Genomic DNA, 44,218 nt, shown 5'->3' with positions numbered 1-44,218 from the left:
TGGTCTTCGGCCAGATCAGCCCATCACAGAGGACGCATGCGAGCGGTCCCGTCACCCCAGAGAGACAGGAGACAGCGGCGATTCTGAAGGAACCGGCAGGAAGGCGCCAAAGGCAACCACCGGCGATGATCGCCCTAGCCGTGAACAGGCGGGCTCGCGCCCTTCCCCGCCGACCTGCCGCCACGGGGAAGTCGACGCATCAGATTGGATACGGCCGGGACGCCGGATCGGCACCTGCCGCCCAAGCGCTCGATCGGGAAGAGGGACAGGGCAGGAAGCGCGATCAGAGCGTGCCACTGATCCGCAGAACCCACGATCAAAGAGGCCGGAAAGAGGGAAAGACTGAGCCCTGTGCGCTCATGACGACCCTGGGGAAAAACGCCAACCAAAACGGCCGGTCGAACGGCCGGGGTGACCATTTCAAGCCACCTCATCCCACAGCCCGTCGGCGATCTCGCGCACAAGCATCGTTCGGGCTTTCAACAGCAGGTCCGCGCCACAGGTGTCTATGTGACCATAGAATCGGGCACGACAACCGTCAGCCAGCCAGTCTGCATAGAAGCAGTATTCCGGCCGATCGAGACGGAACACCCGCAAGTCGTCCGCCCAGTGGGGCTTCGGCTCTACGACGACGGAAATACCGCTTTTGGACTCGCGCCAGGGCAAGCACCGTTCTGTGGGCGGGTTACAGCGATCTTCGGTGAAGATCGCATCTATGTCGATCGAATGCGACATGGGGACGTGCTCCAAAAGAAAAGCCCGGTCACGAGGACCGGGCAGGCTGGACTGAGAGGGTAAAGGGCGGCCGGAGCCGCCCCGCGTGAAGGTCATTCGGCAGCGATGCTTTGCGTCGGCACCTGCTCCTCGTCTTCCAAAGGCTCATCGTCCTCGCCGTCGCCCGTGAGGAAGTCAGGCAAGGTTTCCGCTTCTGCGCTGCCCGCATCGGCCGCATCTGCGATGGCATCCTGATCGTCTATCCGCAGAGGCTCCGGCAGCCAGCCACTGCCTGCCAGCAGCCGTTCGGCTTCGGTCGCCATCTCGCCCTTCTTCAGATGGACGATCAGTTCCACCGCCTGCTCGCCAACACCTTCCCGCACGGCATCCAGGATATGCGCCTTGGTCACGCGGCCGAAGTAATTGGCGACCGTCGGCTTCCAGCCCGTCTCGACCAGATCGAGACCGGTCACGCGCGCGAGACGATCTGCCTCCTGCATGCGGCGATCCAGGCCATGCTGGCTGATGCCATTGCCGCTATAGGGGTTCGGACGCTCATAGAGCGCGTTGACCCCGAAGCTCAGGCAATGTGCCAGCAGAGCCTGTCGGCTGGCCTCGTCGAGAGCGTGCAGCCAGTCCCAGAGCCGGTCATCGCCGTCATCGAGCGGGATATCCGCTCGCCATGCCGCATGCCGCTCGTCGATGGCCTGCGCCGGGATCGAGTCGCCAAGATCCGGAGCCTGCACCGACAGATGCACTTCGTTGATACGGGCCTGCAGCGCATTGCCCGCACTGCGGATGCCAAAGCAGTCGAGCACCAAGCGGTGCAGCAGCGCCGTCATCGCGATGCGCGGGTTGTTGGCGACAGCATCGCGCAGCGCGAGGGTCCGGTGCGCGGTCAGTTCGATCACCAGGCGTTCCGGCAGCGGCTTGATCGCCTCTCCTTCGTCTTCCTCCTCTTCGGGCGAAGTCGCCGGCTCGCCCCCAAGCGTGATCACAGCACGCTGATGGCTGGTTTCATGCTCGGCGCGCTGCAGAACCTCGCCGGTCTCGGGATCGACGATCTCGGGCTCAGGTTCCAGCGGTGCTTCATCCTCGGCCCGGACATAACCACGCTCGATCAGCAGCGTGCCGTCGACATCGAGGCTGACAAAGACCCCTGCCCGCGCCATCTGCGCAGGTTCGTAGATCATCGACCGCATCTCGAAGGCGCCGAGGGTCTTCTCGATCTCGCCCAGCCGGGCATCGACCTCATCGGGGTATTCTTCCGCTTGCGAATACTCGGCCTCAAGCCGGTCGTATTCGTCTCGCAGCGCCTCGCGGGTGGCGCGCTCATCCTCGGTCAGATCGACCGTGGTGCCGATCAACTGCCGCATGCCATAGGCGTGGCTGTAGGGGAAGCTGACCGCGACCTCGATCCATTTCCAGCCCTCGGCGGCGATGATCTCGGCCTCGGCCTTCAGCTTCTCGTTCACCAGCCGGTCGAGCAGCACCGGATCCTGCAGCCAGCCGCCATCGTCCTGCTGGAAGAGGTCGCGCAGCACATAGCCGCCCGCCGCCTCATAGGCCTCGATGCCGACAAAGGTGACGCGCTTGTCGGAGGCCCGCACCGTGGTCTCGGTCAGCAGGCGGCGGATGTTGTAGGGTTCCTTCGACCAGCTGTCCTTCACCGCCTCCCAGACCTGAACCTGGCGCTCATGGTCCGAAGAGATGGTGAAGGCCATCAGCTGCTCCAGCGTCATGCCGTCCTCGGCATAGATCTCGAGCAGCGCGGGCGCGACCGAGACCAGCCGCAAGCGCTGTTTCACCACTTTGGCATCAACGAAGAAGGCGGCCGCAATGGCCTCCTCGGTCATGCCCTTCTCGCGCATGGCCTGGAAGGCGCGGAACTGGTCGACCGGATGCAGCGGTGCGCGCTCGATATTCTCGGCCAGCGACACCTCGTCGATCAGCACGTCGTCGGTTGCGTCGGACACGATGCAGGGGACCGGGGCGGTTTTGGCGAGGCGCTTCTGCTTCACCAGCACCTCCAGCGCCCGGAAGCGGCGACCGCCGGCGGGCACCTCGAACATGCCGGTCTCGGTACCATCCTCGCCCAGAACCGGGCGGACATGCAGCGACTGGATCAGTCCGCGACGGGCGATGGACTCGGCCAGTTCATCGACCGAAACGCCGGCCTTGACGCGCCGGACGTTGGACTGGCTCAGCACCAGCTTGTTGAAGGGGATGTCGCGCGAGGACGACAGGGTGATCTTCTGAACGGCAGTAGCCATGTCAGATACTCCGAGGACGGGCGCCGGGGAGACCCTCTCTCCGGCTACCAACCCGTCATGGAAAACCCCTCCCCACTCTCCCTCTCCTGACCGGCGGCAAGGAAACGGTCGAACGGCCAAAGGCCCAGCCCATCTCGGGCATTGATCTGGAACGGATTTCCTTGGCCAGGGGGCAAGCCTGTGCAACAATAACACGATCCCGCCATGCGCCAGATCTTCCCTGCCAGCCAAAAGGAATGATCATGTATCATCACATCCTGATTTCCACCGATGGATCGGAAACCGCCACCAAGGGCCTCGACCACGGCTTGACGCTGGCCAAGACCCTCGGCGCGAAGGTGACCATCGTCACCGTCACGGAAGCCTTCCCGATCTATGCAGCGGCCGCGGGCGGGGCATGGGTCGCACCCATCGAGGTCAGCGGCGGGTTCGAGGAAAGCCAGAAGGAACTGGCCGATGGCATCCTGAGAACTGCGAAGGAAGCTGCGGACAAGATCGGTGTAGTCGCCGAGGTTCTGCATATCCCCAATGCCCAACCTGCCGAGGCGATTGTCGAGACTGCGAAAGCGCGGGATTGTAGCCTGATCTGCATGTCCTCGCACGGCCGGCGTGGCCTTGGTCGTCTGTTGCTCGGCAGCCAGACCGCCGAAGTGCTGGCCCACAGCCCGGTGCCGGTGCTGGTCGTCCGCTGAGGGCGAGTTGATATGCCTGCGCTGCGAGATGACCTGATGCCCGACACGCCGCCATCCCCGGAGCCGTGCGTTGTCGGACGATGAACTGCCATCTTCATGGCTCGATCTTCTGCGCGACGCTGAGGGTCTGCCAGAAAATATCCCGTCCCTGATCGGTTCTGACGCGGATCCGGAGACAGAGCAGATCGCCGAGCGCCTGACGGATCGCGGGCTCTTCAGGGTCATAAGCGCAAAGCGTTACCAACTGACCGATGCGGGGCGCGAAGTTCTTGCCAGGTCGCCCCGGTCGAAGCTGCGCAATGCCAACGGCAAAAGCAGCTGGCTCGGCAGGATGCTGTCACGGCGTTAATGCCGTACGTGCAGGCAAGACGACATACCCCTGGGCGGCATCCCGCCCAAGGCCCACCGCAAATCCTTGCGAGCAGAAGACGCGCTCCCTACTTCCTGGTCGGGCGAAGATGCCAGCGACAACAAGAACATATGGGCATGCTGACAATGCGCTATCTGCTTGCATATTATTCCGGCACCACCAGCCAATGGCGGTGCCTCGACACCAATCTGCTGCCGCAGCAGATCGACAGAGCCGAAGATCTGGCGGCGGCGCTGGAAAACGCACCGATGATCGCGCTGTCCTGGATGTTGGAGCGCCGCCCATTCGGCAGCTATCAGGCGACCGTAGACGGTAAGAGCGATGAATGCGTGATGGTCTATGAACTGGAGCCAACGGCGGCTTCACCGCTCGGCAATGGCACGGACTATGTCGGCCCCTGGTTGGAAATGTTCATGCAGGCGAACGAGCCGATCGGAACAATCGCCCTCGCGGCAAGAAAGCCGATACCAGAAGAACCGGCTATCAGCGCACTCCGGCAACTGGCGAGCACCCCGCTGCAAGCCACAGATGAGGCATGCCAGCAGACCATGGACAGCATGCGTGATTACGCTTCGTCTGCGGCAGAGCACGCCGAAGCCCTGCCAGCAGCAGAGAAGCAGGAAACGGCTTGAACGTCCACGCTGCGTGAAATTCAAGATTCCGATCCTGTGCCAAAGCTGACATGGTCATCGGGATCCAACAGGAGAGCCTCTTATGACCACAATCAATGATATCGCCAGCAAGGTGGCGGAAGAGAATGGCCTGACCAAGGCTCAGGCCAAATCCGCCGTCGAGGCGGTCTTCAAAGCCGTGACCGACGCCGCCATTGCCGGCGAAGAAACCTCGATCCCGGGCTTCGGCAAGTTCAAGGTCAAGGAAACCACCGAACGCGAAGGCCGCAACCCGGCAACCGGCGCAACCGTGACCATCGCCGCCTCAAAGAAGCTGGCCTTTACGCCTGCCAAGGCCGTGAAAGACGCGCTGAAGGCGTGAGGCCACAGGCAGACCAGGCGCCTCTGCTGCATGGACAGGTTTCCCCTTGCAGCAGAGAGCTGTATCGCTCTCAGCCCTTCTCCTTGAGCCACTTCCGAATCGACCCGCGCATTGGCATAGGGAGAAGACGTATTGAACTGGATCATCCGGCCCTTCGTCCATTTCCCATACCAAGGACCGCCGTAGAGTTCGGCGTCGGACCGTGCGGAAATCGTGTCGACCAGCCGGATCTTGGCCTCAGTCAGGCGTGCCAACAGACTGACCCAATCCAAAGCCTCATGATCCCGGTAGAACTTCTGGGCCAGGAGACCGAGTTCATTCCATTTGAACCCGGCCTCGGGAAAATCGACCGGCTCACCCCGGTCGTCTCGATCCAGCCACTTCAGAACCAACTCATTCCACCCGATCAGATACGCAACCAAATCGGCAGCGCTCATCGTGGTCCTCGCCGCGTGACCCACGAGTGATGCTTCCCTTACACGGTCAGTGGGAACCCTCGCGAGATCGGCGGAGAGGCGATCATACGTCACTGAAATCGCCGCCAGCAACTCGGCTTTGGAATTGGGAACCGCCATCTAAATCTTGCCCGTCAAGAAACCGCAATTCTTCGCAGACTATCTGACTGACGCTTCAGGTGACATGTTGTAAGCCAAACCCGTCCTGTGGAGATCTTGCCGCCTGTCGCTCAGAGATCACCACGTGCGCGCAGGCTAACCTCCCGCCCTGCCCCGACGATGATATGGTCGTGCAAGGTTAGGCCGAGTGTTTTGCAGCCCTTCTGGATCTCCTTCGTCATCTTCAGGTCGGCGTCCGAAGGCTCGGGATCACCACTGGGGTGATTGTGGACCAGGATCAGCGCCGACGCGTTCATCAGCAGGGCACGCTTCAGAACCTCGCGCGGATGCACCGGCACATGATCGACCGTGCCCACGGAAGCCAGAACATCGGAGATCAGCCGGTTCTTCCGGTCCAGGTAGAGTACGTGAAAGCATTCTACCTCGCCGCGGACGGCCAGGGCACAGTAGTCCAGCACAGCCTGCCAGGAGGTCAGCATCGGGTTCTGGTTGAAATAGCGCGCAAGAATCTCACGCGCCTCAAGGATGACGGTTTGCTCCTGCTCAGTCATCGGCCCGCCCTCCGGCCCCGCCGGCAAGTGTTGCGCCCCCGTTGTCGTCATCATCTGACACGACGAATTGGAATTCTTGGGTGATGAAGTCGTTGAGCCGGATCGCCAGCTCCATATTCGTGGCAACCGGAAGGCCGAGCGCCATGAAGGCGGCATAGACAGCGGTATCCACTTTTTCGTCAAAGGTTTGCATCAGGGGTCTCCCGGAATGGGTAGCCCACTGCCCGCATCTATGACGCCGCGAGCGCTTGGGCCGGGAATGGGAAGGGACGCGGCAACCGAGGACAAGCAGCCGGGCTGCCGCGTGATGATGGGACGAATGGGTGCGCGACTGGTGTCAGCCCGCGCGCTCCAGCAGCTTCTTGGCCTTGCCCTCCAGCTCAAGCCGGGTGTCCTGTTGGGTCTTGTCCCGCGCGAGACGCGTGATCCCCTGAACAAAGTCGAAGATGCTCTCGGCCGGGTGCCCCTCCTCGACCAGGACCTTGTCGATAATCTTGCCCGCCTCGAGCTTCGAGAAGCCGCGCTTGCGCAGGAAGGTTTCCCGGTCCTCATCCGTCCGGGCCACGATCTGCTGACGGGCCGCCTTGATCCCGTTGATGAACCCCGAGGGCGAGGAATTGGCAAAGCGGGTCAGCGCCGGTGCCGCCTCATGCGCGAACCGCGAGGCAGCATATTTCGAATGGCGGATGGTGATCTCCTGGAATTCTTCCTGCCCCCAGATATTTCGGTTCTGGCACACGGCGCGCAGGTAGAAACTGGCAATCCCGAGGGTCTTGGCCCCGACCTCCGAGTTCCAGCAGTAGAAGCCGCGGAAGTAGAGATCCGGCGATCCATCCGGAAGCTTGCCCGCCTCGATCGGATTGTGGTCGTCCACGAGGAAGAGGAACACATCGCGGTCCGAGGCATAGAGCGTGGTCGTGTCGCGGGTGATGTCGACGTCCGGGTTATAGACCCCGGTCGACCAGTCGATCGTACCCGGCACCTTCCAGCGGGTATCACCGGTGCCGTTGCCCGCGATGCGCTGCACAGCCTCGACCAGCTCATGGTCATAGATCCGGCCATAATCCGGGCCGGTCACCGCGCGCAGCTCTGTCCTGCCGTCTTCGGTCTCGAAGGTCTTGATCTGCTCGGCGCGGTGACCCGAGAGGCCATACTGCAGATTGATCCCGGCCAGAGGTGCCGGCAGTTGGCGCAGATACGACGCCGGCGCACCAACCAGGCTGGCGAGTTGACCAAAGGCCCAATGGGTCGGTGCCAGCGGTGCATCCGCCTTCGGCAAGATCAGCTGCAGCCGTTCGGAATTGTCGCGACTGGCCTCGACATGGATCTTTGCCGTCTCGACGATCCGTGACGTGCTGCGCTCCGAGCGCGCCTTGACCGAGGCCCAGAGGTCATCGAGCGAGAGATAGCGCTCATCATCGGGCCGGTTGAACCATTCGGACGACACCCGGCCGTTGCGTGCTCCCCGGCTGACATCCACCTTGTAGCCGCCGCGCACCGGGCGCGCGGGTTCCAGAATCTGCATAGTGTTCATGACAGTCACTCCGCGACGGGCCGCCGGAGGCCTCTCCTCCAGCCCTGACCCGTCACGGGCAAACCAGCCGCTCTCTCACTCTGGATCCGACAGGACTGCCGTTACCAGTATCGGCCGCACAATCCTTCCCGGATCATCTGTGCGGCCACGTCGCGTCCATCGGGCAAAGTGCACCGCCCGATGCTGCGGTCGTAGCTGGTGCGACCGTTCAGGGCGCAGCTGAGGGACTGCGCAGCAACCAGATCCCGCATGCGCCTGGTAGCCGCATCGCCTCGCACTGTTCCGCGCTCGGCACAGTCCAACGACCCGAACCGAACCGGCGTGCCCGCCACTTCAATTGTGTCGCCATCGCGAATATGACTGACAGGCCCCTCAATCACACGACGGGCTGTCAATTCAGGCAGCGCGCCGAGATGCTCGGGAATGCGCTCCACCGCCATAAAACCAAGTAACAACGCACCGCCCATCACAGACAAAAACTGTAGAGGCCGGTTACGACTACCCGCTCGTTTCCGAGGCCAAGATGCCGATCGCAGCGCAGTGACGCGCGTGGAAGGCCTAGACTGTCTTCTTCTGCTCATGCGGCAGCATTAGAGCACGCAACCATGTCTGACTATGTCCCCGAATGGGAAATTGCCCATCACTGCACGCTGCCCTATCAATGTTAAAGAACAAAGGGGACCTTGATGACCGATATCAACCTCGACGCGCTTTCGCTGAGCGAACTGAAACAACTGGAAAAGTCAGTCGCCAAGGCGATCACCTCCTTTGAAGATCGCCGCAAAGCCGAGGCCCGCGCCAGGGTCGATGAGTTGGCCCGCGAACTCGGTTATTCGTTCGAGGAACTTGCCGATGCGGCAACCGCGCGCAAACGCTCTCCCTCGGTAGCGAAATATCGTCATCCAGAAAACCCGGAACTGACCTGGTCCGGGCGGGGACGCAAACCCGGCTGGATCGGTGACGCGCTGGCCTCCGGAAAATCGCTCGAAGATTTCGCTATCTGATCAACAGGGCGGGGAACGACAGGCCCTCGCTCGCATTGCGAGACGAGGAAGCCATGACCAACGACCTTGTGCGCAAGATTGCCTCTGTCATGTCCAAGGCGATGACGCTGATCTGTGTTCGGAATACGTGTCTTGAAACCCTGCATGCAGGCCCGGGAGTGGTCAGCCATACAGGGGACTATTCTGATGTGCTCGTGACGGACGCCAACGGCCGACAAATCCCATGGTCGGAGCTTTCCAGGATCAGCGATGACGAAATGCGCGACTTGATGCGCGAAATCGTCAATCGGCTCTACACATTCAAGTTGCGGGGCGGCGAACAAGAGTTTCGCGACTACCTGGACCGACAGCTCACCTCGACCCAAAACTGGGATGAACCCAGGCACGACTGGAACCTTGCAGGTCGAAAACTGCGCGAGGCGCTCGGGCCTGATGCGCCAGTTGCCCCCGCGACCGAAGACCCTGGCGCCTGACCAGAGCGCTATGGAACCGAGCAACGCAACATCTTGCTCCTAACCCCCTGAAACCGATACACTGCCCTTGGGGACGCCACGCGTCGTCCCTGGGGCGTGGAAACCTCTGAACCTGTCGGTATTGGCGTCGGCCGAAACGGCGCCGATTCCTTGACCATGCGGTCGGGGAGCCTGTGACGTATGTCCAGGCGCTCCGGTGCTAAAGGTCATAGGGACCGGACAGGTTCGGTTTTCCAACTCCCCGATCATGGGTCAGGAAGCGATTGCGGGGGCGTACCGCAGCATTCGCTTCTGTCTCGTATAGGGTGGGCCGAGTTGGACGGCGATCTGGATGGTTTTGACAGGCAACTCGGGGACAGGCTGAAGGCGCTGCGGACAAGACGCGGCCTGTCACTGGCAGATGTCGCCTCGGAAATCGGTATCAGCTATCAACAGCTCCAGAAACACGAAGCTGGCAGAAACAGCCTCACAATTCACCGACTGGTAAGGATCGCCAATGCGCTCGAAGTAGACCCGCAAACGATCTTGGAGGTGCTAACCTCGCCCGACGGCCAAGGAGAGCTATCAAGATTTGTGCCCCTGCAACGGCTCGGCGAGCGTCATAGACTTCTTAAGGCATATTTTGCGCTGCCAGAGGAAATCAGGTCGGCATTCCTGAACCTCATCGAGGGCACAGCGGCCACGAGCTGACACGGGCGGATTGGACGCAGCAGCCCATGCACGCCTTGGTTTGCTATGGTCAACGAGCCGACACAGCGGCTCATCACATGCCATCATGGTAGTTTTCCACTGCCACCTTGTCCTGAGAACGGCGGTGCGAAATTGGTCCACGGAAGCGGCGGCGTGATGCGGCTGCGGGCGGCGTAAAAGTCGTCCAGTTTTCCCTTTCTGCGGCAGCAGGGAGGGCGTGGGGATTTACAGCGTGGAGCTATATCTGAGAGTTCGTCAGGCTTGTGCGGAGGGCATGAGCCAGCGGGAAGCGGCGCGTGTATTCAACGTGTCGCGCGACACGGTTCGGAAGATGATGTCGTTTTCGGTTCCGCCTGGCTATCGGCGGACATCCGAGGTGCGGCGTCCGAAGCTGGATGCGTTCATTCCGATTATCGAGGGGTGGCTGGAGGCGGACCGGACCATGCCGCGCAAGCAGCGGCATACGGCGAAGCGGGTGTTTGACCGGCTTTGCGAGGAATGCGGCTTCACCGGCGGCTACACGATCATCAAAGACTACATACGGGAGCGGGAACGACGTGGTCAGGAGGTGTTTGTGCCGCTGTCGCATCCGCCGGGCCAGGCTCAGGCCGACTTCGGCGAGGCCCTGGTCAGGATCGGTGGTATTGAGCAGAAGGCGCACTTCTTCGTGCTGGACCTTCCGCACAGCGATGCCTGTTACGTCCGGGCTTATCCCGCAGCAGTGGCCGAGGCCTGGGTGGATGGCCATATCCATGCCTTCGCGTTCTTCGGCGCGGTTCCTCAGTCTGTGCTCTACGACAACGACCGATGCCTTGTGGCGAAGATCCTGCCGGATGGCACCAGAAAGCGCGCCTCGCTGTTCAGCGGGTTCTTGTCGCACTACCTGATCCGGGATCGCTATGGCCGGCCGGGCAAGGGCAACGACAAGGGAAATGTCGAAGGCCTGGTGGGCTATTCGCGGCGCAACTTCATGGTGCCGATGCCGGCATTTGACACTTGGGAGGCGTTCAACCTCTGGCTGGAAGAACAATGCCTCAAACGTCAGCGCGCCGTCCTGCGCGGCGAAAGCGAGACGATCGGTGAGAGATTGCAGCGTGACCTTGCTGCGATGCGCCCGCTCCCCGCAGCCCCGTTCGATGCCTGCGATCAGGACAACGGCCGGGTCTCGTCGCAATCGCTGGTGCGCTACAAGACCAACGACTACTCGGTGCCGGTTGCATACGGCCACCAGGATGTCTGGATCCGGGGCTATATCCATGAGGTGGTGATCGGCTGCGGGGGCGAGGTGATCGCCCGCCATCCCCGATGCTGGGATCGCGACGAACTGGTCTTCAACCCGATCCATTACCTCCCGCTGATCGAGCAGAAGATCAATGCGTTGGATCAAGCCGCCCCGTTACAGGGCTGGAACCTGCCGGAGGAGTTCGCCACCTTGCGCCGCCTGATGGAGGCGCGGATGAACCGACAGGGTCGGCGCGAATATGTTCAGGTCCTGCGGCTGTTGGAGGTCTTCGATCTGGCAGACGTGCGGGCGGCAGTGCTCCAGGCTCTTCGGATGGGGGCGCTCAGCTTCGACGCGGTGAAGCATCTTCTGCTATGCCGGGTGGAGCGCCGACCGCCGCGACTGGACCTCGACTTCTATCCCTACCTGCCGAAAACGACGGTCGAGAAGACCAGGGCCGGGTCTTACATGCGGCTGCTGTCGGGCGATGCCGAGGACGCGGCATGAGTGACGCCCCGGAAATCCTGCTCGCCCATCATCTCAAGGCGTTGAAGCTGCCGACGTTCCTGCGCGAGCATCAGAAGCTGGCCCGCCAATGCGCGACGGAAGGGCTGGACCATGTCCGATACCTGGCACGGCTGGTCGAACTCGAGCTGATCGACCGGGAACGGCGAATGGTCGAGCGGCGCATCAAGGCCGCGAAGTTCCCGGCCGTCAAAAGCCTGGACAGCTTTGACTTTGCGACTATCCCGAAGCTGAACAAGATGCAGGTGCTTGAACTGGCCCGGTGCGAATGGATCGAACGGCGCGAGAATGTCATTGTCCTCGGCCCGTCCGGCACCGGCAAGACCCATGTCGCCCTCGGCATCGGGCTGGCCGCTTGTCAGAAGGGCCTTTCGGTTGGCTTCACCACTGCCGCAGGGTTGGTCAGCGAGATGATGGAGGCCCGCGACGAGCGCCGTCTGCTGCGCTTCCAAAAGCAGATGGCCGGCTACAAGCTTCTCATCATCGACGAGCTCGGCTTTGTGCCCCTGTCGAAAACGGGTGCCGAGTTGCTGTTCGAGCTGATCTCGCAGCGCTATGAGCGCGGATCGACCCTCATCACAAGCAATCTGCCCTTCGATGAATGGACCGAAACATTCGGCTCGGAGCGCCTGACCGGCGCGCTTCTCGACCGGCTGACCCACCACGTCAGCATCCTCGAGATGAACGGCGAAAGCTACCGCCTCGCCAACAGCACTGCCCGCAAGCGGCGCTGATCAAGATCCAGACATCTTACAACTACTGGCCCTGACGGGCCAGTGCGCCATGGCACGCGCCAGCTATGTGCGAAGCGCGCGCGCCATGGCGCACATCCTCACCAAATGGCCTGGTTTTGCTCCGCCGCCGTGGCCGACTTTTGCGCCGCCGTTGACAGGCATTCGTTGCCGGTTGCATGGCTTCACGATCCACAAAGGCTTGCAGCGCGGTGTTGTCCCTGAGCTGGTGTATCCGCTTGCTCCGCAGGAAATTCTCCACTCATGGGTCGAGATCGAATTTCAAGGTGCCTGGATCAACCTTGAAGGCTTCATCCTGGATGACGCTTTCCTCGATGTCCTGCAAACGTCATTCTCGAACACAGAAAGTCTCTGCGGTTATGGCGCGGGCACGGATTGCCTTGGCGCGCCTCCCGTCGCCTGGAACGGAGAAGATACCTACATTCAGAAAACCGGCATTGTGCAAGATTTTGGCGTGTACGATACGCCGGACGCCTTCTATTTGTCCCATGAGCAATCCTTTGGGTGGCTGCGTGGTGCCCTTTACCGTCATATCATCCGCCACTGGATGAATGCGCGCGTACGTGGTTTCGGCAGCGGCCGCCTCAAGACTGACCGACGCGCGACACACGCGCATGAGGAGCCTGCCAATGCCGCATGATCATGGGCACGCGCATATCGAACCGGATTCTGGCGATCGGCGGGTTGCCATCGCGATCTGGGCGAACGGGCTTCTTACCGTTGCGAAGATCGTCGGGGGCTGTGATTTTCCGCGCAGAACTGATCCGGGGGGGGTGCCTCCTGCCACGGTGCCGATCTGAAAGGACAGCCTGACTGGAAAACGCCTCTACCGTCCGGGCGGCTGCCGGCTCCCCCGCACGATGCCAGCGGCCACACATGGCACCATGCCGATGATGTCCTGTTCCGCATCGTCAAGGACGGCACAGCCACTGTCGTGGGAGGTGGTTACGAAAGCGACATGCCTGGGTTCGGCGCTGTCATGTCGGATGCGGAGATCGAGGTCGTCCTACACTACATCAAGAGCACCTGGCCAGAGCGTGAACGCCGCTATCAGGCCGAAATGAGCGCGCGCGAGGCGACCGATCAATGAGTGGTTGGCTCGCCGGGGCCGGGTGTCTCAGGTGCATTTGCCGGGAGGGCCGCCTTGCCGCTCCTCAGGCTGACTCATAGCTGGAGAACACCTCAGTCAATCCGTCGCGCCGGATCAGAAGTACCTCATAGGCTTTACGTTTGCTCTCCGGACCCATGCCAGGGGAACCGTAGGGCATCCCGGGCACGGCCAGTCCGATCGCGTTCGGGCGTTCGGAGAGAAGGCGGCGAATGTCGGCGGCGGGGACATGGCCTTCAATCACATAGCCATCTGCCATTCCGGTGTGGCAGGAGATCATCCGCTGCGGCACGCCGACCTCGGACTTGTAGGTCATCAGCAGCGTTCCATAGCGTTCCTCGTCGGTCACCGAAAATCCCTCGTCCCGCAGATAGGTGATCCAGGCGTTGCAGCATTCGCAGCCGGTGCCCTTCACCACATGGATGGCGGCCTCCTGGGCGAGTCCGGGCCCAGCGACGATGGCTGCGAGTGCAAGCCCCGAGAGGATTGCCGTGCGGCGGGTAATGTTGGATCGGTGCGTCATGGTCGTTTTCCTCCTGATCTGGCGAAGCTTGATGCCGGCTATCGAATGCGCAACTGGTTGTTCCATCAGTCCAGCACCCTACGGATCTTGGGCAGGGCAAAGCGGCTATCGTCGTGATAGTCGATGATCCCGCCGAAGCGCCCGTCGGCGCGGAACAGGAACACGCCTGCGGTGTGGTTCATCGTGTAGTCGCCATCGCGCGGAGCCTTTTCGAACCGGGCGCGGAACCCAGCTGCAGCGCGTTCGACCTCGGTCAGCGTGCCGGTCAGGCCGGTAATCCGGGGATCGAAGTTCGACAAGTAATCGGCCAGCACTTCCGGCGTGTCGCGCTCAGGATCGACGCTGATCAGGACGGTGTTCAGTCGGTCGGCGTCGGGACCAAGGTCCTCCAGCCAGCCGGAGATATTGCTCAGCATCGTCGGGCAGACATCGGGGCACCAGGTGAAGCCGAAGAAGACCAGGGTCGGGCGACCGATCCAGTCGGCAGGTTGCACCGGCTCGCTGTGATGGTCGGTCAGTGTAAAAGACATCTCGTCAATGGGCAGGGGCAGCAGACCCGCACCCGGCTGTGCGCGTTCGCGGCTCTGCCACCAGCCGAGGCCGAGGGTAAAGGACAGTGCCCCTGCCGCCCCGCCAAGACCGAGGATTACTGCCCGGCGTGTTCGCAAGCCGGCCCCTCCGAACGCATGGACAGAACATCGACGTTGATCGTGGCCGCGTCCGCCTTCTCGAAGGTCAGGATAACGGGGAAACGGGCGCCCTCCTTCAACGCTGCCGAAAGGCCCATCAGCATCCCGTGATAGCCTCCGGGGGCCAATTCTACGGTCTTACCCGCCGGAACCGGGATCGACATGGCGTGGGGCATCGAAGCGATACCGTCCGTGACCACGGTTTCATGCAGCATGGACGCGCTTGCGGCTGGTGTCGCGATGCCGACAAGGGCATCGTCCGAACTGCCAGTGTTGGTGATCTCGACATAGAGAACCGCCGGCCGGTCCACGCCGATGGTGGCCTTCGACCAGGCATGTTCGACGATCAGGTCGCCGACGGTGACGGTTTCGCAGGCGAATGCCGCCGGAGCGATCAGGAGAAGGGCAATGGTCAGGAACTTCATGGTTCAGAATCTCGATTGAAGATCGGCAAGGATTTCGGCGGCAGGCGTGCCGTAGGTGAACTGGCGCAGCCATTCGCCCTCGGGCCCAATGAGGTAAAGCGCGGGACTGTGCGACATGGAATAACTATCAGGCGCGGCGGCATCGTCCTCGCGCGCGTAATGGATGCGGAAACTGTCCGCCGTGGCCCGGGTCTGATCCGCATCCCCCGCAAGGCCGAGGATGGAGGGATGGAAGGCAGCGGTGAATTCGGCAAGACCCAGCCTGCGGTCGCGCTCGGGGTCGATGGAGATGAAGAGCGGCTGCACTTGCGTGGCCTGATCGCCCAGATCATCCATGACCTGCGCGACATCGGCCAGTGTCGTGGGGCAAACATCGGGGCAACTCGTGAACCCGAAGAAGACCAGAATGTGTTTGCCCGCGAATTCCGCCTGGGTGCGCAGGCGCCCCTCGGCATCGGGAAGTGCGAAGGTCGGACGGAATGAGGCCTCGGCCACTGGCGCGGGCGTACGCCCTGCAAGAAGAAACATCGTCGCATAGGCCAGCATGGCAATACCCGCCGCCGCCCAGAGGATTTTTTGCAGCCGCGTCAATCGCATCCGATCCGTCACTCCCGTTGTTGCATGCCTTCTAGAGCCTCTAGTGACTTCAGCTTCAAGGGCGAACGCCTACCGTCACGCGATGGTGAGCGGTAGGACGCGCAGAACGGTGCGCAGAAGGCTCATGTTCACAGCGATGATCGTGACCGCGACAGGCGCGCTGATTGCCACCAGAAACCGCCGGTTCGCCGGATCTCGCGCCGCAGGTCGACAAGGGGATGAGCTGAGTCAAACCTTGATCAGCGCCGCGGTCGCATACATGAAAGCGATCCCGCCAAGGAATCCGCCAAGAACAGCGGGCGAAAGCAGCACCGTCTGCCGGTCGCTGTTCTGGCGCATCAGGTAGGCACCGACCTCGACCATGACCTGTAGGATGGCGCCAGCGCCGACCGCCAGCGCCAGGGCCGACCATTGCGGCGCAAAGGCGAGACTGCCTGCCCACATTCCCAGCACCGCCGGACCACCGGCCAGCAGCGTCAGCGCGGCGAAGGTCCAGAGCGGCGGGCGGATGCGCAGGATCGGCGCGGCGATGCCGATGCCTTCGGTGACGTTGTGCAGAGCGAAGCCGAGAACGAGGAAGGTGCCCAGCCCTGCCGATCCGGCGGCAAAGGCCCCGCCGATCGCCAGCCCTTCGCCGAAATTGTGCAATCCGATGCCGAAGGCGATGTAGAAAGCGAGGGCCAGCCCCTCCGGCTGGCCGCGCCAGCGACCGATCGCCATCAGCAGAAGGAAGCTGGCCAGCGCCGACAGCCAGACCATCGCGGAGCCCTGAAACAGCGCGGCTGCCTCGGCCGAAAGCTCTATCGCCTCGGCCATCATGTCGAGAAGCAGGAAGGCCAGCATGCCCACCGTCAGCGCGAGGACGAGATTCATGCCCGTGCGGCCAAAGCCGCGCATGGCGGGATAGAACATCAGGCCGAGCGCCACCGGCAGCAGGCCGACGATCGCGCCAATCAGCGCCTGCATTCGGAACTGCCCGGCAGTGGCCTGCGGGGTCGGCACGGCGACGGCGATCTCATGCTCGAACACCGTGCCGGTGTTGGAGAGCAGCGCCACATTATGCGCCTCGCCCAGCACCCAAGGGTAAGGGATGCGAACCCAGACGGCGGTTCCGCGCGCAATGGTCCCGGGCGGTTCCTGCGTGAAGGTCCAATAGGCGTCATCGACGGCGATCTGGGCGATCTGCATCGACTCCGAACCGCCTGCCCGAACCAATAGCTGGATGCCGGTCTGGTCGAGCACGGTCCGCTCGACCGTCAGCGCCTCGACCGGCGGGGCGCCGTTGTTGAAGCTGCGCAAGGGATCGAGCGAGGCGATCCAGACGAAGGACCCAAGGATGGCCGCCAGCGGCAGCAGCAGCAGCAAGAACCGGATCGCGGTGGGTCGGGTGGGTTGGATTTGCTGGCTCATGCCGCTGGCCCCCGGACATCGAACATGCCGACCCAGCCGAGTTCGGTGAACTCCGACTGATGTGCATGGAACATGTACATTCCATCTTCGTGCTCGGCGAAGCTGAACTCGAGGATGCCCCGCTGCGCCTGGCACTGCATGATCAGATCGACGGTGCGCAACGTGGGCGTCAGCGTGGTGCCGGTGTCGAAATAGTTGAAGAAATTCGCGTGCAGGTGGAACGAGTTGATCGGATCGAATTCGGTCACGTTCACCAGGTAGATGCGGACGGGGCGCGACTTGTCGATGCGGATCGGCACGTTCATGTAGGCTTGGCCCACGGTGTTGACGGCATAGACTTCGTTGCCGCCATCGAAATTGGTGTCGAAGGCATTCATCACCATCGCGAGTTCCTGCCATTCGGCATTCTCGGGGCTGCCGAGCAGGCGCGATGCCGCGACGGCCGCATGCTCGGGATGCCGGGCGGGATCGGGGTCGATCACGAACAGACCATACATGCCCTTGTGCATGTGCCGCTTCAGCGGCAAAGCGTGGCAGTGATAAAGGTGACAGCCGAAGGGTTTGGCGTCGAATTCGTAGACGAATTCTTCGCCGGGACCGATCAACCCGGCGCCCGGAACGCCGTCCATTCGCGCCGAGTGGATGCCGTGGAAATGCATTGAATGCGGGTGCGACCCGCCGTTACGAAAGACGATCCGCAGCCGCTCGCCCTCCTTCGCCCTCAGAGCCGGACCTGGAACGCGACCATTGAAGGTCCAGGCAGGAAAGAAGATGCCGGGCGCAATCTCGATTTCCCTGTCGAAGGCGTCGATTTCGAACGTGCGCAGCGTTCGGCCATCGGGCAGGAGTTCGGCCCGTCCGGTCTCCCATTCCGTCAGCATGGCAGTCGGGTCGAAGCCGTTGCGGACATGATCCACCAAACCAACCGTTGTCATGTTGCCATGCGCCATCCCCGGCATGGGCGCCGCATAGGGATCGATCGGCATTGTGGACATGTCGTGACCGGCCATGGGATCGGGGCCGGTCTGCGACCGCGCACCGCTCGCCGCCATGGCCGCGCCGCTGGCGGCGACAAGCCCGCCAACCAGCAGCGCCCGGCGCGAGGGGTCGACCAGGGTCATGTTGTCGGCAGGCATGGATCAGGCTTTCCTCGTTGGCGCGTGCGCAAAAAGGCTCGGCGCTAAAAGTTAGGCACGGCTAACAATCTGCTCTGTGGCTTTACCTGTCAATCCGGTTCGTGCGAGACTGGGCGGATGATGCAAGACGATATTCAGCCCGCTTTGCCCGCCGCCAGTGACGAACGCACTCCAGATCCCCGTGCGGAGGCGTTTCAAGGCGCACGCGAGGCGCGGCGCAACGAGGTGGCCGAAGATTATGTCGAACTGATCGCGGAACTGATCGACGCGCAGGGCGAAGCGCGGCCCGTCGACATTGCGGCGAAGCTGGGGGTCCGCGTGCCGACGGTCACGAAAACGCTGGATCGTCTGGCCCGCGAAGGGCTGATCACCCGCGCGAAATACCGCTCGGTCTTTCTGACCGATGCAGGCAGGGCGCTGGCTGATGAATGCCAGCGCCGCCACGAGATCGTCCTGCGGTTCCTGCTCCGGCTCGGACTGGATGCCGAGACGGCGGAACGCGATGCCGAAGGGATCGAGCACCATGTGAGCGAGCGGACGCTTGCCCTGTTCGCCGAGTTCGCCGACCGTGCCTGAACGGCTGGTCAGGAGTTCTCGACGGCGAACCGGACATCGGCGATCAGGCTTTCCGCGCTGAAGTTTTCAAGACGCTTGCCATTCAGGAAGAACGTTGGCGTCTGGCGAATACCCACGGCTTCGACATCGGCGGCGTCCTGGTTGAGCGTGCCGGTGATGCCCGGAAACAGCTTGTCGCTTTTGGCCTTGGCGAGATCGAGCCCCGCCGCGCCGGCGATTTCCCAAGCCAGGTCCATCCGCGGCGCTCCATGAACGGCCCAGCCCGGCTGTTGTTCGAAAAGTGCATCGAGCACAGACTCGAACTGGTCCTGCATCCGCGCGGTCTCGAGGATGCGCACCGCTTCGTCCGACCCTTCGTGAAACACCGTATAGCGCAGCACCACGCGGACCTGCGTCGGGAACTGGCGGAGGATTTCCTGAACCACCGAGTGATAGGCCCGGCAGGCCTCGCAGGAGGGATCGAAGAATTCGACCAGCGTGACCGGGGCATCCTCGGGGCCGAAGCTGGGCGAATGGGCGCGGATCAGAAGCGACGGTTCCACGGTCGGGGCGGTTGCCGCGGCGGCGGCGGCCTCAGCCTGACGGCGACGAGTCAGAACGACAGCACCGCCAGCGAAGGCGGTAAGGCCGAGCCCGGAAGCTCCGATCAGGAGGGTGCGGCGGTTCATATGCGTTTTCCTTTGGGCAAGATGAGACAGGCGAGGATGGCGGCAAATGCCGCCAGCGACAGGTAGGGAATGGGCAGACCAAGAATAATCTGCGCCGGGCCCGAGCAGGACGGGCCGTTCTCCGTGCAGGGAACAATCGGTGCAGGCAGAAACCCAGCGTAAAGTCCGGAGTGCCAGACGGCCAGCGCCAGGCCCGCCAGCGCCAGCGGCAAGCCATAAAGCCTCGCCATGCCATCCCCGCGCCAGAGCGACAGTCCGAGGATCGGCACCAGCGGGAACATGGCGATGCGCTGATACCAGCAGAGCGTGCAGGGCATCTGTCCCAGCACCTCGCCGATGAAAAGTGCGCCAAGCGTTCCCGCCAGCGCGATCAGGAACGCGGCCATGAGGGGCAGATCGTCGCGCGACAGGGCCTGAGTGTCAGGGTTGGTCAAGAGCAGGTTCCTTGCGACGGCGTGAGCGGAGAGAGGTGATGAGGATGCACACCGCGCCAAGCGTGATGGCAATATCCGCGACGTTGAACGTGGGCCAGTGCGAGCCACGCCAGTAAAGATCCAGAAAATCGGTCACGGCACCCTGCCGCAGCCGGTCGATGATATTGCCAACCGCACCGCCAACGATCAGTGCAAGACCGGCCCGCTCGAACGGGTGCCGCGCGCGGAACGCCATGACGGCGAAGATCATGGTAAGCGCCCCGGTCAGCGCCGCCATCAGCAGCGGCTTGCCCGCCATCACGCCCGACAGCATGCCGAAGCTCGATCCCTCGTTGAAGCCGAGCGTCAGGTTGAAGCCAGGAAGAACGGGAACCGTCTCGCCGCGAGAGAGCCACGCCAGCGCCGCTGCCTTCGTCAGCTGATCGGCCAGCACAGTGACGCCGAACAGGACAACGATCAGCCGGGCGCTCATTTGGCGCTCCTGCGGCGCAGGCCAATCCAGCGCGGGACCGAAGCCGCGTAGCGGTCATACTCCGCGCCGAGGGACTGGCGCAGGACAGCTTCCTCGGAGCGGATCTGCAAGGAGGCCGACCCGAGGAAGATTAGCGGCACAAGGATCGTCGGGAGCGAGGGGATCGCGAAGCCGACGCCCGCAAGCAGCGCGAACTGCCCTAGGAAGGTCGGATTGCGGCTGAACCGGTAGAGTCCGCCCGAGACGAGATCGCCCGTCGCACCGGTCGCCACCCCGACGCGCCACGATGTACCCATCGACATCTGTGCGGCAAAGGCCACCATCGCGCCGACCCCGGCCAGGAACACGCCGACCACACCAAGCACTGCTGTCTTGCCTTCGGTCCAGAGCGGGTCGACCTTATGCAGGATCGGCCAGGCCAGCCAGAAGAGTGGCCCGAAGAAGGCGAGGACGAAGGCCGCACGAAAGCCGAAGGCCGCCCAGCCGTCGCGCCCGGACGCCCGCCCGAAAAGCCAGACAGTGCGGCCAGCTGTGTCTGCAGCGATGGCGCTACCCCAGAAGAACAGCGCCAGATAGCCGAAGAGCAGGATCAGGACGGCCCAGCCGAAACCGGAAATCATGAACTTATACCTCGCGCTCGGGGTTGAAGCGCAGGAGCCGCAGCGCGTTCAGCGTGACCAGGACCGTGGCCCCGGTATCGGCCATGATCGCGATCCACAGCCCGGTGATGCCGAGGATGGTCGTCACCAGAAACACCGCCTTCAGACCAAGCGCGATCGCGACGTTCTGGCGGACGTTGGCCATTGCCCCGCGGGCGAGCCGGACCATCGCCGGGATATCTGTCACCTTGTCGCGCAGGATCGCCGCATCGGCGGTTTCCAGCGCCACGTCGGTCCCTGACCCCATGGCCACGCCGACATTCGCCTGCTTCAGGGCGGGGGCGTCGTTGATCCCGTCGCCGATCATCATCACGCCGCCGTGCTCGCTCATGTCGCGGATCGCCGCGAGCTTGTCCTCGGGCATCATGTCGGCTTGGAACTCCATGCCGAGGCCCCCGGCAATAGCAGTCGCCGTGCGCGGATTGTCTCCGGTCAGGATGACCGAGGTGACCCCCATGTCCGCGAGCTGCCGGACCGCCTCGGCGGCGTCCTTGCGGGGTTCGTCGCGCATGGCGATCAGGCCAAGCGGAACCTTCTCACGGAACACTGCAACGGCGGTCTTGCCCTCTTCCTCGAAGGCAGCGGCCTGACGCAGGCCGGGCGCGTCGAGGCCGCCGTGCTCGTTCGCGTAGCGGGGAGAGGCCACCCATGCGGCTGCGTCCCCGACGGTCGCAATCACGCCCTTGCCCATCAGCGCCCTGGCATCGCGCGACGGCAGGGCTGCAACACCCGCTTGCGTGGCCCGGTCCAGGATGGCGACGGCCAGCGGATGGCTCGACCCGGTCTCGACGCCAGCAGCCACGGCCAGAAGCTCGGCCTCGGTGGTGGCGCCAAAGGGCACGACATCGGTCACCATCGGCCGCCCGCGGGTCAATGTGCCGGTCTTGTCGAAAGCGACGCGGCTGACATTCGCGGCCGCCTCGATCACCGCACCGCCCTTCATCAGCAGGCCGTGACGCGCCCCGGTGGACAGCGCCGAGGCAATCGAGGCCGGCACCGAGATCACCAGCGCGCAGGGGCAGCCGATCAGCAGAAGCGCCAGCCCGCGATAGATCCAGGTGTCCCAGGGCTGGGCGAAGGCCAGCGGCGGCACCAGCACGACCAGCGCCGCCACCGCGACGATGGCGGGCATGTACCAACGGCTGAAGCGGTCGATGAAGCGCTCGGTCGGCGCGCGCGCCTCCTCGGCCTCTTCGACCAGACGGATGATGCGGGCGATGGTGTTGTCCTCGGCCGCCTTGGTGACCGTCACGCGCAGCGCGGCCTCGGTGTTGATCGACCCGGCAAAGACCGGATCGCCCGGCCCCTTCGTAACCGGAACACTTTCGCCAGTGACCGGGCTGTCATCGATACCCGAAGTGCCTTCGGTGATCTCGCCATCCGCCGGGATGCGGTCGCCGGGCCGGACAAGCACCCTCTGCCCGATCTGCAGGCTGGCGGCCGGAACCTCCTGCGTGGAGCCATTCAGTTCGAGAAGTGCGGTCTTCGGCACCAGATTTGCCAGCGCCCGGATGCCGTCCCGGGCCTTGCCTGCGGCGACGCCTTCCAGAACTTCGCCCACCGCGAACAGGAACACGACCAGGGCCGCCTCCTCGGCCGCGTCGATGAAAAGGGCGCCGATGGCAGCCACGGTCATCAGGCTTTCGATGGTGAAGGGTTGACCCAGCCGCAGGGCAGCAAAGGCGCGTTGCGCCACTGGTGCCACGCCGATCAGGCAGGCGGCGACAAAGGCCCATTTGCCGAATTGAGGTGCCAGCAACTCGATGCCCCAGGCCACTCCCAGAAGAATGGCGGTAAAGATGACGAGCTTGCCCTTGCCGGTCTGATACCAGTTCTTGCCGCGGTCTGCCGGGTCGTCGTGGACATGGCCGGGGCTGCCGTGGCCGCTTTCGTCGCGCATCGCGGCTGCGTCGACCTTCGGGCCGCCGGGCATCACGAACTCGTTCGTCGCCCCCGCGGCGCGTGGCGCGATGCCATAACCGAGGGCACGGACCGTCTTTTCAACCTTGTCGCGGCCGGTCCGTGCCTCGTCCAACGTCAGGCGCAGACGTTCGGACATGATGCTGACCTCCACGCCGCTGACACCGGGCAGGCGCCCAACCGCATTCTTGATCTTGGTCGCGCAGGATCCGCAATCCATGCCCGAAACGGTCCAGTCGCAGGCCGCCCCATTTTCCAAATCGGTTCTCGCCATCATCTTTCCTCCGCCCCAATCGGGCAGTTGCCTTCATCGAATCGGGAACTTAATGTCTCTAGCAACTGTAGGTTCAAGAGGGAATCTGATGCTCACCATCGGAAAATTGGGTGAGGCGGCCGGGGTGAAGGTGCCGACGATCCGCTATTACGAGCAAATCGGCATCCTGCCGGAGCCGGAGCGTAGCGCCGGGAACCAGCGGCTCTATGGACAGCCAACGCTGGATCGGCTGGCGTTCATCCGCCACGCGCGCGAACTTGGGTTTCCGCTGGACGCCATCCGCGACCTTCTGAGCCTCTCCGACCAGCCCGACCAATCCTGCGCAGCCGCCGACATCATTGCGAAGGAGCAACTCGCTGCGGTGAAGGCGCGCATCGCGCAACTGACGGCGCTGAAAGCAGAGCTGGAGCGGATGATCAGGCAATGCGCCCAGGGGACCATCGCCGACTGCCGCGTGATCGAGTCGCTGAGCGATCATTCCCACTGCGCACATAACCACGACGAGACGTCGGAGGTTTCCGAATTACGGCGCTGTTGACCTTGACGATGTCGCTGCGACTTTGACAGAGATCACGGGTGCGAGCCCGTATCCGGCGACAGCCCTGTTCCTCGCTGCCGTTGCCGAGGCTAGTGGTCGTGCTTTCGTTTCGGTAGAGGTGTTCGAAGGCGGTATCGGAGCGCTGATAGCAACCTGTGTGCCGCCGCGTGATCCTCCCTTCGTCGAAGGTCGTGCGACCTTTCTCGCCAGATGCGATGTGCAGGGCATCAAGCCGCCGGAGGCGGGGCCGCGCCGCTACGAGATGCTGGCCACAGACGGGTCGCCTGCCATTGCTGATGATGCGGCCGTCACGATGACCGCCGGCCACGCTGCCCGCACGATTCTGGATATTGTCGATGGTCGTCCGCCTCCCGCTGAAGCTGCCTGGCTGCTATTGGGCTATCAGAAGAACTGGCTGTTTGACGGGCATGGACATAGCGAAGGGCGCCCGCGTCCATGATGATCCGTTCATCTTCATGAACATCAGAAACAAGCTGGAACACGGGATTGAGTTGCACCCAGAGGGCGGTCAACTCTTCTGTCCGTTCCGGCACGGAGCCGAGGAACAAGTTTCGGATCGCTTTCTGGACGATTTCGTCTTGTCGCACCTGTCGGGTCACCGGCTGTCTATCCTTCGTTGTAACCGCCATTGCGGGCTATCATTCGTTGTCAGATCAGGCGGCGCGTCTTCCCGGCAAAGATGGCAGAAAGCCCCATGAGGCCCTGTCGCTCTATCGCGGCCAGGAACTCCTCGGCCGAGGGGATTGTCTTGCGCAGATTCTGCCGTGCCCGCCGGATGCTGGCGATCAGCGCCTCGGGGGCGAGGGCATGAAGGCGGATTAGAAACTCGTCCGGCGAAACGCAGGTGATGCCGTGCGGACGGAGTGCCGCAGCCGGAAAATCCTTGAGGTTCCACGTCACGATCACCGATGCTTTCCCCACGATGGCGGCCGCCAGCACATGCCGGTCATCGAGATCAGGCAGCGACAGGCCCGGAATCAAGGTCTCGTAGCCGACGACATCGGCGTCGGGAAGGACGGCCTTCATCCTGTCGCGGGTAGCCTCGAACCGCGAGATCGGCGTATCCATGGAGTTGGCAGCGAGATTTCGTATCCATTCGGCGTGGATGTCGTCGGTCCAACGCGCCTCGACCAGGCCATCGAAAGCGCACTGGATCAGCCGTCCAAGGCTGACAAACCGCTCACGCTCGGCAAGCCGACGCTCGGCCTCGGCGCGGCTTTCGACAGCCGTGGTCATGCGGTTGTAGGTGGAGATCAACCGTGACAGCCCCGGATCGCCACGCGGAATATCCGTTTCGGCAATTGGCCTTGGCGCGCCCTTAGAATCATCCATGGCCGATACCAAAGCGCCGACGGGTCGCAGGATTCTCGCGACTGCCAGCCAGCCTCCGAAGGCAAGGAGCGCTGTGGCCGCCGCATTTCCGAACAAGAGCCATATCGAGACATTCCGGCGCTCAGCCAGAAGATCGGTCACATCCAGTTCGGTCACGATCTGACCGATCTGACGGCCCTGAAAAAGAAGCGGTGCCGCGACTCGAAGCACAGGGTCACCGGTCATGCGAACGGCATCAGGTGGAACCGCGCCCGCTTCGAACCCTGCGACTTCTTCGCCCACGGGCGCGCGACGCGGATCCGTAGCGGCGAGGATGCGCCCGCGCTCGTCGGCCACGATCGACAGGAGCAATCTCTGTCCGTCATAAGCTGAGCGGGCTCGGTCCAGAATGTCATAAACCTCCCAGACGTCCTGTCGAAGCACGGATGGGCCGAGGGCCACGGACAGGCCCTCGACATGCAATCTTGCGGTCTCGGAAAGGCGGGCGTCCTGCACCCGGCCAAGCGCAGAGAGGACGCTTTGGCTCGCCAGAAATCCGAGCAGGATCATAAGGCCAGCCATCACCAGCGGCACACGCAAGGTCACGGGCAGGTTGCGAAAGCGCGGCAAGGGTCTCATCCGCCCGACAAGACCGCCATGCGGGCGGCGATCCCGTCGAAGAGGGCGTCCTCCCCCGGCTCGATTGCATCCAGGCTCAAGAGTTTGAGTGCCTCCCTCCCCTGCGCTGTGGCTGAAAGACCAAGTAGCGCTGCCTTGCAGGCCATAACAGATGGCTCATCCATGCGATCTGCCCGGGCAACCATCGGGGGGAAGCCCAACCATTCCGAGCGCACAATGACCTTTGTCCGTGCTGTCAGATCCGGTTCAGCGGAACTGAGTGCCTCCCAGACGTAGCCATCGACGCTGCCGGATCGGGTCAGGCCGCCTGCCACCGAACGGACGACGTTGCGGTGTCCATAAGTGAAGATGACGCGTGAGAAGAACTGGTCTGGGGTCTTGCCGCCCCATGCAAGGTCCGAGGCTGTAACGAGGAAACCGGAATTACTGTCGGGGTCCGAAAAAGCGTGGGTTCCGCCGCGCAGGTCTGGCAGCGCGGTTGCGGGATCATCCTCGGCGACGATCAGATAAGACTGGTAAAGCGGTTGCCCTCGCCAGACCGGCACGCCGAGGAGCGAAAGTTCGGCCTTGTGCTGCAGATAGGGATAGCCGCATGTCCAGGCGGCGTCCACGGAACCGTCGAGAAGCGCGCCCGAGATTTCCTGATAGGTTCGGCGCTGGACGAGTTCGATGTCCTGGCCCATACCTTCCGCCAAAGCGGCGCGCAAGGCGGAAATGACCGCCGCGTCGTTGTCAAGGAAAACTGGCGTCAGCGCAAATCTGAAGGGTGCCGGGCCCTGCGCCCAGCTTCGAGATGCAACGAAGGGCGCGGCCGCGGCCGTCAGCCCCATCAGCACAGCGCGACGCGTGCTTTTCATCCTTGTCCTCCCGGAGTGCGTCTCCCCCGCGCCACCTACGATCTCAAGGCGCCACAAATTTGCTTGTCCGATGGCGGATGAAATCGTAAATCGACGATATACGGAATCTTACCGGCTTGGGAAGCGCGCAGATGGCAACGGACGAGACGACGACGGCCGCCTTGGCAAAGGCCCTCTCACATCCGGCCCGGATCCGGATCCTTCGATTGCTTCAGGCCACTCCAGGCTGCATCGGAGGGGACATCGTCGGCGCCGTCGGTCTGGCGCAGTCAACGGTGTCTGAACACCTCCGTATCCTCAAGTCCGCTGGCGTGATCACGGGCGAGATCGACGGACCCCGGGTTTGCTATGCGCTGAACCCGGCGTCATTGGCCCCGCTCGCCGACTTGATAATGGGTCTCACCCCTCCGCCCGAAGGGGCATGCTGCATTCCCGTAAGGAAAGAACCTGCATGAGCCTGTTCGAACGCTGGCTGACTATCTGGGTCGCCCTTTGCATCCTTGCGGGGCTCGTGCTTGGGAACCTATTGCCCGGACTGTTCGCCGCTCTGGCAGGGCTGGAATATGCCTCGGTCAACCTGGTCGTAGCCGTGCTGATCTGGGCGATGGTCTATCCGATGATGATCGCCATCGACTTCGGCTCGCTCAAGGATGTCGGGCGGCGGCCGAAGGGGCTGATCATCACGCTGGTGATCAACTGGCTGATCAAACCGTTCACGATGGCGGCGCTTGGGGTTCTATTCTTCAACCACGTCTTTGCCGGGCTGATCGATCCAGCCAAGGCGCCGGAATACATTGCGGGGCTGATCCTGCTGGGCGCCGCGCCCTGCACGGCGATGGTCTTCGTCTGGTCGCAGCTGACGAAGGGCGATCCGAACTACACGCTGGTGCAGGTCAGCGTGAACGACCTGATCATGGTCGTGGCCTTCGCACCGATCGTCGCCTTCCTGCTGGGTGTGACCGATATCAGCGTGCCGTGGGAAACGCTGATCCTGTCGGTCGTCCTCTACATCGTGATCCCGCTGATCGCCGGTGCGCTGACGCGGCGGGCCCTGATGGCGCGGGGGAGCGAAGCGGCGGTTTCGGAGTTCACCGCGCGTATCAAACCCGGGTCCGTCCTCGGCCTGCTCATGACAGTGGTGCTGCTCTTCGGCTTCCAGGGGCAGGTGATCATCGCCCAGCCGCTGCTGATCGCGCTGATTGCCGTGCCGATCATCATCCAGTCCTACGGCATCTTCGCGCTCGGCTATGCCTGGGCCTTTGCGTGGAAACTGCCCCACAAGGTCGCTGCCCCCTGCGCCCTGATCGGTACATCGAACTTCTTCGAACTGGCTGTGGCTGTGGCCATCGGCCTCTTTGGCCTCAACTCCGGTGCCGCGCTCGCCACGGTCGTGGGCGTGCTGGTCGAGGTGCCGGTGATGCTGACGCTGGTCGCCTTTGCCAACCGTACGCGCGACAGGTTTCCGGCATGAGTGATACGCCCAACATAGACGAAGCCCTGTTTCCAGGTATCGACGGCGACCGTCTGTTTGCGTCTCCGCAGTCCACCCATCCACCGCGTATCCTGATCCTTTATGGCTCACTCCGGGCCCGCAGCTTTTCTCGGCTGGCAGCCGAAGAGGCCGCCCGTATCCTGACCCGGCTCGGGGCCGAGGTCCGGCTTTTCAACCCCTCTGGTCTGCCGCAGGTCGATGACGGCGTGGATGCGACACATCCCAAGGTGCGCGAGTTGCGAGACCTGACGGCATGGTGCGAGGGGATGGTCTGGTCCAGCCCCGAACGCCACGGGGCGATGACCGGCTTGATGAAAACGCAGATCGACTGGATCCCCCTTTCCGAAGGGGCGGTTCGGCCAACCCAAGGCAAGACGCTGGCTGTCATGCAGGTGTCGGGCGGATCGCAAAGCTTCAATGCAGTCAACCAGATGCGTGTCCTCGGCCGCTGGATGCGGATGCTGACGATCCCCAACCAGTCCTCGATCCCGAAAGCGTTTCAGGAGTTCGACGAGGCCGGGCGCATGCGGCCCTCGCCGCTTTACGATCGGATCGTGGATGTGATGGAGGAGCTGATGAAGTTCACCCTGCTGACGCGCGACCGGGCCGATTATCTCGTGTACCGCTATTCCGAACGCAAGGAAAGTGCCGAGGCACTGATGAAGCGCGTGAACCTGTCAGCCGCGACCTGAGGCACGGCGCAGCGTGCCTTCCAGCGGCACGGCCCCCGACAGCGTGTTCGAGATCGTGCCGTATTTCAGGACGTTGCGGTGCAGGAGATCCAGGCGCTGCTCGGTCTCGGCACTGTCCACGACGATCTCGTAGCGGATCAGGGTCAGCTTCGGTGGCGCATCCTGGCGCACGGCTTCCAGCCGCACCTCAGCCCCGTCGATCTGGAAGTGCAGCATCGGCGTCACCCGCTCGATCCCTTTCAGCATGCAGGCCGCTAGGGCCGACAGCAGCAGTTCCACGGGGTTCATCGCATCGCGCCGCCCAGCCAGATCGGTGTCGAGCGTGACTTGCGCCTCCTTCGCAATCGCGAGACTGCCATGCGCATCGATACGGCGGGCGTGGACGCGATACTCCATCAGAGGAGCCGCCCGATTTCTTCGGCGCTCAGCACCTTTCCAGTCGAGACGACCTTTTCATCGACCACCAGCCCCGGCGTCGACATCACGCCATAGGCGGCGATTTCGGCAAAGTCGGTGACCTTGACGATCTCGGCCTGCTTGCCAGCCGCTGCCGCAGCGGCCTTGGCGTTTTCGCCCAAGGCGATGCATTTCTTGCAGCCCGAGCCGAGGATCTTGATGATCATGATGCGGTCCTTTCTCAGATGAACCAGTTGGAAATCGCGTTGAAGATCAGCCCGATGGACAGGATGCCAAGGGACACGACACCGGTGAAGGTGACCAGGAGCGGCATCTTCACCACACGCTTGAGCATGATGAGCGAGGGCAGAGACAGCGCCGTCACCGCCATCATGAAAGCCAGCACCGTGCCAAGGCCTACACCCTTGCCGACCAGCGCCTCGGCGATCGGCAAGGTGCCGAAGATGTCGGCATACATGGGAATGCCCACCAGCACCGCCACAGGGACCGACCACCATTTATCCTGTCCGAGCAACGCCGAAATGACGTCGGCAGGCACCCAGTTGTGGATCGCGGCCCCGATGCCGACGCCGATCAGCACGTAGGGCCAGACGCGATGGATAATCTCCACCACCTGATCGCGCGCATATACCAGCCGCTCCCCTCGGGTCATGGTCGCGGCTTCGCCCGAGACGGGGACAGTGCGGACGAACTCTGCGACCTGACTCTCCATCCTCAAACGGCCGATGATGGTCCCGCCCACGATGGCCACCACCAGCCCGACCGCCACATAGGCAAGGGCAATCGGCCAGCTGAAGATCGAGGCCAGCAGGATCACCGAGGCCAGATCCACCAGCGGCGAGGAGATAAGGAAGGAGAACGTCACCGCCAGCGGCAGGCCAGCGGCGGTGAAGCCGATGAAGAGCGGGATCGACGAGCAGGAACAGAATGGCGTCAGCGTGCCCAGAAGGGCCGCGAGCGTATTGGCGCCCAGACCGGATCGTCCGCCCAGCATGGCGCGGGTGCGTTCCGGTGGGAAATGGCTTTGGACATAGGAGATGGCGAAGATCAGCACCGAGAGCAGGATGAAGATCTTGATCACGTCATAGACGAAGAACTGCACTGACCCGCCAATCCGCGACGCAGGGTCCAGCCCGATCGCCGCCACGCCCGCGCCCACCAGATCGTTGAGCCAGGTCATCCGCAGCAGTTGGTCGTTCAGCCAGCCGAACACGCTCATGCCGCCCGCTCCGTAACCATGATCGGCCGCTCGAGGGCAGCGTCAACAAGGCGGGCGAGTGACAGCGGCAGGTCCGGGTTGATCCGGTAGCGCACCCATTGCGCGTCGCGCCGGTCCAGCACCAACCCCGCCTGCTTCAGCACCAGCATGTGCCGCGACATCCGACTTTGGGTTGCACCCAGCTTCCGCATCAGCTCGCAGACGCAATGCTCCGACCCGTCCGCCAGAAGGCGCATGGCTTCAAGACGGGTCGGTTCGGCAAGGGCGGACAGAACGGCTAGTATCATTTGCTGTGCTCCACTTCATGCGCATCTGCGCATAGGCGGGCGTGCTGTGCCGTGATCTGGATCAAGCAACCCAGGTGCATGCGCGCCTGGTGTCATGAAACCTTCATTGGACGCAGTTTTTTATTTCCGTTAATCGGGAAATATGGAACAGAATCGCGCCATCCACGCTTTCGCCACGCTCGGCCACCCCGGCCGGATGGCGGTCTTCCGCTTGCTGATGCGCTTTGCGCCGCAAGGCGTGCGACCGACCGAGATCGCCGAGGCTTTGGGTCTGAAACAGAACACGCTGTCGCATCACCTCGCTGACCTTGCGGCGTCGGGTCTTGTCCAGGTCACACGGGCCGGTCGGTCGCTCTACTACGCTGTCGATCTCGACACGACGGAAGGATTGATCGGCTACCTCGCCCTCGATGTGGGCCGTGCGCGACCCGATCTCCTTGCCCCCTTACTCTCCGCCCCAAAGGACGCCACCCAAATGGATCCGAATATCCCCGACACCGACTTCGACGTGCTTTTCATCTGCTCGGGCAATTCTGCCCGTTCGATCTTTGCTGAAGCGCTTCTGCGCGATCTGGGCAAGGGCAAGTTTCAGGCTTTCTCTGCTGGCACTCGGCCCAACAGCGAATTGAACCCCTTCGCTTTGGAAATCCTGAAGCGAAACGGACATGACATCGCCGGTCTGCGGTCCAAGCATATTTCGGAGTTCCAGCAGCCGGGCAGCATCGTGATGGATTTCGTCTTCACCGTCTGCGACACGGCAGCGGCCGAGGAATGCCCGCCCTGGCCCGGCCAGCCCATCACTGGCCATTGGGGTTTGCCCGACCCGGTGAAAGCAACAGGAACAGATGCAGAGAAGGCTCTGGTTTTCGCCCAGACCTACGCGGCGTTGCGCCGGCGGATCATGACTTTCGTCGAGCTGCCATTCGAGTCGCTGAGCCGGATGTCCCTCCAATCCCGTGTCGACTCTATCGGCACTGACGCACACGCAAAGGCCTGATCTTCATGACCCGTATCGCTCTTAACGGCCTCGGCCGGATCGGAAAGCTTGTCCTGCGAGATTTGATCGATACCGGCGCGGGTGGCGAGATCGTTCTCCTGAACGATCCCGTCGGCGATGCTGATCAGCATGCGCTGCTGATGGAATTCGACAGCGTCCATGGCCGCTGGCGCACGCCGGTCGCGGCAGGCGATGGCGCACTGATCCTGAACGGCCAGACCATCCGTCTGACGCATGAAAAGACCATCGAAGCGCTGCCCTTGGCGGAACTGGGCGTCGATCTGGTGATCGACTGCACGGGCGTCTTCAAGACAGCCGCGAAGGTGGCGCCCTACTACGCCGCAGGGGCGAAGAAGGTGGTCGTTTCGGCCCCGGTCAAGGATGGGGGCGCGCTGAACCTCGTCTATGGGGTGAACCATCGCCTTTATGACGGCACGCAGACCCTTGTGACCGCCGCGTCTTGCACGACGAACTGCCTTGCACCGGTGGTCAAGGTTATCCACGAAAGTCTTGGGATCCGGCACGGGTCGATTACCACGATCCATGATGTGACCAACACCCAGACCATCGTGGATCGTCCGGCCAAGGACATGCGCCGCGCGCGGTCGGCGCTGATGAACCTCATCCCGACGACAACGGGCAGCGCCACGGCAATCACGCTGATCTATCCCGAACTCAAGGGCCGCCTGAACGGCCATGCCGTGCGCGTCCCGCTCTTGAATGCGTCCCTCACGGATTGCGTGTTCGAGGTGGAGCGGGCGACTACGGCCGAGGAGGTAAATGCCCTGTTCGCCGCCGCGGCTGACGGGCCGTTGAAGGGGATCCTTGGGTTCGAAACCCGTCCTTTGGTGTCCTGCGACTTCACCAACGATCCGCGCTCCTCCATCGTCGATGGGCCGTCCACCATGGTCATCAATGGCACCCAAGTGAAGATCTACGCCTGGTATGACAATGAATGGGGCTATGCCTGCCGACTTGCAGATATCGCGCGGATGGTCGCAGGCTCGCTGTGACGGACGCCGCAAGCCCCGTCGCCCCGCCGCCGAATCCTCTCCGCGCCTATGCCGCCGTGACAGCGGCTTACTGGGCCTTCATGCTGTCGGACGGCGCGCTGCGGATGCTGGTGCTTTTGCACTTCAACAGCCTAGGCTTCACGCCGATCCAGCTTGCCTGGCTGTTCCTGCTCTACGAAGTCGCGGGCATCGTCACCAACCTGGCTGCGGGCTGGCTGGCGGCGCGCTTTGGCTTGGCGGCCACGCTTTACGGCGGGCTCGCGTTGCAGATCGGGGCTTTGGTGGCGCTGGCACAGCTTGATCCGACATGGGGTGTCGCCGCATCGGTCGCCTTCGTGATGGCCGTTCAGGGCGTGTCGGGCGTGGCCAAGGACCTTGCCAAGATGTCCTCGAAATCCGCTGTCAAGCTTATAGCCCCCAAAGAGGACGGCGGATTGTTCCGCTGGGTGGCGCTCCTTACAGGGTCGAAGAACGCGGTAAAGGGGCTGGGCTTCTTCCTCGGCGCGGCGCTGCTCGCGCTGGCGGGATTTCAGGCGGCGGTCTGGGGCATGGCGGCCGTGCTGGCGGTGATCCTGATCGCCGTAGTGCTGTTTCTGCCCGCAGGCCTGCCAGGGCGGATGAAATCCGAAGAGGCCTGGGGTGGCTGGCGGTCAAAGGACCCGCGCGTGAATCGGCTTTCGCTGGCACGTATGTTCCTGTTCGGCGCCCGCGACGTGTGGTTCGTGGTCGGCATCCCGGTCTATTTCCAAGCGGTCCTGTCCGATGGCACACCCGAAGGCCGGCGAGAGGCATTCTTTCTTATCGGCAGTTTCCTCGCGCTCTGGATCATCGCCTACGGCGCAGTGCAGGCCTTTGCCCCCCGACTTTTGGGTGGCAAGGGTCAGCCCGAGGCCGAGACCACCCGAAAGGCGATCCTTTGGGCAGGGCTGCTCGTCCCGATCCCGTTTGCTCTTGCTGCAGCAACCTGGGTAGCCGGCGACCCAGCGGAATGGCTGACGGCGACGCTCATAGGGGGACTTTTGGTTTTCGGCTTCGTCTTCGCGATCAACTCTTCGGTTCATTCCTATCTGATCCTGGCTTTCGGATCGGCAGAAAGGATCACACGGGACGTGGGGTTCTACTACATGGCCAATGCGGCGGGTCGGCTGATCGGCACGCTGCTCTCGGGCCTCAGCTACCAGTTCGGTGGGCTTACGGCGTGCCTCGCCACGGCCGGCCTGATGGCTTTGGCCAGTTGGCTGGCCGCCCGGCGGCTAAGGTCCGTCTGAGCACGAGCAGCGCAATCGTTGCCAGCAGACCAACTGCTGCAGTCAACCAGATGGCGTGCAGGCCCCATGCTGTCAGGGCAGCGCCAAAGATCAGCGGGGCGGCCGCCTGCAAGATGCGGGCGGGCGCGTTGAGCCAGCCGATCCGACGCCCGTATCCCGCTGGTCCAAACAGAGCGAGCGGCAGTGTTCTCTTGGCAATGGTCAGGATGCCGTTCCCCGCCCCGTGCAGGAGCGTGAAGGCATAGGCCGCATGCGCGCCAAAGCCCACCAGCGCCACCGCCGCAACCGGATGCGCCGCCGCGGCAATCCGCGTCGAAATCAGGGGATGCACCCTGCGCAACAGCCCGAACTCCAGGACCCGGGCCGCGACCTGCGCCGGGCCAATCAGCGCGCCTGCCGCGATAGCGACCGCCGTGCTCGCCCCTGCGGCTTGAAGCAACCCCGGCAGGTGCGCGGCCATAGCGGTCGAGTTGAACCAGGTCGCGGCGAAGACGAAGGCCAGCAGCCAGAGCGCAATTCGGGATGGCGGCGGCCCCTCTTCGACGGGGGCCGCCTCTGCGGTGACCGTCCTGGTGCCCTTGGGCAGCCATGCGTTCAGCGGCAAGGCCCGGCCAGGTGGATTAGGGCCCAGCCGATGCAGGCCTCGCGCCAGCCCCAGGTCGCCAGCATCAGCCCCGACAGTGGCCAGCCCACGGTGCTCGCGAACCCGGCGATCAGGGTGATGCCGGTGATCGGGCCGCGCGCGTCCTTGCCGTAGATCCCGGCCAGCGTGGCAAACCCCGCCTCGTAAAGCCCGATGACAGCCCAGCCCGCAAAAAGGACGAGGGGCGACGGTGCCACGGCGAGCAACCCGAGACCCGCCGCAAAGACAAGGTTCGACAGCATCAGCACACCGCGCCCACCAAAGCCGTCGATGCGCGCTCCTGCCCAGGGCCCGACCATAGCCGAAACCACCATCGCCATGGAATACGCACCGAACACCCAGACCGGCGAGAGGCCGAGGTCTTCGGCCATGGGCACAGCCAGAACGGCGGGGATGTAGTAGCTCGAAGCCCAGCTGACGGTGAGGGAAGAGCCGAGGGCAGCGACAATCAGTCCTCGCCGCACCGGAGACAGTCTTGGGATCATGATGGGGCTTCGATCTGGAAGGGAGCGGCGAGACAACGCGCCTCGCCGCTGGTGTTCATGCCACCTACGTCCAGAGCTGGAACAGCAGCCCCGATGCGAAAGCACCAATCAGGGACAGGCCGATATAGACCGCAAAGACCTGTGGTCGCGCCAGCGCCCAGACCGACATGGCCGCGGGGATCGAGGTGACGCCACCCGCGACGAGAAAAGCCATTCCTGCCCCCGGCGCCATGCCCTGCTCGATCAGCCCACCGACCAGCGGCAGCGCGGCGTAGCCGTTGAGATAGGCGGGCACGCCCACCAGCGTTGCGGTCACAATGGGCATGAGGCCCTCGCCCCCGAGCACGGCGGCTACGGTTTCTGCCGGGATCCACGCCAGCATCAGGCTCTCGAGAATGAAGGCCAACGTCAGCCACTTGGCGAGGAACAGCGTGGTGGTCAGCGCCGTCTTGCCGAACTTCGCCCGGCGGTCAGGGTCGGCCCAGAACCGCCAGACCACTGGCTTCGACGCGCGGATCTTCGCGCCGCCGCAGCCGCCGTTGCCGATGCCATCGCGCAGCGGATCGGCAAAGGCGCCGCTCTTCATCATCAGGTGCACCACCGTGCCGCCGAACACGCCCAGCCCGAGGGCAGCGAGGGTCTTGGCCACCGCAAATTCGAGGTCCAGCACGCCCGCCGTCAGCACGAAAATCGACGGGTCCATGATCGGCGAGGCAAGCCAGAAGGCCATCACCGCCGAGAGCGGCACGCCCATCGCCAGAAGTGCGGCGATCAGCGGGATCACCCCGCAGGAGCAGAAGGGCGAGATGCCCCCCGCCAGCGCGCCCAGCCCGATCATCAGCAGCGGCGCGCCGGTGAAGGCCTTGGCGATCAGGTTGTCAGCCCCAGTCGCATTGGACCAGGCAGCGATGGCGATCGACAGGATCAGGAACGGCGCCGTGTTCAGGAGCGCGGTGCCCGCGAAGAGCGCGCTGTCGGCGGCTTGGGACGCGTCGAAGACTGAACCGCGCCGGGTTTGCCGGAGGCTGCTTTCGTTTAGTTACGCGGCCATTGGTTCAGTTTCCAGAGCTGCATAGAAGTTTGCTTCGGCTTCGGCAGGCGGGATGTTCCCGATCGGTTCGAGTAGGCGGCGGTTGTTGAACCAGTCCACCCATTCGAGGGTTGCGTATTCCACGGCCTGGAAGCTGCGCCATGGTCCGCGGCGGTGGATGACCTCGGCCTTGAACAGCCCGTTGATCGTCTCGGCCAGCGCATTGTCGTAGCTGTCGCCGACGCTGCCCACCGAGGGTTCGATGCCGGCCTCGGCCAGCCGTTCGCTGTAGCGAATGGACAGGTATTGGGACCCGCGGTCGCTATGATGAACCAACCCCATGCCCTTGCCGGGGCGGCGATCATGCACCGCCTGTTCCAGAGCATCGAGAACGAACCCTGCATGCGCGGAGCTGCTGACGCGCCAGCCAACGATCTTGCGGGCATAGGCATCGATGACGAAGGCGACATAGACGAAACCTTTCCAGGTTGCGACATATGTGAAATCCGAGACCCACAGCATGTTCGGCGCAGGCACACGGAACTGGCGGTTCACCTTTTCCAGCGGACACGGCGCCTTCTTGTCCTGGGTCGTTGTCCGATGCGGCTTGCCCCTGATAATGCCTTGAATACCCATGCTCTTCATTAGCCGTGCCACAGTGCATCGGGCGACATCGAAACCTTCGCGGCCCAGCTGCCGCCAAACCTTTCGGACGGCATAGACTCGCCAGTTCTCTTCGAAGACACGCAGGATCTCGGGGCGCAGCGCTTCGTCCTGACGTGCCCGATCAGACAGCCGAGACGGATCGGCCCGCTTCGCCAGATGATCATAGTAGGTGGACGGGGCGATCGGCAGCATGTTGCAGATCGGCTCGACCCCGTGCGCATCCCGATGCGCATCGATGAAACCCACCATCACTTCGATCGGCGGTCGAGCTCCGTCATCGCAAAATACGCTGACGCCTTGCGAAGGATCTCGTTCGCCTGGCGCAACTCGCGGTTCTCCCGCTCAAGCGCCTTCATCCTCTCGGCCATATCGGTCGGGACGCCTGCTCGTTTGCCGCTGTCGATCTCAGCCTTCTCGACCCAGTCGTTCAGCGTCTGCGGCGTGCAGCCGATCTTTGCCGAGATCGACATGACCGCTTGCCAGCGGGAGGCGTGCTGGCCCTCGTTGTCGAAAACCAGCCGCACGGCCCGCTCGCGCACTTCCGGGGAAAACTTGTTCGTGGTCTTGCTCATGATGCTCCATCCTACTCAAGAGTTGGAGCCTCCTGTCTTTGCAGAATCCTGTCTTTGCAGAATCCGCTATAAGGATGGTGCGGGCGGCATCCCGCGAGCCTCCGGGGCCATTAACGAAGCCCGTTTGCCGGCAAGGGAGACGCCCGTTTCTTCGCATTCATCCTGAACAGTTGATTGGGGCTGTTGGCGCAGACCCCGCAGAACAGGAACAGGAGACATGATGGACCAGATCTACATCGGCGTCGATGTCGCCAAGGAGTGGCTCGACATCTATCATCTAGCCCGGGGTGCCAAGCAGATAGAGAACACCCCAGCCAGCGTCCGCAGTGTCGCCCGGGCTGCGGCACGGGAGGGTTCTTGGGTGATCTTCGAAGCCAGCGGCGGCTATGACCGGGTGCTGCGCGACGGCCTTGAGGCTGCCCAGGCCAGCTTCAGCCGCGTCAATCCCCGTCAGGCCCGCGACTTTGCGCGAGCCATGGGAGTGATCGGCAAGACTGACCGTGTCGACGCCCGGATGCTCGCGACCTTTGGCCAGAAGTTGCAGCCACCGCAGACCCCGCCCGTCTCACCGACGCGGCAGGCGCTTCTCGCGCAGATTACCCGGCGCCGTCAGTTGGTTGAGATGCGAAAGCAGGAGGTGACCAGACTTCAGCAGACGGCAGACTGCGATTCCCGATCCGACATCAAGAGCTTGATCCTGATCCTCGAGCGGCGGATCGAGAAGGTTGAGATAAAGATCGCGGAGACCATTTGCTCTTCGCCTGACCTGGCCGAAACCGATCGCCGCCTGCAATCGGTACCCGGTGTCGGCACCATAGTAGCTGCCACTCTCATTGCCGAATTGCCAGAGATCGGCAAAACCGATCGCCGAAAGATCGCGGCTCTCGCCGGCCTTGCGCCGATTGCCCGAGATAGCGGCCAGCGCAACGGAAGACGGGTCATCGGGGGCGGAAGGGCAACCGTCAGGACCGCCCTCTATCTCGCTGCACTGCATGCATCCCGCCACTCCGCGACCTTTAGAGCGTTCCGGCAAAAGCTGCAGGAGGCAGGAAAACCGGTGAAAGCCGCTTTGACCGCGACGGCCAGGAAACTGCTCAGCGTGCTCAATAGCATGGTCGCGGACGGCACCTACTTCCGTGAAGTTCAGCCAACCTGAATACAGTTGCCGGCAAACCCGGCGCGGTTCAATACCGAAGAGTGGCAACGGCTTCGGCGCCTTCAATGACTTGGCCTGCCAAGGCGCGTCCCGCCGCGAGAGACCGAGGCCTGCGAAGCCATCGGCTTCGGCAAGGCGGCCCAAAGCATCTAGCCTGAGCCCTGCGCGGCACCATACACTCTCGACATCCGTGTATCCGAAGCGCGCTGATCGGCATCGGCCCGAGCCGGGCCAGAAGCCCGCCCTCGGGGATCACGCCACCACCGCGGCGGGCAAGTGCCCAGGCACCCCCACGGGTTTCGGCAATGGCACTTTTCGAGTACACCCCTGCCCTCTCGAGTCGCGCCTCGAGATCGGCCAGAAGCTCGACTTCACCGCCAAAGAGATGCGGCACGCCCGAAACATCAACAATCAGCCAGTCCGATCCGCTTTTCGCCGCATGCGGTCTATGGCGGCTGGCCCATCTGCGCAGACCTTCAAGCGCCCTACCCTCGCGGATCATATCAGCGGGCCGTGTCGAGAGCACTGGACAGACGGCGCGTGCATCGGCAAGTGCCATGCCGCGATGAAGCCCTGCCGCGCTTGCGATGCTGTTCAGACAATGCAGATGTTCCGCGTTCGACGCCCGGAGGGTCAACGCGAAAGGCCCCTCAACGGGGCGGGCCCTCAGGCTGATGTCGCTCGCCAGCCTGGGGAACCAGATGGACAGCAGCCGTCGTGCCATTCCAGCTCACATCAAGGATTTCGATTTTTCCCCTTTTGTTCTTACTAAGGATCCAACGATGACGTGTCGAGTCCGGAGGCGACGGCAGCGGATCACATTTCCAGCGGGTCTCGGCGGCACTGCTTCCCCTGCCCTCCTGGATCAGCATCAGGCCAGTGGTGCCCCCGGCCTCGGCTGCCAGCTGGAGCCGCCTGCCCGCGGTCAGTGAGATTGGTTTCTCTGGAGCGGCGATCACCAAAGATACTGGCCGCGCCCGTAGCGCTTCTTCGACCGTCCAGAGCAGATCGGTCTCGCCCCTCGCCTCGATGAAGTGCAACCGCTCGGCAACACCGTCTGGCAGGGATCCCGGCATCGGCCGGTCGCGATCATGCGCCAGCACGATCCAGAAGACCGGCCCTGGCAATCTCGTGGTCTGGAACAGCGCAAAGCCGGTTCGGCCCCGGCCCTCTACTTCGTGGACGCGGCCCTTCACCAGGTGAAGCGGATCATGACTTCCGGCCTGCAGCCGGTCACGCAGGGTCCGCACGTGTTCCCTCCGCGACTATTTCGAGAAGACCATTGGCCAGCGGCCGTTGAAGCTTCAAAGCCTCGCTCGTATCCGCGGTCAGCCAGCAGCGCCATTCATCCGGGCGCGTGAGGATCACCGGCATGGCTTTGGGATGCACTGGTCGAACTGCTTCATTTGGCTCACAGGTCAGAAAGCCGAAGAGGTCAGTTGTCACCTCTCCCTCCTTCAGCTTTCTGACCGAAGTCCACTCGGTGTGGATGCCAGCGAAGAAGGCGATCGGGCGGTCCTTGCCGAGGGCAAACCAGACCGGGTTGTTGCGAGGTGCGCCGGGTCGGGCGTCGAGTTCGGAAAAGCTGGTGAATGGAACGAGACAGCGATGTTCCACGCCAAGCCATCTGCGCCAATGGGGTGAGCTGACATTGCGGATATTTGTGACGCCGGGGTCTGTGCGCTTGGCCGGCCAGATAGACGGGTGGCGTCGGCATCCCCCATCGGGCCGTGGTCAAAGTCCAATCCCGTCCTTCACCGCGGGGAATGATCGGCGCGGCATAGTCGGGGAAGATGCCGGATGCAGGCGCGAGATTGCCTGCGGTATCAATCAGATCCTCACCGTCTTCGAGCACGCCCCGAAAGACCTGACGCATCGCGTCCTGGCTTTTGGTCTGAGCGTAAAGATTGCACATCACTCCACCTCGCAGCGTTTCCGCATGAGAACAATCAACGAACCTATCCGATTCCTCACGAACGGTCTATCCTACTGTTTCAGGGCCATCCGATCACGGTCAGGGATCACGCCCGCAGGACGGATCTCACATAGGCATCAGGGTTGAGGATGGTTCCGATCTGCTTTGCCATGCGGTTTTCAAGCCTGAGAAGTTCCCAAAGCCCGAGCCTGCTCGCCGCGCTGGCGAGGATGTCCTGGCTTATTCTCAGCATGCTTCCGAATTCGAAAGCGATGCGTGTTGCTTCTTGGGCGCTGGTTGGTTCTTCATAGAAGGCGCTGACCTCGGTCAGGGCTGTCCAACCTGGAAGGTCATCGACTTCTCGCTTTCTTTTTTTTGTATCTGAGTCTTGTTCTATGTGGCGGACATTCTGTCCGTCAGAGGCGGGCTTTTGTTCGGTTGGCGGCAGGCTGCAAGTTTCTGGGGTGAGGGCCTGAAAGGTTTGGGGGGCCGCTTGGTCCGGAGCGTGGTCCATGGTGGTCTCTGCGCAGGATGTAGCATCAGCGGCTTCCGCTTTGGAGGGCAGGCGCTGCTCAACCTCTTCGACTTTGCAATGGACTACTGATTGCGGGGCTGCATGTGACGAGAGGATTGCGGTCAGCTGCGAGAGAGCTGCCCGAGCCTCAATGAGGGTCAGTGAGGTCCGCCGCACGAGGTTGCGCAACCCGTCAATGAAAGTGGTGACAGCGTCGCTCAAGTGGAGTTCAGCGCAGGCCGCGCGCAGTCTGAGGATCTGGGCCCGCAGTCCGCGCAACTCGTCTGCTTCCTCGCGGCGGCGTCGGGCAATGGCGAGCAACTCGTCGGACTTCGCGAAGAGGGGGGACAGGTCCAGCCCGAAGGCGCCGATCGGTTTGCCGTGCTGCATCACAGGGAAGCGTTTGCCATTTGCGCTGTCGCGGCGGCGAATAAGCCCGGCAGTTTCCAGCGTTTCCAGATGGCGACGCAGTTGACGGTCGGTGAGGCCCTTGGCGCGGAAGCACAGGGTTTCGTTGCTGGCATAAACCGTGAGTAGGGTGGTCGGGGAGACTGGCATTTCTCGGCCATCTGCGCTCTTGCAGGGAAGACAGCTCAACAGAGCGTCCAAGACAATGACCGCGCCTTGCCGGATGCCGAGATCGCGGCTGCATGTGTTGACCGCGGCCATGATGTCACGACGAGAGATAGGTCGGAATGCTGGCTGCAGGGTGATCGAGCCAATGCCGGGGAGCGAGTGCTCCGCGGATTTGGCACAGTTCGCCTGCGCCCCGGCCGCAAGGGCCGTGGATGTGATGTGCTTCATAATGATCAGCAGACAAAACTATCCCGTTCGCTCGGAAGCGTTGCTCTTGATTCGTGATTCGGGGGCTGCTAGATTCAGGGTGTCTAATCGAGAATGCGCTTTGGCGCGGCAGCCTCCGGAGCTTCACAGCTTCGGGGGTTTTGTTTTGTTAGCCTTTCCTCCTTTCTGCTCTGCCTCGTTTGGTTATTCGTCGTCCTGCGGAGAACTTGACCTGAACTCCGCGTAGGATTGTTTGATGAAATCCTGAAGCCGGGTGTCCAGCCAGGAAGCGAACTCGGCAGTTGCTCCGCTTCGCTTTACGGTTAGCGTCACCGAGCTGCGTCCAGAACGGATCGTGACGCCGTCGACTGGGGTGCTCTCGGCGATGTCGTCATGTCGTGCACCGCGCTTTGTCGCCTCGCGAATGAGATGGTCCAAGCGCTCGTCGGAGGTCAGGCGTTCATTTGCGGTCCTCAGGATTCGATCAGCCGTCTTCGCGGTCAGCTTCCCAGCGATGAAGAGTTCTGCCAGCGCAGTCCATTTTGGTCGTCCGGACCTCTGTGCGGCACCAATGAGCGAACCGACGTCTGCAGGTACGGCCTGGGTGACTTTTGTTAGGTGGGAAAGACCTGCGGAGGACAGGTTAAGCACCGCCTTCGCTGTTGTTGGTTGATGGCCGGCATCGAGGATCGCTTGGGCGAATCGGGCCCGCTCATAGAAGGATAGGTTCCTTCGGGCAGCGTTCTCGAGGCCCTTAGCTATGAGCGCTGTAGCGTCATCCAGATCTTGGACGTTGGCTCTGACTTTAATGCCCAGATCACGACACGCGGCGAGCCGGCGTCGTCCGTAAATGACCTCGTAGCGACCTTCTGCCTTCGCCCGACGGATCAGTATTGGCACCTGCTGTCCCTGATCCCGGATGCTGTTCGTAAGGCTCTCGAGGCCGTCATCCGCTTCATCATCGTTTACAGCTGTAAACGGTGTAAGCCGGTCAACAGGTCCCCAGTCGTCGATCAAATTAGGTTCAATCTCGCGAATTGCGGCGAGAGATCCCTGCAGGGCGCCGAGTGCAGGCGCGGTGATCTTGGTCGACCGCTCGGATGGGGAGGTGGTGGAGCGCGCGATCGTACTGGCGATGCCTGTCATCCCGCTGAGTGATTTGCGAGCCATTACTTACGCCCCCAGGTTTGCCGGACCATCGTCTCGATCTCGCGGCCGATAGCGTCCATCGAGCCCCGAGCCCTGTCATATGTTGCCCTGGTCATATCTGAGCGAACTACCTCATAGAGAGACTGTTTGAGCATGGTCGCGTCACTGATTGCCGTGCTCTTGAGAGCGGTGGCTGACATGACGCGATCCTGAAACAGGGCCCGCATGAACGAGGTGATCTGCTGAGATGGGATGTCCGTGGGTTCATCGCGGGTGATGAGAAGCTTAAAGTGATCGTAGTTGAGCTCCGCGCCGGCATCTTCGATGACGCCCATGTAAGCACCTGCCAGTTCAAGGAACTGCGCAGTGGACGAAACGTCCAACATCGATGGGGTCATCGGGACAATTATCGAGGTCGCGGCGGCCATACCGGAAATCGTCAGGAAGCCAAGTTGCGGAGGGCTATCCATCAGGACCAGGTCGTAGTCAGCCTCGACCTGGGCGAGTGCATCGCGGATCCGGAAGTAAAACGGCCTTTCGGGGTTGGAATGAACCGCGGATTCCGTCTCGAACTCTGACAGGACAAGCCGGGAAGGGGCGATCGCGAGCCCGGGGAAATAGGTTTGCACGATCACGTCGGCCATCGGCGAAGGGTTTTCATATTTGATCGCATCATAAATCGTGAGCCCATCGAACTCGATCTCGGGGCTGATACCACACATGGACGTCAGCGAGCCTTGGGGGTCGAGGTCAACGACCAGTACCCGGTAGCCTTGCAATGCGAGGTAGTGGGCAAGGTGGATCGTCGTCGTGCTTTTGCTCGACCCTCCCTTGAAGTTCATCAGCTGCCAGACTTGAAGCTTTTCGCCCTCCATCCGGCGTGGCAAGTAGTGACCCTTCTTCCGGGAGGTTCGCTCAAGAATCTCGCGCGCCTGCAGTATCTCCTGACCGGAGTAGTAGCGGCGTCCTCCACGGTTGGTTGCGGGTTCTGGCAGAACGCCGTCTGCATGAACTTTCCGCATGAACTGCCCGGAAACATCCAGCAGTTCCGCAACCTCTGGGGCCGAGAACTCGCGAAGTGTCTTGGTGTTGTCTGGAGCGAACGCAGCAAGGAGATGCTCCCTGATCGCGGCGTTCAGTCGCTCAGAGATGTCAGTAGCGAGTGCTGACGGGCGATCCGCGGATAGCGGTGTCACGGGAATCATCTGGTTGCCTCAAATCCGAAAATGTGGCCTTTTTCACGCCACTTGATGACAATGGCGGTGATTCACGGACTTATGTCAAGAGTTTCCTGC

General features: G+C 62.8%; 51 protein-coding genes, 4 pseudogenes and 1 other annotated feature. Of the genes and pseudogenes, 22 read left to right on the top strand and 33 right to left on the bottom strand.

Annotation, left to right across the window (positions count from 1 at the left end; genetic code table 11):
• Nucleotides 1-420: 420 nt before the first annotated feature.
• Together RTS12_RS01285 and RTS12_RS01280 are read right to left on the bottom strand one after the other, a co-directional pair.
• Entirely contained in the window at nt 421-735 is a 315-nt protein-coding gene (locus tag RTS12_RS01285; RefSeq protein WP_155046325.1) for a hypothetical protein, read from the bottom strand.
• Nucleotides 736-827: 92 nt separating this feature from the next.
• Nucleotides 828-2,987: a ParB N-terminal domain-containing protein gene (locus RTS12_RS01280; RefSeq protein WP_312524751.1), complete on the bottom strand. Its 2,160-nt coding sequence runs from the start codon at nt 2,985-2,987 to the stop codon at nt 828-830.
• A gap of 242 nt (nt 2,988-3,229) precedes the next feature.
• Here RTS12_RS01280 and RTS12_RS01275 point away from each other — a divergent pair, with 242 nt between their 5' ends.
• The 4 genes from RTS12_RS01275 (at nt 3,230) to RTS12_RS01260 (ending at nt 5,042) form a co-directional block, all read left to right on the top strand.
• Entirely contained in the window at nt 3,230-3,679 is a 450-nt protein-coding gene (locus RTS12_RS01275) for a universal stress protein (RefSeq protein WP_155046323.1), read from the top strand.
• 70 nt (nt 3,680-3,749) lie between these two features.
• Nucleotides 3,750-4,028, top strand: a complete 279-nt coding sequence (locus tag RTS12_RS01270) for a hypothetical protein (RefSeq protein WP_312524750.1) — start codon at nt 3,750-3,752, stop codon at nt 4,026-4,028.
• 137 nt (nt 4,029-4,165) lie between these two features.
• Nucleotides 4,166-4,681 carry a hypothetical protein gene (locus tag RTS12_RS01265; RefSeq protein WP_312524749.1) on the top strand — a complete coding sequence of 172 codons (516 nt, stop codon included), beginning with the start codon at nt 4,166-4,168 and terminating at the stop codon, nt 4,679-4,681.
• A gap of 82 nt (nt 4,682-4,763) precedes the next feature.
• Nucleotides 4,764-5,042 (top strand): HU family DNA-binding protein, encoded by a 279-nt coding sequence (locus RTS12_RS01260; protein WP_312524748.1) that lies wholly within the window; start codon nt 4,764-4,766, stop codon nt 5,040-5,042.
• A 164-nt stretch (nt 5,043-5,206) separates the two neighbouring features.
• On the opposite strand, the pseudogene RTS12_RS01255 reads toward RTS12_RS01260, so the two are convergent.
• The 4 genes and pseudogenes from RTS12_RS01255 to RTS12_RS01240 form a co-directional block, all read right to left on the bottom strand.
• Nucleotides 5,207-5,617 (bottom strand): annotated as a pseudogene (locus RTS12_RS01255) (ClbS/DfsB family four-helix bundle protein); the annotation flags it as partial.
• A 110-nt stretch (nt 5,618-5,727) separates the two neighbouring features.
• Entirely contained in the window at nt 5,728-6,168 is a 441-nt protein-coding gene (locus RTS12_RS01250; RefSeq protein ID WP_312524747.1) for a RadC family protein, read from the bottom strand.
• Nucleotides 6,161-6,361, bottom strand: coding sequence for a hypothetical protein (locus RTS12_RS01245; RefSeq protein WP_155046374.1), 201 nt, complete (start codon nt 6,359-6,361; stop codon nt 6,161-6,163). The genes RTS12_RS01250 and RTS12_RS01245 overlap by 8 nt, the downstream gene beginning before the upstream one ends.
• Nucleotides 6,362-6,505: 144 nt before the next feature.
• On the bottom strand, nt 6,506-7,702 hold the full coding sequence (locus RTS12_RS01240; RefSeq protein WP_312524746.1) for a DUF932 domain-containing protein: 1,197 nt from the start codon (nt 7,700-7,702) through the stop codon (nt 6,506-6,508).
• 686 nt (nt 7,703-8,388) lie between these two features.
• Between RTS12_RS01240 and RTS12_RS01235 the strand changes: the two genes are divergently transcribed.
• The 8 genes and pseudogenes from RTS12_RS01235 to RTS12_RS01200 form a co-directional block, all read left to right on the top strand.
• On the top strand, nt 8,389-8,706 hold the full coding sequence (locus RTS12_RS01235) for an H-NS family nucleoid-associated regulatory protein (RefSeq protein ID WP_088234175.1): 318 nt from the start codon (nt 8,389-8,391) through the stop codon (nt 8,704-8,706).
• Between the two features lie 53 nt (nt 8,707-8,759).
• A complete protein-coding gene (locus RTS12_RS01230; RefSeq protein WP_088234174.1) occupies nt 8,760-9,179 on the top strand; it encodes a hypothetical protein in 420 nt (139 codons plus the stop codon).
• A gap of 315 nt (nt 9,180-9,494) precedes the next feature.
• Nucleotides 9,495-9,869, top strand: coding sequence for a helix-turn-helix domain-containing protein (locus RTS12_RS01225; RefSeq protein WP_179285872.1), 375 nt, complete (start codon nt 9,495-9,497; stop codon nt 9,867-9,869).
• 274 nt (nt 9,870-10,143) lie between these two features.
• Complete coding sequence (istA, locus tag RTS12_RS01220) at nt 10,144-11,598, top strand: IS21 family transposase (RefSeq protein ID WP_312524745.1); 1,455 nt, start codon at nt 10,144-10,146, stop codon at nt 11,596-11,598.
• Entirely contained in the window at nt 11,595-12,350 is a 756-nt protein-coding gene (gene istB, locus RTS12_RS01215; RefSeq protein WP_312524744.1) for an IS21-like element ISPve1 family helper ATPase IstB, read from the top strand. The genes istA and istB overlap by 4 nt, the downstream gene beginning before the upstream one ends.
• Nucleotides 12,351-12,399: 49 nt before the next feature.
• The gene (locus RTS12_RS01210) at nt 12,400-13,008 is read left to right on the top strand and encodes a hypothetical protein (protein ID WP_312524743.1); all 609 of its coding nucleotides are present in this window, start codon (nt 12,400-12,402) and stop codon (nt 13,006-13,008) included.
• A pseudogene (locus RTS12_RS01205) lies at nt 12,998-13,108 on the top strand (cation transporter); the annotation flags it as partial. The gene RTS12_RS01210 and the pseudogene RTS12_RS01205, both read left to right, overlap by 11 nt.
• Nucleotides 13,109-13,143: 35 nt before the next feature.
• Nucleotides 13,144-13,458, top strand: a pseudogene (locus tag RTS12_RS01200) (c-type cytochrome); the annotation flags it as partial.
• Nucleotides 13,459-13,522: 64 nt separating this feature from the next.
• Here RTS12_RS01200 and RTS12_RS01195 read toward each other — a convergent pair.
• The 6 genes from RTS12_RS01195 to RTS12_RS01170 form a co-directional block, all read right to left on the bottom strand.
• Nucleotides 13,523-13,999 (bottom strand): DUF411 domain-containing protein, encoded by a 477-nt coding sequence (locus tag RTS12_RS01195; RefSeq protein WP_088234171.1) that lies wholly within the window; start codon nt 13,997-13,999, stop codon nt 13,523-13,525.
• Nucleotides 14,000-14,064: 65 nt separating this feature from the next.
• Complete coding sequence (locus tag RTS12_RS01190) at nt 14,065-14,667, bottom strand: SCO family protein (RefSeq protein WP_088234170.1); 603 nt, start codon at nt 14,665-14,667, stop codon at nt 14,065-14,067.
• A complete protein-coding gene (locus tag RTS12_RS01185; RefSeq protein WP_312524741.1) occupies nt 14,646-15,113 on the bottom strand; it encodes a copper chaperone PCu(A)C in 468 nt (155 codons plus the stop codon). The genes RTS12_RS01190 and RTS12_RS01185 overlap by 22 nt, the downstream gene beginning before the upstream one ends.
• A 3-nt stretch (nt 15,114-15,116) precedes the next feature.
• Nucleotides 15,117-15,710 (bottom strand): SCO family protein, encoded by a 594-nt coding sequence (locus tag RTS12_RS01180; protein WP_088234168.1) that lies wholly within the window; start codon nt 15,708-15,710, stop codon nt 15,117-15,119.
• 228 nt (nt 15,711-15,938) lie between these two features.
• Nucleotides 15,939-17,120 (bottom strand): metal transporter, encoded by a 1,182-nt coding sequence (locus RTS12_RS01175; protein ID WP_088234167.1) that lies wholly within the window; start codon nt 17,118-17,120, stop codon nt 15,939-15,941.
• Entirely contained in the window at nt 17,117-18,256 is a 1,140-nt protein-coding gene (locus RTS12_RS01170; RefSeq protein WP_244901214.1) for a multicopper oxidase domain-containing protein, read from the bottom strand. Before RTS12_RS01170 ends, RTS12_RS01175 begins: the two co-directional genes overlap by 4 nt.
• Nucleotides 18,257-18,373: 117 nt before the next feature.
• Between RTS12_RS01170 and mntR the strand changes: the two genes are divergently transcribed.
• Entirely contained in the window at nt 18,374-18,832 is a 459-nt protein-coding gene (mntR, locus tag RTS12_RS01165) for a manganese-binding transcriptional regulator MntR (protein WP_088234166.1), read from the top strand.
• A gap of 8 nt (nt 18,833-18,840) precedes the next feature.
• Here mntR and RTS12_RS01160 read toward each other — a convergent pair whose 3' ends face one another.
• The 5 genes from RTS12_RS01160 to RTS12_RS01140 are packed head-to-tail and all read right to left on the bottom strand — an operon-like array spanning nt 18,841 to nt 23,262.
• Complete coding sequence (locus RTS12_RS01160) at nt 18,841-19,500, bottom strand: DsbA family protein (RefSeq protein WP_088234165.1); 660 nt, start codon at nt 19,498-19,500, stop codon at nt 18,841-18,843.
• Nucleotides 19,497-19,886 (bottom strand): disulfide bond formation protein B, encoded by a 390-nt coding sequence (locus RTS12_RS01155; protein WP_088234181.1) that lies wholly within the window; start codon nt 19,884-19,886, stop codon nt 19,497-19,499. The genes RTS12_RS01160 and RTS12_RS01155 overlap by 4 nt, the downstream gene beginning before the upstream one ends.
• 34 nt (nt 19,887-19,920) lie before the next feature.
• Entirely contained in the window at nt 19,921-20,406 is a 486-nt protein-coding gene (gene lspA, locus RTS12_RS01150; RefSeq protein ID WP_088234164.1) for a signal peptidase II, read from the bottom strand.
• Nucleotides 20,403-21,026, bottom strand: coding sequence for a methyltransferase family protein (locus RTS12_RS01145; RefSeq protein WP_088234163.1), 624 nt, complete (start codon nt 21,024-21,026; stop codon nt 20,403-20,405). The genes lspA and RTS12_RS01145 overlap by 4 nt, the downstream gene beginning before the upstream one ends.
• Before the next feature lie 4 nt (nt 21,027-21,030).
• On the bottom strand, nt 21,031-23,262 hold the full coding sequence (locus RTS12_RS01140; protein ID WP_312524740.1) for a heavy metal translocating P-type ATPase: 2,232 nt from the start codon (nt 23,260-23,262) through the stop codon (nt 21,031-21,033).
• An 85-nt stretch (nt 23,263-23,347) separates the two neighbouring features.
• Between RTS12_RS01140 and RTS12_RS01135 the strand changes: the two genes are divergently transcribed.
• Together RTS12_RS01135 and RTS12_RS01130 are read left to right on the top strand one after the other, a co-directional pair.
• Entirely contained in the window at nt 23,348-23,797 is a 450-nt protein-coding gene (locus RTS12_RS01135) for a MerR family transcriptional regulator (RefSeq protein WP_088234161.1), read from the top strand.
• A 22-nt stretch (nt 23,798-23,819) separates the two neighbouring features.
• Nucleotides 23,820-24,257, top strand: coding sequence for a hypothetical protein (locus RTS12_RS01130; RefSeq protein WP_179285871.1), 438 nt, complete (start codon nt 23,820-23,822; stop codon nt 24,255-24,257).
• Between the two features lie 209 nt (nt 24,258-24,466).
• Here the strand turns inward: RTS12_RS01130 and RTS12_RS01125 are convergent, their stop codons facing one another.
• Nucleotides 24,467-25,759: a PIN domain-containing protein gene (locus RTS12_RS01125; RefSeq protein WP_218820827.1), complete on the bottom strand. Its 1,293-nt coding sequence runs from the start codon at nt 25,757-25,759 to the stop codon at nt 24,467-24,469.
• A gap of 5 nt (nt 25,760-25,764) precedes the next feature.
• Nucleotides 25,765-26,625 carry a PhnD/SsuA/transferrin family substrate-binding protein gene (locus tag RTS12_RS01120; RefSeq protein ID WP_143412956.1) on the bottom strand — a complete coding sequence of 287 codons (861 nt, stop codon included), beginning with the start codon at nt 26,623-26,625 and terminating at the stop codon, nt 25,765-25,767.
• 131 nt (nt 26,626-26,756) lie between these two features.
• Between RTS12_RS01120 and RTS12_RS01115 the strand changes: the two genes are divergently transcribed.
• From RTS12_RS01115 to arsH, 3 genes are read left to right on the top strand one after another with little or no spacing between them, the layout of a single operon-like run.
• Nucleotides 26,757-27,080, top strand: coding sequence for an ArsR/SmtB family transcription factor (locus RTS12_RS01115; protein ID WP_088234160.1), 324 nt, complete (start codon nt 26,757-26,759; stop codon nt 27,078-27,080).
• Nucleotides 27,077-28,096 (top strand): ACR3 family arsenite efflux transporter, encoded by a 1,020-nt coding sequence (gene arsB / locus RTS12_RS01110; RefSeq protein WP_088234159.1) that lies wholly within the window; start codon nt 27,077-27,079, stop codon nt 28,094-28,096. Before RTS12_RS01115 ends, arsB begins: the two co-directional genes overlap by 4 nt.
• On the top strand, nt 28,093-28,809 hold the full coding sequence (gene arsH / locus RTS12_RS01105) for an arsenical resistance protein ArsH (RefSeq protein WP_088234158.1): 717 nt from the start codon (nt 28,093-28,095) through the stop codon (nt 28,807-28,809). Before arsB ends, arsH begins: the two co-directional genes overlap by 4 nt.
• Here the strand turns inward: arsH and RTS12_RS01100 are convergent.
• From RTS12_RS01100 to RTS12_RS01085, 4 genes are read right to left on the bottom strand one after another with little or no spacing between them, the layout of a single operon-like run.
• Nucleotides 28,795-29,205 carry an OsmC family protein gene (locus RTS12_RS01100; protein WP_088234157.1) on the bottom strand — a complete coding sequence of 137 codons (411 nt, stop codon included), beginning with the start codon at nt 29,203-29,205 and terminating at the stop codon, nt 28,795-28,797. The genes arsH and RTS12_RS01100 overlap by 15 nt on opposite strands.
• Complete coding sequence (locus RTS12_RS01095; RefSeq protein ID WP_088234156.1) at nt 29,205-29,432, bottom strand: thioredoxin family protein; 228 nt, start codon at nt 29,430-29,432, stop codon at nt 29,205-29,207. The genes RTS12_RS01100 and RTS12_RS01095 overlap by 1 nt, the downstream gene beginning before the upstream one ends.
• Nucleotides 29,433-29,446: 14 nt before the next feature.
• Nucleotides 29,447-30,445 (bottom strand): permease, encoded by a 999-nt coding sequence (locus RTS12_RS01090; RefSeq protein ID WP_088234155.1) that lies wholly within the window; start codon nt 30,443-30,445, stop codon nt 29,447-29,449.
• Nucleotides 30,442-30,732: an ArsR/SmtB family transcription factor gene (locus RTS12_RS01085; RefSeq protein WP_088234154.1), complete on the bottom strand. Its 291-nt coding sequence runs from the start codon at nt 30,730-30,732 to the stop codon at nt 30,442-30,444. The genes RTS12_RS01090 and RTS12_RS01085 overlap by 4 nt, the downstream gene beginning before the upstream one ends.
• Nucleotides 30,733-30,874: 142 nt before the next feature.
• Between RTS12_RS01085 and RTS12_RS01080 the strand changes: the two genes are divergently transcribed.
• The 3 genes from RTS12_RS01080 to arsJ are packed head-to-tail and all read left to right on the top strand — an operon-like array spanning nt 30,875 to nt 34,010.
• Nucleotides 30,875-31,729 carry a metalloregulator ArsR/SmtB family transcription factor gene (locus tag RTS12_RS01080; RefSeq protein WP_088234153.1) on the top strand — a complete coding sequence of 285 codons (855 nt, stop codon included), beginning with the start codon at nt 30,875-30,877 and terminating at the stop codon, nt 31,727-31,729.
• Nucleotides 31,730-31,734: 5 nt separating this feature from the next.
• On the top strand, nt 31,735-32,742 hold the full coding sequence (locus tag RTS12_RS01075; protein WP_088234152.1) for an ArsJ-associated glyceraldehyde-3-phosphate dehydrogenase: 1,008 nt from the start codon (nt 31,735-31,737) through the stop codon (nt 32,740-32,742).
• Complete coding sequence (arsJ, locus tag RTS12_RS01070) at nt 32,739-34,010, top strand: organoarsenical effux MFS transporter ArsJ (protein WP_276862111.1); 1,272 nt, start codon at nt 32,739-32,741, stop codon at nt 34,008-34,010. The genes RTS12_RS01075 and arsJ overlap by 4 nt, the downstream gene beginning before the upstream one ends.
• Here arsJ and RTS12_RS01065 read toward each other — a convergent pair.
• The 4 genes and pseudogenes from RTS12_RS01065 to RTS12_RS01050 form a co-directional block, all read right to left on the bottom strand.
• Entirely contained in the window at nt 33,934-34,614 is a 681-nt protein-coding gene (locus tag RTS12_RS01065; protein WP_312524739.1) for a hypothetical protein, read from the bottom strand. The two genes, arsJ and RTS12_RS01065, sit on opposite strands and share 77 nt — an antisense overlap.
• A complete protein-coding gene (locus RTS12_RS01060; protein WP_312524738.1) occupies nt 34,605-35,024 on the bottom strand; it encodes a hypothetical protein in 420 nt (139 codons plus the stop codon). Before RTS12_RS01060 ends, RTS12_RS01065 begins: the two co-directional genes overlap by 10 nt.
• 178 nt (nt 35,025-35,202) lie before the next feature.
• Nucleotides 35,203-36,141, bottom strand: a pseudogene (locus RTS12_RS01055) (permease); the annotation flags it as partial.
• Nucleotides 36,142-36,177: 36 nt separating this feature from the next.
• Nucleotides 36,178-37,406 (bottom strand): IS3 family transposase gene (locus RTS12_RS01050; RefSeq protein WP_312524737.1). Its coding sequence is split into 2 segments (ribosomal slippage): nt 36,178-37,118 and nt 37,118-37,406, totalling 1,230 coding nucleotides; the frame shifts between segments, so codons are not numbered across the junction.
• Nucleotides 37,009-37,125: a sequence feature (AL1L pseudoknot), on the bottom strand. It overlaps the preceding gene by 117 nt.
• A gap of 220 nt (nt 37,407-37,626) precedes the next feature.
• Here RTS12_RS01050 and RTS12_RS01045 point away from each other — a divergent pair.
• Nucleotides 37,627-38,562 (top strand): IS110 family transposase, encoded by a 936-nt coding sequence (locus RTS12_RS01045; RefSeq protein ID WP_312524736.1) that lies wholly within the window; start codon nt 37,627-37,629, stop codon nt 38,560-38,562.
• Between the two features lie 28 nt (nt 38,563-38,590).
• Here RTS12_RS01045 and RTS12_RS01040 read toward each other — a convergent pair whose 3' ends face one another.
• The 6 genes from RTS12_RS01040 to repA form a co-directional block, all read right to left on the bottom strand.
• A complete protein-coding gene (locus RTS12_RS01040; RefSeq protein ID WP_312524735.1) occupies nt 38,591-39,286 on the bottom strand; it encodes a DNA polymerase Y family protein in 696 nt (231 codons plus the stop codon).
• The gene (locus RTS12_RS01035; RefSeq protein ID WP_312524734.1) at nt 39,213-39,812 is read right to left on the bottom strand and encodes a hypothetical protein; all 600 of its coding nucleotides are present in this window, start codon (nt 39,810-39,812) and stop codon (nt 39,213-39,215) included. Before RTS12_RS01035 ends, RTS12_RS01040 begins: the two co-directional genes overlap by 74 nt.
• Complete coding sequence (locus RTS12_RS01030; RefSeq protein ID WP_312524733.1) at nt 39,796-40,179, bottom strand: SOS response-associated peptidase family protein; 384 nt, start codon at nt 40,177-40,179, stop codon at nt 39,796-39,798. Before RTS12_RS01030 ends, RTS12_RS01035 begins: the two co-directional genes overlap by 17 nt.
• Nucleotides 40,180-40,583: 404 nt before the next feature.
• Nucleotides 40,584-41,795: a helix-turn-helix domain-containing protein gene (locus RTS12_RS01025; RefSeq protein ID WP_312524732.1), complete on the bottom strand. Its 1,212-nt coding sequence runs from the start codon at nt 41,793-41,795 to the stop codon at nt 40,584-40,586.
• Between the two features lie 183 nt (nt 41,796-41,978).
• Entirely contained in the window at nt 41,979-42,944 is a 966-nt protein-coding gene (gene repB, locus RTS12_RS01020; RefSeq protein WP_312524731.1) for a plasmid partitioning protein RepB, read from the bottom strand.
• Nucleotides 42,944-44,128: a plasmid partitioning protein RepA gene (gene repA, locus RTS12_RS01015; protein ID WP_035714014.1), complete on the bottom strand. Its 1,185-nt coding sequence runs from the start codon at nt 44,126-44,128 to the stop codon at nt 42,944-42,946. The genes repB and repA overlap by 1 nt, the downstream gene beginning before the upstream one ends.
• Nucleotides 44,129-44,218 lie beyond the last annotated feature (90 nt).

It is taken from the genome of Paracoccus sp. (in: a-proteobacteria) (genome assembly GCF_032007265.1).
Taxonomy (GTDB): Bacteria; Pseudomonadota; Alphaproteobacteria; order Rhodobacterales; family Rhodobacteraceae; genus Paracoccus.
The sequence above is the reverse complement of the archived record's forward strand: the minus strand, read 5'-3'. Positions and strand labels throughout refer to the sequence as shown.

Excerpts from the sequence above, each read along its gene's own strand:
- RTS12_RS01285 (WP_155046325.1), bottom strand. The coding sequence starts at position 735 with ATGTCGCATTCGATCGACATAGATGCGATCTTCACCGAAGATCGCTGT.
- RTS12_RS01280 (WP_312524751.1), bottom strand. The coding sequence starts at position 2,987 with ATGGCTACTGCCGTTCAGAAGATCACCCTGTCGTCCTCGCGCGACATC.
- RTS12_RS01275 (WP_155046323.1), top strand. The coding sequence starts at position 3,230 with ATGTATCATCACATCCTGATTTCCACCGATGGATCGGAAACCGCCACC.
- RTS12_RS01265 (WP_312524749.1), top strand. The coding sequence starts at position 4,166 with ATGCTGACAATGCGCTATCTGCTTGCATATTATTCCGGCACCACCAGC.
- RTS12_RS01260 (WP_312524748.1), top strand. The coding sequence starts at position 4,764 with ATGACCACAATCAATGATATCGCCAGCAAGGTGGCGGAAGAGAATGGC.
- RTS12_RS01250 (WP_312524747.1), bottom strand. The coding sequence starts at position 6,168 with ATGACTGAGCAGGAGCAAACCGTCATCCTTGAGGCGCGTGAGATTCTT.
- RTS12_RS01245 (WP_155046374.1), bottom strand. The coding sequence starts at position 6,361 with ATGCAAACCTTTGACGAAAAAGTGGATACCGCTGTCTATGCCGCCTTC.
- RTS12_RS01240 (WP_312524746.1), bottom strand. The coding sequence starts at position 7,702 with ATGAACACTATGCAGATTCTGGAACCCGCGCGCCCGGTGCGCGGCGGC.
- RTS12_RS01235 (WP_088234175.1), top strand. The coding sequence starts at position 8,389 with ATGACCGATATCAACCTCGACGCGCTTTCGCTGAGCGAACTGAAACAA.
- RTS12_RS01230 (WP_088234174.1), top strand. The coding sequence starts at position 8,760 with ATGACCAACGACCTTGTGCGCAAGATTGCCTCTGTCATGTCCAAGGCG.
- istA (WP_312524745.1), top strand. The coding sequence starts at position 10,144 with ATGAGCCAGCGGGAAGCGGCGCGTGTATTCAACGTGTCGCGCGACACG.
- istB (WP_312524744.1), top strand. The coding sequence starts at position 11,595 with ATGAGTGACGCCCCGGAAATCCTGCTCGCCCATCATCTCAAGGCGTTG.
- RTS12_RS01210 (WP_312524743.1), top strand. The coding sequence starts at position 12,400 with ATGGCACGCGCCAGCTATGTGCGAAGCGCGCGCGCCATGGCGCACATC.
- RTS12_RS01195 (WP_088234171.1), bottom strand. The coding sequence starts at position 13,999 with ATGACGCACCGATCCAACATTACCCGCCGCACGGCAATCCTCTCGGGG.
- RTS12_RS01185 (WP_312524741.1), bottom strand. The coding sequence starts at position 15,113 with ATGAAGTTCCTGACCATTGCCCTTCTCCTGATCGCTCCGGCGGCATTC.
- RTS12_RS01180 (WP_088234168.1), bottom strand. The coding sequence starts at position 15,710 with ATGCGATTGACGCGGCTGCAAAAAATCCTCTGGGCGGCGGCGGGTATT.
- RTS12_RS01175 (WP_088234167.1), bottom strand. The coding sequence starts at position 17,120 with ATGAGCCAGCAAATCCAACCCACCCGACCCACCGCGATCCGGTTCTTG.
- RTS12_RS01170 (WP_244901214.1), bottom strand. The coding sequence starts at position 18,256 with ATGCCTGCCGACAACATGACCCTGGTCGACCCCTCGCGCCGGGCGCTG.
- mntR (WP_088234166.1), top strand. The coding sequence starts at position 18,374 with ATGATGCAAGACGATATTCAGCCCGCTTTGCCCGCCGCCAGTGACGAA.
- RTS12_RS01160 (WP_088234165.1), bottom strand. The coding sequence starts at position 19,500 with ATGAACCGCCGCACCCTCCTGATCGGAGCTTCCGGGCTCGGCCTTACC.
- RTS12_RS01155 (WP_088234181.1), bottom strand. The coding sequence starts at position 19,886 with ATGGCCGCGTTCCTGATCGCGCTGGCGGGAACGCTTGGCGCACTTTTC.
- lspA (WP_088234164.1), bottom strand. The coding sequence starts at position 20,406 with ATGAGCGCCCGGCTGATCGTTGTCCTGTTCGGCGTCACTGTGCTGGCC.
- RTS12_RS01145 (WP_088234163.1), bottom strand. The coding sequence starts at position 21,026 with ATGATTTCCGGTTTCGGCTGGGCCGTCCTGATCCTGCTCTTCGGCTAT.
- RTS12_RS01140 (WP_312524740.1), bottom strand. The coding sequence starts at position 23,262 with ATGATGGCGAGAACCGATTTGGAAAATGGGGCGGCCTGCGACTGGACC.
- RTS12_RS01135 (WP_088234161.1), top strand. The coding sequence starts at position 23,348 with ATGCTCACCATCGGAAAATTGGGTGAGGCGGCCGGGGTGAAGGTGCCG.
- RTS12_RS01120 (WP_143412956.1), bottom strand. The coding sequence starts at position 26,625 with ATGAAAAGCACGCGTCGCGCTGTGCTGATGGGGCTGACGGCCGCGGCC.
- RTS12_RS01115 (WP_088234160.1), top strand. The coding sequence starts at position 26,757 with ATGGCAACGGACGAGACGACGACGGCCGCCTTGGCAAAGGCCCTCTCA.
- arsB (WP_088234159.1), top strand. The coding sequence starts at position 27,077 with ATGAGCCTGTTCGAACGCTGGCTGACTATCTGGGTCGCCCTTTGCATC.
- arsH (WP_088234158.1), top strand. The coding sequence starts at position 28,093 with ATGAGTGATACGCCCAACATAGACGAAGCCCTGTTTCCAGGTATCGAC.
- RTS12_RS01100 (WP_088234157.1), bottom strand. The coding sequence starts at position 29,205 with ATGGAGTATCGCGTCCACGCCCGCCGTATCGATGCGCATGGCAGTCTC.
- RTS12_RS01095 (WP_088234156.1), bottom strand. The coding sequence starts at position 29,432 with ATGATCATCAAGATCCTCGGCTCGGGCTGCAAGAAATGCATCGCCTTG.
- RTS12_RS01090 (WP_088234155.1), bottom strand. The coding sequence starts at position 30,445 with ATGAGCGTGTTCGGCTGGCTGAACGACCAACTGCTGCGGATGACCTGG.
- RTS12_RS01085 (WP_088234154.1), bottom strand. The coding sequence starts at position 30,732 with ATGATACTAGCCGTTCTGTCCGCCCTTGCCGAACCGACCCGTCTTGAA.
- RTS12_RS01080 (WP_088234153.1), top strand. The coding sequence starts at position 30,875 with ATGGAACAGAATCGCGCCATCCACGCTTTCGCCACGCTCGGCCACCCC.
- RTS12_RS01075 (WP_088234152.1), top strand. The coding sequence starts at position 31,735 with ATGACCCGTATCGCTCTTAACGGCCTCGGCCGGATCGGAAAGCTTGTC.
- RTS12_RS01060 (WP_312524738.1), bottom strand. The coding sequence starts at position 35,024 with ATGGCCGAAGACCTCGGCCTCTCGCCGGTCTGGGTGTTCGGTGCGTAT.
- RTS12_RS01045 (WP_312524736.1), top strand. The coding sequence starts at position 37,627 with ATGGACCAGATCTACATCGGCGTCGATGTCGCCAAGGAGTGGCTCGAC.
- RTS12_RS01040 (WP_312524735.1), bottom strand. The coding sequence starts at position 39,286 with ATGGCACGACGGCTGCTGTCCATCTGGTTCCCCAGGCTGGCGAGCGAC.
- RTS12_RS01025 (WP_312524732.1), bottom strand. The coding sequence starts at position 41,795 with ATGAAGCACATCACATCCACGGCCCTTGCGGCCGGGGCGCAGGCGAAC.
- repB (WP_312524731.1), bottom strand. The coding sequence starts at position 42,944 with ATGGCTCGCAAATCACTCAGCGGGATGACAGGCATCGCCAGTACGATC.
- repA (WP_035714014.1), bottom strand. The coding sequence starts at position 44,128 with ATGATTCCCGTGACACCGCTATCCGCGGATCGCCCGTCAGCACTCGCT.